Raw genomic sequence first — 56,321 nt, 5'->3', positions numbered from 1 at the left:
TCAGCAGGGGCTGAGGTGCCATTCATTCGGGTGAAGTTGGCGGAGCCCCACATGAGGTCATGCCCTACTGATTCGGCGTCGATTTCGGCCACATGGTAGACGCGGCCCTCATGTTCCCATTGCCGCAGCCGTAGCCTCCCAATGACGAGCACCCGTTGTCCCTTTTTGATGCTGCATCCAACGTGCCCGGCGAGGAAGCGGAATGACTGAACGGTGTACCAGTTGGTGTTTCCGTCCACCCAGGTGCTGGTAGCGCGATCGTAGCGGCGCTCCGTGGTTCCAAGGCGGAATGATGCGGTGGCAGTGCCCCGCGTAGTAGTGGAACTCTTGACCTCCGAGGCCACGAAGCCCCGGACGCTGATCATGTCATTCATTGGTGGTCCTTCTCGGTGTAGGGAGTGCCTGTCCGGCGCTTTCAGCTTCATCCAGGAAAGACCGGGAGGGGAGGTCTGTAATGGCCTATGTGAATAACCTTGGCTGTACAGCCGTTGTGGAGGAGTAGAAGCTGTAGCGTGGTGGTGGCAAGCTGTGAGGCGATCGCACTGTAAACTCTTTGTGGCGCCAGCGGCCCACGGTGGTCAGGGCGCCAGTGCGCCCCAGTAGCTCAGGGGATAGAGCAGCGGCCTTCTAATCCGCCGGTCGGGGGTTCGATTCCCTCCTGGGGCACATATAAGGGGTCTTGGCCTGCATAAACGCAGGTCAGGACCTCTTCTCCGTTAAGTCTGCCGCGAATTGCCACGGGCCTTGCAGGCTGCACTCTGTGTGAAATGCACTGCTGCGTGGATGGCACAATGGCTACGTGATGAGCAGGCAAACGGCACAGACAAAAAGCAGGGCAGCAGACGCATGGAAAGTCCGCGTCGCAGGACTGACGCTGATAATCGCTGCCGCGTTGACGATGACGGCCTGCACGCCACCGGTCACGTCATCCGCCGATCAGCCCGTGCAGCCTTCCACCCGCCCTGAAGCCTCCACCAACCCGGAAAACTCCCCCAGCCCACAGGCCACAGCCACGGTTGATCCCGCTGTTGCGGCAACCACCTCCGCCGTGGAGTCCACCCTGAAAACCCTGGTGGCCGGCAATCCCAAGCCGGACCGGGAGGCGCTAAGGACTGCCTTGGTTTCAGCGGGCATCCCCGCAGGCAATGTGGAGGTGTCTGTGAGCCGCACGCCCACCGGACTGGACGTTGACGCCATGGAGGCCGCAGCCCGGACGGGCGATAGTTGCGTCATGGGGCAAATCCGCGATGGTGGGGTAGTGGTCACCGTGCTGCCCGTGTTGGCCACGGGAAAATGCTTCGTGGGAGACGCCCGCTAGTTCCACCGCAGCGCTCGAATGTGAGTTATGTACGCCTACCCATTAGATTTAAGGGCATGGCGGAATTCATTTACACGATGACCAAGGCTCGCAAGGCCGTTGGCGACAAACTTATTCTGGACGATGTCAGCATGTCGTTCTACCCTGGCGCGAAGATCGGCGTTGTGGGCCCGAACGGTGCTGGTAAGTCCACCATCCTGAAGATCATGGCCGGACTGGACACCCCGTCAAACGGCGAGGCCCGCCTGAGCCCCGGCTACACCGTGGGCATCCTCCTGCAGGAACCGCCGCTGAACGAGGAAAAGACCGTCTTGGGCAACGTCCAGGAAGGCGTTGGCGAGATCTATGGAAAGATCCAGCGCTTCAATGAGATCTCCGAAGAAATGGCCAACCCGGATGCTGACTACGACACACTCCTGGATGAGATGGGCAAGCTTCAGGAAGCCATTGACGCTGCGGATGCATGGGATATTGATTCCCAGCTTGAGCAGGCCATGGACGCGCTGCGCTGCCCGCCTGCCGATTCCGATGTCACCGTCCTCTCCGGTGGTGAGCGCCGCCGCGTAGCGCTCTGCAAGCTTCTCTTGCAGAAGCCTGACCTTCTGCTCCTTGACGAGCCCACCAACCACTTGGACGCTGAGAGCGTTCTTTGGCTTGAGCAGCACCTCTCCCAGTACCCCGGTGCAGTCCTTGCCGTGACCCACGATCGCTACTTCCTGGATCACGTGGCCGAGTGGATTGCGGAAGTCGACCGCGGGCACCTGTACCCCTACGAGGGCAACTACTCCACCTACTTGGAGAAGAAGAAAGCCCGTCTGGAGGTCCAGGGCAAGAAGGACGCGAAGCTCTCCAAGCGCCTTACCGAGGAACTTGAGTGGGTGCGCTCCAACGCCAAGGGCCGCCAGACCAAGTCAAAGGCACGTCTGGCCCGCTATGAAGAGATGGCTGCAGAGGCTGATCGCACCCGCAAGCTGGACTTCGAAGAGATCCAGATTCCGCCGGGACCGCGCCTGGGCTCCTTGGTTATCGAGGCCAAGAACCTGAAGAAGGGCTTCGACGATCGCGTACTGATCGATGGACTCTCCTTCTCGCTTCCCCGCAACGGCATTGTGGGCGTCATCGGCCCCAACGGTGTGGGTAAGTCCACGCTGTTCAAGACGATCGTCGGCATGGAGCCTTTGGATGACGGTGAGCTCAAGATCGGCGAGTCCGTGAAGATCTCCTACGTGGACCAGTCCCGTGGCGGCATCGACCCCAACAAGTCCCTCTGGGAAGTTGTCTCCGAAGGCCATGACTTCCTCCAGGTCGGTCAGGTTGAAATGCCTTCGCGTGCCTACGTGTCGGCGTTCGGTTTCAAGGGCCCGGACCAGCAGAAGAAGGCTGGTGTGCTCTCCGGTGGTGAGCGCAACCGCCTTAACCTGGCACTGACGCTCAAGCAGGGTGGCAACCTTCTCCTCCTTGACGAACCTACTAACGACCTCGACGTCGAAACTCTGGGCAGCCTCGAGAACGCCCTTCTCGAATTCCCCGGCTGCGCTGTAGTGGTCTCGCACGACCGTTGGTTCCTGGACCGGGTAGCGACGCACATCCTCGCTTACGAAGGTGACGACGAGAACCCCTCCAAGTGGTACTGGTTCGAGGGCAACTTCGACTCCTATGAGGAGAACAAGGTGGAGCGCCTCGGCCCCGATGCTGCCAAGCCGCACCGCGTCACGCACCGCCGCCTGACCCGCGACTAGAATCTCATCGCCTCAGGCACGAACGTAGAAAGGCCGGTCCCGTCAGGGACCGGCCTTTCTGTTCCAACGCGTCCCGGGCAGGAGGCTCTTCAGCGCCTACGGAACCCGGACCATTCCCTCTTGGGCAACGGTAGCCACATGCTGTCCGTCACGGTTGAAGATACGGCCTGTGGCGAGTCCCCGGGCACCTTGGGCGCTGGGGGATTCCTGGACGTAGAGCATCCACTCGTCAACGCGCACAGGGCGGTGCCACCACATGGCGTGATCAAGGCTGGCAACGCTCATGCCCGGCGTCATCCAGGCGAGGCCGTGCTTGCGGAGGATCGGCTCCAAAAGCGTGTAGTCGCTCGCGTAGGCCAGTGCTGCCCGGTGGAGGTTGGGGTCATCCGGGAGGGGCCCCATGGTCTTCATCCACACAGCGTTGGTCGCCACGTGATCGGCCGGCGGGGATACGTACAGTGCGGGGTCGATGTGCCGGACATCGAAGGGCCGCTCCGATGACATGTGGCGTGCCATGGGGTGATCGTAGTGGGATAAAAGTTCGGCGGTGCTGGGCAGGGAATCCGGATCCGGGATGCCTTCGGGCATCTCCGCCTGATGGTCCAAGCCGCTGTCTTCCACTTGGAAGGAAGCGATCATGGAGAGAATGGGCACACCGTCCTGGTAGGCATGGACGCGGCGGGCCGAGAAAGATCGGCCGTCGCGCAGTCTTTCCACCCCGAACGTGATCGGTTTGTTGGCGTCACCGGGACGCAGGAAGTAGCCATGCATGGAGTGCGCAGCCCTGTCAGGGTCCACGGTGCGCATGCCGGCCATCATGGATTGCGCCAACACTTGGCCCCCAAAAACACGGTGCCGTGGCTGCTTTTGGGACGGGCCCAGGAAGATGTCCTCATTGGTCCGGGCTCCATCAAAATCACCAAGGTCCAGCAGGCCGATCAGCACTTCCATGGGGTCTTCTACGGGTGCTTCCACCTCGAGGCCAGCATTCGTCTCAGTCATGGTTCGACTTTAGACGCCGCCCCGACCCCTCTCAACCGCGGACATGCCGGTAGAGTCGATGATGTGACAGACGTCTTGACCCAGTCCTTCCGCTTCGCCGATCCTCGTGACCTCGCAGACCTGCGAACGTTCGTCACCAGGGCAAAAAGCATCGACGACGGCGCCATCCGCCTCCAGGCCGCAGGCACCGTCCTGGCCGCATATGTGTGCGTGCTGAGGCCACGCATATTGGGTGAGTCCACCCCAACAATCCTTGGCTTGCGGACCATGGCCCTTGCTGAGCCGGCCCACGCAGACGTCACCGTGACGCTCGCCTCCGTTATGGACCGGTTGGCCAGGTCCGGTGCCGATGACGTGGAGCTGCCCATCCCGCCGTCGACCGTTTCCGAGTCCTGGGCGGGCGTTGGCGCGCCCCGAAGCGGCTGGGAGGCCCATGGCGCCATGCCCGACGCCGACCTCAAGGTGGCAGCCGAAGCCGGCATTGCGGAGGTGGCTGGCGTGATTCCCACAGCAGCGGGTGCCGCAGTGGTCAATAGCGCACGGGCAGCTGTTTGGGGTCGTGAACTTCCCGGCGCGGCCGGGCTGCCGGCAGGCGCCGCCTTCGCTGCCTTCGCGTTGGGTTTCCTGGGCGACGCTGAGCAAAAGGTCTTCCGCAATGGCCGCTGGTTCCGTCTGAGCGGACCCCGCGGCCATGTGCTGGTCAGGACCGGTGCAGGCCTGGGGCTCGGCTTCTAAAGACTAGGCGCCGGCTGAAGGACTGTTGATCATGGTCAGCGCAGCCCGCTCCATGTAGTCCCACAGGGTGCCTTCATGCAGCGGCGACAACTCCAAAGAGTCAACGGCCTTGCGCATGTGGAACAACCAACGGTCTTTGGCTTCGGGTGTCACCCGGAACGGCATATGGCGCATGCGCAGCCGTGGGTGGCCGCGTTCTTCGCCGTAGGTTGTGGGGCCGCCCCAGTATTGCTCCAGGAACATCAGGAAACGGCGTTTGGCAGGTCCGAGGTCTTCCTCCGGGTACATGGGCCGCAGCAAAGGATCCGTGGCAACGCCGTCGTAGAAGACATCGATGAGCTTGACGAACGTTTCATGGCCGCCAACTGCGGTGTAGAAGCTGTCCGTGTAAGCAGGTTGGCTGAACGGATCGTTCTGCATCAGCTGGCGTCGGGGGCCGGTCTGCGGAGTCGGTGGCTGCCCACTTGCAGTGTTACTCATTGGACTTCTCCTCGGCTTTGGTGACGCGCGGTGCGCCTGCTGTGACGGTGGCAGCTGCTGCGCCGGGTTGGTCGCCGGTGTCCGGTGTTTCCAGTGGCACGTAGTCGCCCTGTGATCGGTTGCCCACGCGGAGGATTTCGCCGTTGCGCAGGTACCAGATGGCTCCGTCCTCAGCACGGACCCGCGTAATGCGCAGGCCTACCGATTCAACGGTACCAATCACTTCACTGGTGACGATGACATCGCCGATCCCGTACTGGTCCTCAATGGTGATGAAGATTCCCGCGAGGAAGTCGCGGATCAGCTGCTGGGCACCGAAACCAATGGCGACACCCAGGATTCCCACGCTGGTCAAGAGTGGTGCGACATCAACGTTCATGTACTTGAGGACGTAGATGATGACGATCACCACAACAACCACGCTCACCAAGCTGGTCAACAACGTGCCAATGGTTTCGGCGCGTTGCGATCGGCGTTCGTGGTCCAGTGCGCGGATGGCCGGTTGGACCCACTTGAAATGCGGTTTTTTGAAGAAGGAACTGCCAGCGGACACTCGTCGCGTGATGCGCAGGATGATGAACCGTGCCACGACCCACACAGCCAGGCCCACGCCCAAGGTGATGAGGATGGACATCAGATCGATTTTTTCAGGTTCCAAGGTGATGGTTTCTGCAAGGGGGATGGAGGTCAAGGTGGAATAACTCCCTGTCGTCGGCCCGTGTTCGCCGGGCGCGGAACACTCTGTCCACCTACAACCCTAGCGCCGTAGCGTGACGGTATGCGCATCCTGGTCTTGGGCGGCACCGCCTTCCTGTCAGCAGAAATCGCCCGGCAGGCTGTTGCTGCCGGGCACGACGTCACCTGTTTGGCACGTGGTACTTCGGCTGGACCGCCCGACGGCGTCACGTGGGTCAGGAGCGACCGCGCCTTGGGTGCCGCAGCCTTCGCCGACCTCGAGGGACACTGGGACTCGGTGGTAGAGGTGTCCCGCGATCCGGTCCAGGCCCGTGAGGCCCTCGAAGCGTTGAGTGCAGGAACAGGGCATTGGACGTTCGTCTCCAGCTGCTCGGTCTATGCAGACCATTCCATACCTGGTGCCGATGAGAGCGCTACACTGCTCGAACCCCTGCCGGCGGGTCAGGCAGGCACCCCGGAAACTTATGGGGAGTCCAAGTCGGCGATTGAGCAGATGACGATTGCTGCCGTGGGGGAGAAGGCGCACATCGTCCGTGCCGGACTCATTGGGGGACCAGGGGACGGGACTGACAGATACGGCTACTGGCCGGCGCGATTCGCTGCGAACACTGACCCTGTCCTGGTCCCGGATATCCCGGACGCCGCCACACAGATCATTGATGTCCGGGACCTCGCGGCGTGGGTCCTACAGTCCGCTGAACAAGGGCTGGCCGGTACCTACAACGCCCTGGGAGACGTGGTGCGGTTCGAGGACTACATCGACGAGTCGCGGCGGGCTGCTGAAACCGCAGTGGGTGATCGTGCCGCTGAGGAGGTCATCCGGGCTGATGAGGACTGGCTGGTGGGCCATGGCGTGGAGTACTGGGCAGGTCCGGATTCCATGCCCCTCTGGCTGCCGGAAGGCCACGATGGCTTTCAATCGCGGACCAACCGCGCCGCACGGGAGCGTGGCATGGCCCTGCGCCCGTGGCAGGAGACCTTGGCAGCCACGCTTGATGATGAACGTCAGCGAGGCTTGGACAGGGATCGTAAAGCCGGGCTGCGCCGTGACTCTGAGCAGAGGCTCGTGGCGCTGTGGCGCCGTGAACAGCGTTAGGCGGCGGCCGTCGTCGTGAGCGGTTCGTGGAGAACCGGGAAGTTGACGCTGCGGGCAATGAAGCAAACCTGGTTGGCTTCATGATGAAGCTGCGGGACCACGTCTGCGTGGGCGGGATCGGTAATGGTGACGTGCGGCCTCAACGTGACACTTTCGAACTGCCCGCTGCCGTCCCGGTTGAGCTTCATGAGGCCTTCGGCTTTGTCCTCGTAACCGGTCACCACCACACCGTGTTTGACGGCCACATGCAGGAAGGACAGCATGTGGCACTGGGAGAGTGCTGCGAGTAGCAACTGTTCCGGGTTGTAGCGGGTCCGGTCCCCATGAAAAGTGGGATCTGCTGAACCTTTTAGCGTCGGAAGGCCATTGATTTCAACGTCGTGATCCCGGGAATACGCCCGATACCCGGCAGTGCCTTCACCGAGGTTTCCGGTCCAGCGGACAGTCAGTGCGTAATGGTGTTCGTGGAGGCCCATGCGGACAGTTTAGCTTTGGGGTGCCCACTATCCGCACGGGCCTCACACGGGGCGGGGCTTAGACGTCCGCTGCCCTTGCCCGCAGGGCCCGGGCCACGCTGTCGCGGTTTTCCAGCATCATTCGGCGCAGTGCTGCGCTCTCCTCGGGAAGTCCGGCCAGGAAGGCATCGGTGCGGTCCACCGTAGCTTGTGTTGTGAGCTGTGCCGGGTAGAGACCCACCACGATCTGCTGTGCCAAGGCATGGGTGCGTTCCTCGACGATTCCAGGCACTGCCTCAAAATACTTCTCCGCGAAAGGCTCCAGCAAGGCGGTGTCCGTCACGCGCATGAAGCCGGCCACCGCTGAGGCTTGCAGGGCGTTGGAGAGGTCCCCCTTGACCACGATTGAATCCCAGGCTGCTGCCTTTGCCTCCGGCGTGGGTATGGCCGCCTTGGCCAGTGCTGCCGCGTTGTGGCCGTTGGAAGTGTTGTCGCGGGAGAGTTCTTCGTCTATGCGGGCCTGATCCTTCCGTCCGCCGGCCACCAGCGCCGTGAGGAGCTCCCACCGCATGTCCTGGTCGATAGAGAGGCCCTCGAGTGTCTCCGTGCCATCCAAGAGGGCCTGAATACGGTCAAACTGCCCGCCACTGCGTGCCAGCTGGGCGAATGACTTGGCGAACTGCAGTTGGGCGTCCGAGCCCGCCGCCGCGGACGAAGCGAGGTCCCACAGTTTGTCTGCGGCCGCAATCGTCGAGGCAAGCTTGTGTTCTGCCGCAACGAAGTACGTCAAGGTGGTGGCGAGCTGGCGCAGCTGGACCAGGATCACCGAGGAGTCCGTTTCCGAGGCGATGTTCGCCAGGATCAGATCAACATAGCCGCGGGCGGGGGTTTCCCCGTCACGGGCTGCATCCCATGCCGAGCCCCACACCAGAGTGCGCGGCAGGCTGGCTGCGAAGTCTTTCAGATGGGCTTTGGCGGTGGCGAGGGAGTGTTCGTCCAAGCGGACCTTGGCGTAGGCGAGGTCGTCGTCGTTGAGCAGGATCAAGTCCGGCCGGGCTTTGCCCACCAACGCGGGTACTTCTGTGCGGGGGCCGTCGACGTCGAGTTCCTCGCGATGCGTCCGCTCCAGCTTGCCGTCGTCGGAGAGTGAGTAGAAGCCGACGGCGAGTCGGTGCGGGCGGAGGGTGGGCTGTTCCTCGATGGCAGTCTGGAGGATCGCGAAGCCGGTGATGGTGCTGTCACCGGCAACTTCCAGCTCGGGCGCCAGGGTGTTCACGCCGGCAGTTTCGAGCCACAGCTTGCCCCATGCGTCCAGGTCCCTGCCGCTGGCGGCTTCGAGTTCCACCATGAGGTCGGCGAGCTCGGTGTTCTTCCAGGCGTGCTTGGCGAAGTAGGAGCGGACGCCGGCCATGAACTGTTCCGGACCCACCCAGGCCACTAACTGCCGCAACACCGAGGCGCCCTTGGCGTAGGTGATGCCGTCGAAGTTCACCTCCACGTCTTCAAGGTTGTTGATTTCGGCGAAGATCGGGTGTGTGGTGGGAAGCTGGTCCTGCTTGTAGGCCCATGACTTCTCCACGGAGGCGAAAGTGGTCCAGGCCCGGTCGAATTCCGTGTTTTCCACGGCGGCCAGGTGCGACATGTATTCGGCGAAGGATTCGTTGAGCCAGAGGTCGTTCCACCAGCGCATGGTCACCAGGTCCCCGAACCACATATGCGCCAGTTCATGCAGGACCGTGATGGCGCGACGTTCAATCTGGGCGCCTGTGACTTTTCCGCGGAAGACGTAGCCTTCCAGGATGGTCACGGCACCGGCATTTTCCATGGCTCCGGCGTTGAACTCCGGGACGAACAGCTGGTCGTATTTCTCGAACGGGTACGGGAACCCGAACTGTGCCTCGAAGAATTCGAAGCCTTGGCGGGTCAGCTCGAAGATGTTGTCCGCATCGAGGTACTGCATGAGCGACTTGCGGGCAAAGACTCCCAACGGAATCACCCGGCCGTCGGAGCTGGTGACCTCGGAGCGAACTGATTGGTACGGCCCGGCAATCAAAGCCGTGACGTAGGAGGACAGGCGCGGGGTGGAGGCGAAGTTCCACACGGACCGTGCGGTGCCATCGCCGGCAGCAGGAGCTTCAACGGGAACCGGGGTGGGGGAGTTGGAGATAACGTCCCAGTGCGATGGCGCAGTGACCGTGAACGTGAAGCTGGCTTTCAGGTCCGGCTGCTCGAAGACTGCGAACATGCGGCGGGAGTCGGGAACTTCGAACTGCGTATACAGGTAAACCTCGCCATCCACGGGGTCTACGAAGCGGTGCAGGCCTTCCCCGGTGTTCATGTACGGAGCATCCGCCACCACCACTAATTCGTTGTTCGCGGCCAGGTCAGGGAGCTGGATGCGGACGCCGTCGGAGACCTCAGCCGGGTCCAGTTCCGTCCCGTTCAAGGTCACACTGTGGACTGCCGCCGTGATGGCGTCGATGAACGTCGACGAACCCGGCTCTGCAGAAAACCTAACCACCGTAGTGGAGCCGAAGGTCTCTGAACCTTGAGTCAGGTCCAGGGTGACGTGATAAGACTCGACGTTGAGCAGTTCGGCGCGTTTGGCAGCTTCGTCGCGCGTGAGGTTCAGGCCTGGCAAGTGGTGCCTCCGAAGATTTGGGATGGCCGGCCTGTCGTGGCCGGACGCTGGTGTGAAGCCATTCTTTCACTCCGCGCCGGGAAGGCAAGGAGCGGACACCACAGTGTCGCCCTACGGAGTAGCGTTGGACTATGGCATCGTTCCGGGAAACTCTGGATTTCCGCGCACTGAGGTTTGCGGTTGCCTTTCCGCTGCTTCTTGCCGTCGGGTTTGTGGTGTGCGCCCAGATGTTGCGCAACGAGCTCCCCAATCCTGTTGCGGTGATGTGGAACGCCGACGGCGGCAGTTCTTTCGCGCCGTTCGGCGCCTATGTGGCTGGCGGCGCTGCCCTCATCATTTTCTGCGGCTGGGCAGTCTTTCTTCAAGCAGTGTCAATAACCAGGCCTGTAGTCATGCGGCGGGTCATGATGGGCCTGGGCCTGACGGTAAGCCTCTTCATCACCACCGTGGTGGCGGCCGGACTAGTGGGCCAATCAGGTCTACCCGACGCACGCGGGTCCCATGTGGACCCCATTGTGCTGGCCATGGGCAGCGGCGCCGCCGTGGCTTTGGGCGTGGTGATGATGTTCGCGTTCAAGCCGGACCCGCGGTGGACCCGGGAGGATGACGTGGCGCTCGAAGAAGAGCTGCGGCTTCTTGAAGATCCCGATCTTGCCCGCGATACGCTCCGGCTGTGGGTGCATGCCAGGAGTTCCGTCTTCATCATGATCGTTGTCTCGGCATTGTTCCCCGCTGCACTGATAGCGGTGGCTGTCCCATGGCTTGGGGCCCTGGTTGCGGCGGCCGCGTTGGTGGGCGCAGGGTTCCTGTTCGCGCGGGTGCGGGCTGATCGTGGAGGGCTCCAGGTATTCGCCGGCGGGATCGTACGCGTCTTGACAGTACCCGCCGTCGACATCGCCGCAGCCGCCCCCGCAGAGGTCAAGGCCGCAGATTATGGCGGGTGGGGCTGGCGGCACCACGATGATGCCACCGCGATGCTGGTCGGCAGCGGCCCGGCCGTCGTCGTAAGGAAACTTAACGGTGGCCGGGTGGCGCTGAGCGCCGGCACGCAGGCCTCCGCGGACAAACTTGCGGGAGTCTTGAACCGGGCGGCGCATCGTGCCCGGGGCGACGGGCCGCCCCTATAACCCCGGTAGCGGTACCCTAGGTAGCGCATCCCTCATCGTCGGGCCCGGCCGCACGCCGCACCCGCGCGCCAGAAAGAATGGACTTCCTGTGACTACACCCCGCGTCCACATTGCTACAGACCACGCCGGCATGGAACTCAGTGCCCACTTGGTCAGCCACCTCACGGCCAAGGGCTACGAAGTGGTGGATCACGGGCCCAAGGAGTACGACGCCCTGGATGACTACCCTTCTTTCTGCATCAATGCCGGCCTTGCCGTTGTTGCGGACCAGAAGGCCGGAGTGCACGCCCTTGGCATTGTGCTGGGCGGCTCGGGCAATGGCGAGCAAATTGCTGCGAATAAGGTCAACGGCGTCCGCGCTGCCCTGGCCTGGAACCTCTCCACTGCAAAGCTGGCCCGCGAACACAACGACGCCAACGTCGTAGCTGTTGGCGGACGCCAGCACACCGTCGAAGAAGCCACCGAGCTCATTGAGGCCTTCCTGCAGGAGCCGTTCAGCAACGACGAACGCCACGTTCGCCGCATCGGAAAAATCGCGGTGTACGAAACCACCGGCGAGATCGTCGAGTAGTGCCTGAGGGGCATTCGGTCCACAGGCTGGCCCGCCAATTCCAGGACGTCTTTGGGGGCCGGCGTCTGGAAGTTTCCAGCCCGCAACGCAGGTTCACGGCGGGCGCGGAGCTCCTCACCGGGCACATCCTGGTTGACTCCACTGCCCACGGAAAGCAGCTCTTTCTCAGGTTTGACCACGATCTCTTCCTCCACGTCCACCTGGGTCTTTACGGGGCGTGGAGTTTCGGCGGCGACAGTACCTTCACGGGTGCGTCCAGCATCGGCGCCCCGCGGCGCATCGGTGAACGGGAAAGCGCCTCTGTGGCGGATGACGATGCGTACGACGGCCCGCCCCCGCCGGTAGGCGCAGTGCGAGTCCGCCTGGTCTCTGACCACGGTTGGGCCGATCTCCGGGGCGCCACCACGTGTGCAGCCATCACCGCTGCTGAGGCTGCGGCCGTGCTGGCGCGCCTGGGCCCGGATCCGCTGCATAACCGGCCCGGAGACCGTGATGAGTTCATTCGACGCCTGCGTCGGCGTAAGACGGCAGTCGCGCTGCTGATGATGGACCAGTCGGTGCTGGCCGGGGTGGGGAACATCTACCGGGCCGAAGTCTTGTTCCGGCAGGGTGTGGACCCGTGGACGCCGGGAAGCGGCATTGATGCCGAAACGGCTGGTCGGCTCTGGGATGACACCGTGGACACCATGTCGGACGGCGTCCGTGATGGACGGATTGTTACGACGCCGTCCACGCTGTGGACCGGCGGTGGCGTGATGGCGCCCGACGCCGACGCCCACTTTGTCTATAAGCGCCAGGGCCTGCCCTGCCGCGCCTGCGGGACGCTGGTGGGGGTAACTGAAATTGGCGCCCGCAAACTCTACTGGTGTCCCGGCTGCCAGGTTTAGGAAAGTTCCTGGTCAACAAAAAAGGGCCCCGATCCGTGGATCGGGGCCCTTTTGTATGGAGGGGACGACGGGAATCGAACCCGCGTAATCAGTTTGGAAGACTGAGGCTTTACCATTAAGCTACGTCCCCAGGACGGATATCCTTGTTTTGGACATCTTCCCGGTGGCTGTTCAAGCCGGGTACAACTAAACCTAATTCCGGCCGCAGTGTCAAATGTGCATTCTTGGCCCGCTTGCCCGTAGACTGTCCTGTGCCTTCGGGGTGTAGCTCAGCTTGGCTAGAGCACCTGCTTTGGGAGCAGGAAGTCGCAGGTTCAAATCCTGTCACCCCGACTCTGTGTTTGTGTCTGTTCAGGGGCACAACAGAAACCCATACCCACGAAATCAGGAGTACTTAGACTGTGAAGAGCGCTGTCGAGAACCTCACCGCAACGCGGGTCAAGCTCAACGTTGAGGTTCCCTATGAGGAACTTAAGCCGAGCATCGATGCCGCGTACAAGACCGTTGCTTCGCAGATCCAGGTTCCCGGATTCCGCAAGGGCAAAGTTCCCTCCAAGCTGATCGACCAGCGCGTTGGCCGCGGCTACGTTCTGGAGACCGCCATCAACGATGGCCTCAATGGCTGGTACCAGGCCGCAGTCCAGGAAACCGGTGTTCGGCCCCTGAGCCGTCCCGAAGTTGAAATCACCGAGGTTCCGGATCCGTCCGCAACCGATGGCGAGCTCAAGTTCCAGGTAGAGATCGATGTCCGCCCCGAGATCGAGCTGCCGGACTACGCCGGCATCAAGGTTGAGGTTGCTGCTGCCGAGTCTTCCGAAGCTGACGTCGACAAGGCGCTGGACGAACTTCGCGGCCGCTTCGGCACGCTGAAGTCCGTTGAGCGTCCTGCCAAGAACGACGACTTCCTGACCATCGACATCACCGCCACGATTGACGGCGAAGACATCGATTCCGCTTCCGGCCTTTCGTACCAGGTTGGTGCCGGCACCATGCTCGAAGGCCTTGACGAAGCCGTGACCGGCCTCTCCGCCGACGAGGAAGCAATCTTCGAGACCACGCTGGTTGGCGGCGACCACGCCGGCGAGGCCGCTCAGGTGAAGGTTGTTGTCAAGGCCGTCAAGGAGCGCGAGCTCCCCGAGGCAAACGACGACTTTGCGCAGCTTGCCTCCGAGTTCGACACCCTCGCTGAACTTCGTGAGGACCTCGCCAAGCAGGCTGCTGATTCCAAGGTAGTGGAGCAGGGCGTTGAAGCTCGCGACAAGGTTCTTGACAAGCTCGTTGAGCTGGTTGAGGTTCCTGTTCCCGACTCCGTGGTTGAAGAGCAGATCGAGGCTCACTTCAACCCGGAAAACGCACACGGCGAAGGTGACCACGACACCGAGGAGCACCGCGCCGAAGTCAAGGCCAACACCGAGCGCGCCTTCCAGAACGAGATCATCCTCGACGCCATCGCGGACAAGGAAGAAGTGGACGTCAGCCAGAATGAGCTGATCGACTACATCGTCACCACCGCAAGCCAGTACGGCATGGACCCCAACCAGTTCGCCCAGATCATCGATCAAAGCGGCCAGGTTCCCATGATGGTTTCCGAGGTCCGCCGTCGCAAGGCCCTGGCAGTTGTGCTGGGCCAGGCAGAGGTAGTGGACTCCGAAGGCAACAAGGTTGACCTCACCGACTTCGTCCGCCCTGCAGGCGAAGCAGCAGCCGAAGAGGACGCAGCAGTTGAAGCAACCGAAGAAGCTGAGGTTTCCGCAAGCGATGACCCCGCAGCAGTGAAGTTCTAGTCAACGACTCCTACCGGCCCCGGATCACATGATCCGGGGCCGGTTTGCTTTAAGGCTGAACAGCGGTCCTGATCGCCGACGTGCGCCGTCAGCGAACAGTGCGATTTCAGCGAACAAATCGCCCGTGAAAACGGTTAGTGTCCAAGTAGTGAAGTTCAGTGAGGTCACTGGCACCAGCGAGAGGTAAGTACTTATGTCACAGCAATCAGAGGCTCCCCGGATGGCAACTGTCGATCCCGCAGCCCAGGACAACTACATCTACAACCGCCTGCTGAAAGAGCGCATCATCTGGCTCGGCTCTGAAGTCCGTGACGAGAATGCCAATGCCATCTGCTCTCAGCTCCTCCTCCTCTCGGCTGAAGACCCTGAGAAGGACATCTACCTGTACATCAACTCCCCGGGTGGTTCCGTGACCGCCGGCATGGCGATCTACGACACCATGCAGTTCATCCCGAACGACGTCGTCACCGTGGCAACGGGTCTGGCCGCCTCCATGGGCCAGTTCCTCCTGTCCTCCGGAACCAAGGGCAAGCGTTACGCGACGCCCAATGCCCGCATCCTGATGCACCAGCCCTCGGGTGGCATCGGCGGTACCGCCTCGGACATCAAGATCCAGGCAGAACTGATCTTGCACATGAAGAAGGTCATGGCTGAGCTCACGGCAGAACAGACCGGGCAGTCCGTGGAGACCATCCTCAAGGACAACGACCGCGACAAGTGGTTCACCGCGACTGAGGCATTGGAGTACGGCTTCTTCGACAAGATCTCGGCGCATGCCGGTTCTGTTGCCGGTGGCGGCGGAACGGCCAACCAGTCGAACTCCGAAAACTAACCGGCACAAGAACCACTGAAACCCCAGGAGTAAAGAACATGAACTACAACTTCGGATGGTCTGCCGGTAATCTCCCGTCCAGCCGTTACGTCCTGCCCCAGTTCGAGGAGCGCACGCCTTACGGCTTCAAGCGCCAGGACCCGTACACCAAGCTGTTCGAGGACCGCATCATCTTCCTCGGTGTACAGGTGGACGACGCTTCCGCTGACGACATCATGGCCCAGCTGCTGGTCCTTGAGTCGACTGATCCGGACCGCGACATCACCCTGTACATCAACTCGCCGGGTGGCTCCTTCACTGCAATGACGGCCATCTACGACACCATGCAGTACATTCGTCCGGAGATCCAGACGGTGTGCTTGGGTCAGGCAGCCAGCGCGGCCGCAGTCCTCCTTGCCGCCGGCACGCCCGGTAAGCGTCTGGCACTGCCGAACGCCCGCGTTTTGATCCACCAGCCGGCGCTTTCCGGCGGTCAAGGTGGACAGGCGTCCGACCTCGAGATCCAGGCGGCGGAAGTCATGCGCATGCGCACCTGGCTTGAAGATACATTGGCACACCACTCGGGCCGTACGTCCGAACAGGTCAACAATGACATCGAGCGAGACAAGATTCTTACCGCTGCGGATGCCCTGAACTACGGTCTCATTGACCAGGTTCTGGACTCCCGGAAGATCAAGCCCCAGGCAATCACCCGGTAGCACACGGATTTGGACGCCGGTGCGGTTCACGAAATATGGACCGCACCGGCGTTCTGTTTCCACCCAAGCAGCCCATTGTGACCTAGAGTGGATCTTGTCACGGTGGTGCCAGCCGCGGCGCAGCCGCACACTTGAGTATGGCGCGGAGCCGCATCACCCGCATGCAACGAAGGGATTCACACATGGCTCGGATTGGCGAGAGCACGGATCTGCTGAAGTGTTCTTTCTGCGGAAAGAGCCAAAAGCAGGTACGGAAGCTGATTGCCGGGCCCGGTGTATACATCTGCGATGAGTGCATCGAGCTTTGCAACGAGATCATCGAGGAAGAGCTCGCGGAAGTTTCCGATCTCGGCAGTTTTGAACTGCCCAAACCTCGTGAGATCTTCGACTTCCTGCAGGAATATGTGATCGGCCAAGAGCCGGCCAAGCGTTCCCTTGCGGTAGCTGTCTATAACCATTACAAGCGCATTCAGGCCGGTCACGCTCCCAAGGCCGGCAGCCTCGGTGAGGGATCCCATCACGAGGATGTGGAGATCGCCAAGTCCAACATCCTTCTGATCGGCCCTACAGGCTGCGGAAAGACCTACCTCGCCCAGACTCTCGCCCGTCGGCTCAACGTGCCGTTCGCCGTGGCCGACGCCACTGCCCTGACGGAAGCAGGCTATGTTGGCGAGGACGTAGAGAACATCCTCCTCAAGCTCATCCAAGCCGCTGACTATGATGTCAAGAAGGCCGAGCAAGGCATCATCTACATCGACGAGATCGACAAAATCTCCCGTAAGAGCGAGAACCCGTCCATCACCCGCGATGTATCCGGCGAAGGCGTGCAGCAGGCTCTGCTCAAGATCCTTGAAGGCACTGTGGCCTCTGTTCCACCCCAGGGTGGAAGGAAGCACCCGCATCAGGAATTCATTCAGATCGATACCACCAATGTCCTGTTCATTGTGGCCGGAGCCTTCGCGGGACTGGAAGACATCATTGGTTCGCGTTCCGGCCGCAAAGGCATCGGATTCGGTGCGCCGCTCAACGAAGCCCGGGACAACGTGGATACTTACGGCGAAGTTATGCCTGAGGACTTGCTCAAGTTCGGGTTGATTCCGGAATTCATCGGCAGGCTCCCGGTCATCACTACGGTCTCCAGCTTGGACCGGCCGGCGTTGATTCAGATCCTGTCCACGCCAAAGAACGCCTTGGTGAAGCAATACCAGAAGATGTTCCAACTTGATGGCGTGGAGTTGCAGTTTGACGACGACGCCCTGGATGCCATAGCGGACCAGGCTCTTGAACGTGGCACAGGCGCACGTGGCCTGCGGGCCATCATGGAAGATGTATTGCTCCCCGTCATGTTCGATCTTCCCAGCAGAGACGACATCGCAACCGTGGTGATCACGGCCGACGTCGTTGCCAAGACAGCACAGCCCACCATGATTGCCCACGACGTAGTGGCAAAGCGGCGGAATAAGTCCGCCTAGACTGCCGTTGGAAAAAGGGAGCGGCTTGGTTGCGAGCTGCCTTTAAAGCCACGTTTCCACTCTTCCGAGGAGTTCTCTGTGTCCGAACAGCTTGTGTCTGAAGTGACCGCGTCCCACAAAACCGTCAACAAGGCAGATTTCTGGTTCGATCCCGTCTGCCCCTTCGCGTGGATTACCTCGCGTTGGATCGGTGAAGTGGAGCAGGTGCGGGGCATCGAGACCGAATGGCACGTCATGAGCCTTTCCGTGCTGAACGAAGGCCGCGATCTACCTGCCGACTACAGGGCCATGATGGACGACAGCTGGGGGCCCGTTCGTGTGATCATCGCAGCGCAGGAGCTCCACGGCAGCAGTTACGTCAAGCCCCTCTACGATGCCATGGGTGAACAGATCCACCATGAGGGCAACAAGGACCGCGCATCCGTGATTCAGAAAGCCCTGGCGGACACCGGGCTTCCCGCGGACCTGGCACGTTTTGCCACTTCCGATGAATATGATTCCAAGCTGCGCGCCAGCCACGAGGCCGGAATTTCATTGGTCGGCCAGGATGTAGGAACTCCCGTGGTATCCGTCAACGGCACGGCGTTCTTTGGTCCGGTGCTCACCCGCATTCCGCGTGGCGAGGAAGCCGGGAAGATCTGGGATGCAACCGTGACTCTGGCCGGCTACCCGCACTTCTTCGAGTTGAAGCGCAGCCGCACTGAAAGCCCTGAATTCAACTAACGGCTTGTTGCCCTCCAGAGGACATGACCGGCCTACTTGAGGAACCGTGACGTACGCCGGTCGGCGAGGATCTTCCCGTTGGTCTGGCAGGTGGCGCAATACTGAAGCGAGGTGTCCGCGAAGGACACCTCGCGGACGGTATCCCCGCACACCGGGCAGGGCTGACCGGTTCTGGCATGGACCCGGAAGTTGCTGCGCTTGGTGTCTTTAAGCTCGTTGGAAGGTTTGCCGGCTGCTGCGTTGACGGCGCCGACCAGAACCTCCTGCATGGATTCATAGAGGCGGGCCACCGTTGCCTGGTCGAGGGACTTGGCGGTGGCGAACGGGGAAATCCTGGCGGCGTGGAGAATTTCGTCGCTGTAGGCGTTGCCAATCCCTGCGATCACGCTCTGGCTGCGCAGCAGGCCTTTGATCTGTTGCGAGCTGGAGCCCACAATGCCGGCCAGTGCGTCCAGGTCAAAATCGGGGCTCAGGGGCTCCGGTCCCAGCGTGGCTATTCTCGGAACGTCCTGAGGATCCTTCACCACGTAGATGGCCAGGCTCTTCTTGGTTCCTGCTTCGGTCAGATCCACCCCGATGTGGGCATCGTCGGCAGGCCTGTGGAGCAAGAGCCGTGCCGAGATGTTGCTTTTGCCCATGCGCAGCCCTGCAGATGACGGGTGTTCGGTATACCTGACCCAGCCGGCTTTTGCCAAGTGGAAAATAAAGAACAGTCCATCGGCGTCCAGGCATACGAACTTGCCGATGCGGTGCGCACCAAGGATGGTCCGGCCTTCGAGTGCAGTGAAAGGGGGATCGGCCGTCTTGAGTGCAGAGAAGGAGTTGATGCGGACCTCGGTCAGCACGGCTCCATGGAGTTGGGTGTCCAAGTACATGCACAGGCCGTGCACTTCGGGGAGTTCCGGCATGGTCAATACTCTGCCACAGCTGGCCTTCCAGCGGCACACAAACTACAGGTTTGTAGTTCTCGCGAAAGCCTTGTGCATCAACCCCAACGGGACAACAATGGTTCTTACCCACTTCGAAAGAAGAGGGACACGGAAACCAAAGATTCAGTGATTGCAACCGACGCAGCCTTTGGCAAAGTTGGAAGCAACCTACCAGTGATGAGGTAGGAAGACCTGAAATTCCAAGGATTCCGCCAGACTGTCAAGTCATCACCAGACAGCCGAAAAGTCGAAGCCCCACCAACGGCAAAACGCTGATGGGGCTTCCCCTTTGCCCGAAATCCCTGGATGGGACCGACGCTGGCTACGACGCGGGCTGCTCCTCGACAGGTGCCAGGACAACATCGCTGACTTTCAGGTCGCCTTCGCCGGACTGAAGAGTGATCTCCTGTGCGTTCGCGGCTGCCTTCAAGTCACTCAGGCCGGCCTTCAACTGGGCTACCAGCACTTCCGAAGCGGTAATGGATGCCGAAAGCACCTCGGTGCGCTGCTTGACCTTGGCCTCGGACTTTGCCTTGCGGATACCGCTGAGTGCTACGCCCACGGTGCCGAGCATGGTGGTGTCACCATCGGTGATCTCCAAGGCTGCCGGCCACTGTGCGCGGTGAACTGATCCGGTGCGCCACCAGCCCCAGACCTCTTCGGTGGCGAAGGGCAGGAACGGTGCGAACAGGCGCAGCAGGGAGTCAAGCGTTGTGGCCAAGGCGGCCAGGACGGATGCCTGCTCGGTTTCGCCAGCGGCACCGTAGGCACGGTCCTTGATGAGCTCCACGTAGTCGTCCGTGAACTGCCAGAAGAAGGACTCGGTGATCTGGAGTGCACGGGAGTAGTCGTAGTTCTCGAATGCCTTGGTGGATTGGGCAACGACGTCGGACAGTTGAGCGAGCAGCGCACGGTCCAACGGGTTGGTCAGCACGGAGAGGTCGCTGGACACCACCGAGTTCTCAGTAGCACCGAGGTTCAGTACGAACTTCGAAGCGTTCAACAGCTTGATGGCCAGGCGGCGGCCGATCTTCATTTGGGCGATTTCGTAGGCCGTGTCCGCACCAAGCTTGGCCGAAGCTGCCCAGTAGCGCACGGCATCCGAACCGTACTCGTTCAGCACATCCGTGGGCACCACCACGTTGCCCTTGGACTTGGACATTTTCTTCCGGTCCGGGTCAAGGATCCAGCCGGAGATGGCCGCGTGCTTCCACGGGGCGCTCTTCTGCAGGGCATCCGCGCGAACGGCAGAGGAGAACAGCCAGGTGCGGATGATGTCGTGTCCCTGCGGACGGAGGTCGAAGGGGTAGACCTTGGAGAACAGGTCCTCGTCGCGGCTCCAGCCACCCACAATCTGCGGGGTCAGGGAGGACGTTGCCCAGGTATCCAGCACGTCGGCGTCGCCGGTGAAGCCGTTGGGCTGATCGCGCTGTGATTCCTCAAAACCAGGTGCGGCATCAGCGGCAGGGTCCACGGGGAGCATCTGGTCCGAAGGCAGGATGGGGTTGTCGTAGTCTGGGTTTCCCTGGGCATCCAAGGGATACCAGACGGGAATGGGCACACCGAAGAAGCGCTGGCGGGATACGAGCCAGTCGCCGTTCAGGCCGGCGATCCAGTTCTCATAGCGTGAGCGCATGAACGCGGGGTGGAAGGTGATTTCCTGACCCCGGCCGATCAGGCGTTCGCGGCGTTCTTCGTCGCGCCCACCGTTGCGGATGTACCACTGCCGGGAGGTCACAACTTCCAGGGGCTTGTCGCCCTTTTCGAAGAAGTTCACCGGGTGGGTGATCTTCTTGGGTTCGCCATCAAGCAGGTCCGCTGCCTTGAGCAGTTCAACCACGGCTTCCTTGGCGGAGAAGGCAGTCTTGCCGGCGATCGCGGCGTAAGCTTCCTTGCCGGCCTCGGTGGTGATCCACTCCGGGGCTTCGGCAATGATGCGGCCGTCGCGGCCCATGATGGCGCGGGTAGGCAGCTGAAGTTCACGCCACCAGGTGACGTCGGTCAGGTCACCGAAGGTACAAACCATGGCGATACCCGAGCCCTTGTCCGCCTTGGCGAGGGGGTGGGCCTTGACCTCGAGCTCCACATCGAACAGGGGGGACGTGACGGTCTTGCCGAACAGCGGCTGGTACCGCTCGTCGTCGGGGTTTGCCACCAGAGCCGCGCACGCCGCGAGTAGTTCCGGGCGCGTGGTTTCGATGAAGATCTTTTCGCCGTCTTCGGTGAAGAACGGGTAGCGGTAGTAGGCGCCGGCAACTTCGCGGTCCTCAAGTTCGGCCTGTGCCACCGCGGTGCGGAATGTCACGTCCCACAGTGTGGGGGCTTCGGCCATGTAGGCGTCACCGGCGGACAGGTTGGCAAGGAAGGCGCGCTGGGACACGGCACGGGAGGTGTCGTCAATGGTGCGGTACGTCAGATCCCAGTCCACCGAAAGGCCGAGGGTCTGGAACAGGTTCTCGAAGACTTTCTCGTCCTCAACGGCGAGTTCCTCGCACAGTTCGATGAAGTTCTGGCGCGATACGATGTCGAAATCGCGTTGGTTCTTGGCCGGTTGTGCCGGGGGCGTGTAATCGGCCTTGTAGGGGATGGCGGGATCGCAACGCACACCGTAGTAGTTCTGGACGCGGCGCTCGGTGGGCAGTCCGTTGTCGTCCCAGCCCATGGGGTAGAAGACGTTCTTGCCGGTCATGCGCATGTAGCGGGCCTGGACGTCAGTCTGGGTGAAGGAGAACATGTGGCCCACGTGGAGCGAGCCGGACGCCGTGGGCGGGGGAGTGTCGATCGAGTAGACCTGCTCCCGGGTGGTGTCCGGGTTGAACTTGTAGGTTCCTTCTTCGAGCCAGCGCTGCGTCAAGGCAGCCTCAAGGCCTTCAAGGGCCGGCTTGTCGGGAACGTTGATGGGGGCGGTGGCGGGCGTGTCTGTACCCTGCGTTGATTCAGCCATGGGTCAATTGTTTCATGGCCTGGCGTTACAGCCCGCCCGTCAATGGAGCCCACGCCCCGGATAAGGTTGTTCCATGACTTTGCCAGCGCACAGCACGCCTTCCGGACAGAACCCAAGGAACAACAAGACGGCGGTGGTCACCGGTGCCAGCACCGGCATTGGCGAGGCCACAGTGAAGGCGCTCGTATCCGCCGGATGGAAGGTCTTCGCCGTGGCGCGCCGGGCGGACAGGCTCGACGCCTTGAGCGCGGGCACTGGCGCCGTGCCGTTTCCCGCCGACATCACCAACGACGACGACGTCGCCGCCTTGCTCGCGGCCGTCACCGAGGCCGGAGGTGCTGACACCCTCATCAACATCGCCGGCGGCGCACGCGGCGCTGACACCATCGCCAACGCTGACACCGAAGATTGGGATTGGATGTATCAGGTCAATGTCCTGGGCACCATGAAGATCACCCGCGCCTTCCTGCCCATGCTGCGGGAACACGGCGAAGGAACCGTCCTGAACCTCACATCCACCGCAGGGCTGTCCGCCTACGAGGGCGGCGCGGGCTACAACGCCGCCAAGTTCGCCCAGCACGCCATGACCAACGCCCTGCGCCTTGAAGAGGTGGGCAACAACGTCCGGGTCATCGAGGTGGCTCCAGGGCTGGTACAGACCGAAGAGTTCGCGCTGAACCGCCTCGGCGACAAAGACGCAGCGGCCAAGGTCTACGCCGGGGTCGAGAAGCCCCTGACCGCTGATGACGTGGCAGATGTGGTCAACTACGCCGTCTCACTTCCTCACCACATCAACCTCGACCAGATCGTGGTCCGCCCGGTGGCGCAGGCCGCCAACCATAAGCTGGTCCGCAAAGAAGGCTAAAGACGTTGCCAAGCCGCTGTGACGTCGCTGGCCCACGACGGTTTAGCGGCTTGGCGACGAGCTAATCGGCCGGAATGATCAGCCGGGCCATGATGGCTGCGTGATCGCTCCCGGGAACCTGGTGGACGGAGTAGTCGCTGCTGCTGATTCCGGGCGAGGTGACCATATGGTCGATCACGATGCCCGGAAGCGGTAACCCTTCCATGGGCCATGTGGGAGAAAGCCGTCCCCCGGAGGCTGTTCCGACGTCAACTAGCTTCGTGCCTCCCTGTTGACCTGCCAGGGTTCCTTGCCGACCCAGTGCAGTATCCAGCATGGCCCGGAACTCGGAGTGATCGTACGTGGCGTTGTAGTCGCCCATCAGCAGGTGACGTCCTGGGCGGGATGCTTGGCGGGCCACTTTGTCCAAGTCGCTTCGCCACTGACCGATTCGCTCATCAACGGGCGGAAGGGCGTGGACATTGGTGAGGTTCAAGGTGGCCGTTGTACCGGCCCCCGCATCCGTGACCAGTACCCGCGTGACGTCCATCCGGAACGGGGTATCAGGCAAAAGTCCCATGGCCTCGAGTGGAAACACCGAATACACGGCCCCACCGGAGGCGTCCTCACTGGGCTCACTGAGCCGGTTGGACAGCAGTTGATCCAAGCCCTCGGACTGCAGGCGGTCCTCAAGTCCCTGAGTGTGTTCCTGGATAGCCAGCAGTTGAATGCCGTTCTCACGGACAAGCCGCACGATGCTCGCGGCATCCGCTTCCCCGTATTCAGAGTTCAGGCTCATCACTTCCACCGGGACGGATGCAGTCCCTGCAGGTAATGCTTCCGGCTTTCCAGCGTCCAATGGGAACAGCCACAACAGCTGGACTGCCAACAGCGCCGTCGTCGTGAAGATGACCCAAAGCCTGCGCCCCACCACAGCAAGCGCCACGGCAAACGCTGCCGGAAGCACCATCCAAGGTGTGAAGGACAGTAATTGCACCACGATGAGGGGCCATTCCACAGGGATTGCCCGGAACATTGATACCCCCGCCACCGGCATCACCATCAGCAGAGCCAGCACGGACCATGCCACCGAAGGCTGGCGTCGAGCCGGTCTGGTTGCTGGAGGGGCGGGGGATGGGTGCGTCATGGCCTCGAGTCTATGCACCGCCACACGTACCGCACTCCCTCTACGGGATGAACCTCGGGTAGAGCAGTTGCCCCACTGACGCTAGACTTGAAGGACCAGCTTTGACCCGGCCATCACCGGTGAGCTTCCGGAAGAACAGCACTGACCATCAACACGGTGGAATGCGCCCAGTAGAACCGGGCGGGTAAGCCCGTCACAGCAGTAATGAGAGGCCGGAAAATTCTTTCCGGTAAGTGAGGTGGTACCGCGGTACCTGCGCAGCCGACAGGCAGCACAGACGCCGTCCTCGCATCCTGACAGTCAACCAGCTATCACAGGATATGAGATGACCCACTACCCCAAGGCCTCAGCGTCTTCGCCCGGCACGCACGGCGTGTCCGCTTCCGTGAAATTCCCGGAAATCGAAGAGCGCATCCTCAAATACTGGGACGAAGACGGCACCTTCCAGGCCAGCATCGACCAACGCGATGCGGGCAAGGACGGCAGCAACGAGTTCGTCTTCTACGATGGCCCTCCCTTCGCCAACGGCCTTCCGCACTACGGCCACCTCCTCACCGGCTACGCCAAGGACCTCGTAGGCCGCTACCAGACCCAGCGCGGCAAGCGGGTTGAGCGACGCTTCGGCTGGGACACTCACGGACTTCCGGCAGAGCTCGAAGCCATGAAGCAGCTGGGCATGACGGACAAGACCCAGATCGAAGCCATGGGCATCGACAAATTCAACGACGCCTGCCGCGCCTCCGTGATGAAGTACGCCAACGAGTGGAAGGCCTACGTCACCCGCCAGGCCCGTTGGGTGGACTTCGAGAACGACTACAAGACCCTCAACGTGGAGTACATGGAGTCCGTGCTCTGGGCCTTCAAGCAACTGCACGAGAAGGGCCTGACCTACAACGGCTACCGCGTACTGCCGTATTGCTGGAAGGACGAGACCCCTCTGTCCAACCACGAACTCCGCATGGACGACGACGTCTACAAGAACCGCCAGGACCAGACGGTCACCGTGACGTTCCCCATTAAGGCGGGGGAGTCGGAGCTTTCCAAGGCCCTCGAAGGCGTGCAGGCGCTCGCATGGACCACCACGCCCTGGACATTGCCCACCAACCTGGCGCTCGCCGTCGGGCCTGACATCTCTTACGCTGTCCTGCCCGCAGGACCCAACGGCGTCAAGGCTGCTTCCGCTGAGGCACCGGTCACGGGCAGCTTCCTGCTCGCGGCTGACCTGCTGGGGTCCTACGCCAAGGATTTGGGGTACGACGACGCCGATGCCGCAACTGCCGCTGTGGTGTCCACCCACACGGGTGCCGAGCTGGCGGGCTTGGAGTACGAACCGCTCTGGAACGACTTCGCTGATGCTGAAAAGTACGGCACGCAGAATGCTTGGCGCTTCCTCGTGGCCGATTACGTCACCACCACCGACGGTACGGGCATCGTCCACCAGGCTCCGGCCTATGGCGAGGATGACCAGAAGGTCTGTGAAGACGCAGGGATCCCCGTGGTCCTGTCCGTGGACGAGGGTGCCAAGTTCCTGCCGTTGTTCGCCAATGGCGAGCTTGCTTCGATCGTCGGTCTTCAGGTTTTCGATGCCAACAAGCCCATCACCCAGGTGCTCCGCGCCGATGGCCGCTTGGTCCGCCAGGCCAGCTACGAGCACAGCTACCCGCACTGCTGGCGCTGCCGGAACCCGCTGATCTACCGTGCTGTGTCCTCCTGGTACGTGGAGGTCACCAAGTTCAAGGACCGCATGTCCGAGCTGAACCAGGAGATCAACTGGATCCCCGGCAACGTCAAGGACGGCCAGTTCGGTAAGTGGTTGGACAACGCCCGCGACTGGTCCATCAGCCGTAACCGCTACTGGGGTTCGCCCATCCCGGTGTGGCAGTCGGACGACCCCGAGTACCCGCGCACGGACGTTTACGGTTCGCTGGCCGAGATGGAAGCCGACTTCGGCCGTCTGCCCGTCAACAACGAAGGACAGGTGGACCTGCACCGCCCGTTCATCGATGAGCTGACGCGTCCCAACCCGGACGACCCCACAGGCAAGTCCACCATGCGCCGTGTGGAAGACGTGTTGGATGTCTGGTTCGACTCCGGTTCCATGCCCTACGGACAGGTCCACTACCCGTTCCAGAACGAGGAGTGGTTCGACACCCACAACCCCGCGGACTTCATCGTGGAGTACATCGGCCAGACCCGTGGCTGGTTCTACATGCTCCACATCCTGTCCACTGCATTGTTCGACAGGCCGGCGTTCCGCAACGTGATCAGCCACGGCATCGTGCTGGGCTCCGATGGGCAGAAGATGTCCAAGAGCCTGCGCAACTACCCGGACGTGTCCGAGGTCCTGGACCGCGACGGTTCCGATGCCATGCGCTGGTTCCTCATGTCCAGCCCCATCCTCCGCGGCGGCAATCTGGTGGTCACCGAGCAAGGCATCCGCGACGGCGTGCGTCAGGTCATCCTGCCGTTGTGGAATGTGTACAGCTTCTTCACGCTGTACACGAATGCCGCGAACGGTGGTTCCGGCTACGAAGCCAAGCTCCGCTATGACGGCTACGCCGACACGCTGGATCAGTACCTCCTGGCCAATACCGGAGACTTGGTCCGCAACATCACTACCAGCTTGGACGCGTACGACATCTCCGGTGCTTGCGATGAGCTGCGCAGCTACTTGGACATGCTCACCAACTGGTACGTCCGCCGCAGCCGCCAGCGCTTCTTCGACGAGAACGTTGATGCCTTCGATGCCCTGTACACAGCTCTTGAAGCGGTGTGCCGTGTCTCTGCTTCCTTGCTGCCCTTGGTCACGGAAGAGATCTGGCGCGGACTGACGGGTGGCCGTTCCGTGCACTTGGCGGACTGGCCGGACGCTGCGCTGTTCCCGTCCAACCCTGAACTGGTTGAAGCAATGGATCGGGTCCAGCAGATCTGTTCCACCGGTTCCAGCTTGCGCAAGGCTGCGAACCTGCGCGTTCGCCTGCCGCTGCAGGAACTGACTGTGGTGGCACCCGGTGCGGATGCGCTGGAAGGCTTCGCCGCCGTCGTCGCTGATGAACTGAACCTCCGGTCGGTCCGTTTGCTCGACGCCGCTACTGCGTCACCGGAGGAGTTCGGGATTGAGCAGAAGCTCGTGGTGAATGCCCGGGCTGCTGGCCCGCGCCTTGGAAAGAATGTGCAGCAGGCCATCAAGGGCTCGAAGTCCGGTGACTGGTCCGTCAGTGATGCTGGGGTGGTGGTGGCTGGTGGACTGGAGCTCGAGCCGCAGGAATACACGCTGGAAACCGTGGTGGCAGAAGCGGCCGACGGCGGTGCTGCCGCCAAGAAGGCAGTCGCGGTGCTGCCCGGCGGCGGCTTCGTGGTCCTGAACACCGAGGTCACTGCTGAACTTGCAGCCGAGGGGCTGGCTCGTGACATGGTCCGCGCCATCCAGCAGGCCCGCAAGGATGCCGGGCTCAACGTGAGCGACCGCATCCGCACTTCCGTGGAGGCCGGGCAGGACGTGGTGGATGCCTTGGAAGCCAACTCGGAGCTCGTCAAGACCGAAACGTTGACGTTGGAACTGGAAGTCCTGTTGGCCAGTGTCGACGAACCGCAGGTCACGGTCGCAAAGGCAGGTGCCTGATCCATGTCTGACGAATTCTCGGTTGAAAGCGTCTATGCAGAACTCCTGGGCCGTGCCCCGGAAAACAAGATGGAACCGCGCCTTGCTCCCTTGTTCCGTGCCATGGACGTGCTGGGGGAGCCGAACAAGGCTTACCCGATCATCCACATCACCGGCACCAACGGCAAGACGTCCACGGCCCGCATGATCGAAGCCGGACTTCGTGCCCACGGGCTGAGTACCGGCCGCTACACCAGCCCGCACCTGTCCAAAGTGACGGAGCGCATTAGCATTGACGGTGAGCCGGTGCCGGATGCGACCTTCGTGCGTATCTGGGACGAGATCCGTCCTTACCTGGAAATCGTGGATAGCGAACTTGTTGCCGATAACCAGCCGCGGCTGACCTACTTCGAATGCCTGACCATCCTGGGCTTCGCGGTGTTCGCCGACCAGCCCGTTGATGTTGCCGTCATGGAAGTTGGCCTTGGCGGCATCACCGATGCCACGAACGTCGGCGACGGCCAAGTCTCAGTGATCACGCCGATCTCCTTGGACCACACGGATCTCTTGGGTGACACCACTGAGGACATCGCCTACGAGAAGTCCGGCATCATCAAGCCGGGCGGCTTCCTGGTGAGCGCCGCTCAGCCGGTGGACGCTGCGCAGGTCCTGTTGGAGAAAGCCCGCGAAGTGGATGTGCCGTTCCGCTTCGAGGGCGTTGAATTCGGCGTGGAGTCCCGCAGCGTTGCCGTGGGGGGCCAGGTCCTGACTATTCAGGGCCTCGCAGGACGTTACGAAGACCTGCTGCTGCCCCTGCACGGTGCCCACCAGGCTGAGAACGCGGCTGTAGCCGTTGCGGCTTTGGAAGCATTCTTTGGCGGAGGAGAGAAAGAACTCGACGCCGATGTACTCAAGGAAGCCTTTGGCACCGTGACGTCACCCGGCCGGCTCGAAGTAGTGCGCACTGCGCCCACCGTCGTGGTGGACGCTGCGCACAACCCTGACGGAATCCGCGTCTCCTCCGAAGCAATCCAGGAGGCCTTCAGCTTCAGCAAGCTGGTGGTTGTAGTCGGAGTTCTGCGTGAAAAGGATGCCGAGGAGATCCTCAAGACCCTCAAGGAGTCCCTCGGCGGACTGGCCGAGGAATTCTGCTTCACCCAATCCAACTCGGCCCGCGCCGTGCCTGCAGCCGAACTTGCCGAACTCGCCGTCGACCTCGGATTCGGCGAGGACAACGTTCACATCGCCGAGAAGTTGGACGATGCCCTGGAGTGGGCTGTGGAACGCGCTGAATCCAACGATGACCTTGCAGGCGGCGTCCTGGTGACGGGTTCCATCACCGTGGTGGCCGAAGCAAGGATCCTGCTCGGAAAGGCAAGTGCCTAACATGGCGAAAATGACCAAGGCTCAGCGCGAATGGCGGCCCGGCATGCCCAAGAAGCGCCGGTCCACCAAAGTAATGTTCGCTTCCACCGTGCTCCTGCTTGAAGCGTTCGTCGCGTTCTTCGGTACTCTGGCGGTTTTCGGCTTGAGGCGCGGGGAAGTTGATCCGGGCATCATTTTGGGTGTCGGTATAGCACTGACGGTGGTGCTGGTTCTGGCCTGTGCCGTGCTCTCGAAGCCGTGGGGCATCGCCCTCGGCTGGGGGCTGCAGGTGGTGCTGATCCTGACGGGCTTCGCCGAACCCACTATGTTCATTGTGGGGATCCTGTTTGCCATCTGCTGGTGGTACGGAATCAGGGCTGGAATGCGGATTGACCGCGAGGTGGCACAACGTGACCGCGAGCAGGCCGAATGGGACGCAGCCCATGGTGACCAAGCAGACCCGCAAACCCCGTAAACTGGCTGGGAAAACCACCGACCAACCATATTGGAGCAACTGTGAGCATTGAACGGACCCTTGTTCTGGTCAAGCCCGACGGCGTCGCCCGCAACCTGGGCGGAACCATCCTCGCCCGGATCGAAGCCAAGGGCTACACCCTGGCGGAGCTGAAGAAGGTCAACGCGACCCGTGAGCTGCTTGAGCAGCACTACGAGGAACACGTGGGCAAGCCGTTCTATGAGCCACTGGTTGAGTTCATGCTGAGCGGACCGGTCATCGCAGCAGTCTTCGAAGGCCACCGCGTGATCGAAGGCTTCCGCTCGCTGGCCGGAACTACGGATCCCACGACGGCTGCGCCTGGCACCATCCGCGGTGACTTCGGCCGCGACTGGGGCCTGGCAGTCCAGCAGAACCTCGTCCACGGCTCGGATTCAGTCGACTCTGCCGAACGTGAGATCAAGATCTGGTTCAAGGGCTAAGCAAAGCCCTTCGGGAAAAAAGTTAAGGCCAATGTTCTTCGTGAACATTGGCCTTAACTGTTTTACGGCGAGTGGTGGTTCTACGCTGTGGACGGCACGAAGAGGTGCATGAAAGAGAAGAAAATAGTGGCGATGACGGCCACATACAGCAGGGCAACGATGATCCAGCCTGAACCGGACAGCAGCTTGACCACTGCGGGTGGCGCCTTGATGACCCCGCTGGTGACGTTGCGGATGGTCACCCAGACGAAAAGCGGGATCATGGCGGCCCACACCACCATGCAGAACGGGCACAGAACATGGATTGCGTAGAGGGCCTGCGACCACAGCCACACAACAAAGGCGAACCCGAGGGTCACGCCGGCTTGGAGACCCAGCCAGTAACCCCGTGAATACTTAGCTCCGGCGAGGATGCCCATGGCCGTAGTGATGATCACAGCAAAGGCGACGATGCCGATGAACATGTTAGGGAAACCGAACACAGAGCTCTGCGGTGTCTGCATCACGGCACCGCAGGAGATAAAGGGATTTACATCGCACACGGTTACATGGTTGGGATCCTTGAGCACCTCAAGTTTCTCCAGTACCAGGGCTCCGGACGCCAACCATCCAATAACACCGGTGATCAGCAACAGCCAGGCAAAGGGCCTGTCCCGGACCGTCGCGGGAAGGGAGTCCTGAGGGGTGGACATGTCCTCCACATGGACTGTGGCTTGATTGGCCAGGTTTTCCCTGGCGGTGCTTGGCATCGTGGATGTGGTCCTTTTCGACAAATGGCCCGGCAAGCCGGGAAGGGCTCTTGGGAGGATTGTAACTCCGAAGACTGGGCGCCGCCCCCAGCTTCGCTGGCGGAGTACCGCGACACAGCGGCCTTCGCCGCGAATGTGCAGGGGTGTGAGAGAATGAACATGGCCGGACGTCGATCCACATTCGACACCCGGTCCGGTGACTTTGTTCCCAAGACCGCCAGTATGAGCTGGGCATGCCCGGATCACGTGATCCTCGGTGGGCCCGCCATGACAATGGACGGCACCTGGTTGTGGCAGCAGAACAACGGGTTCCAGAATAAAGCCGCCGGCCTTCCAGGGCTGCCGCACCCCAATGCTGGTGCGAACCGGGAGGCATACTGCCGACTTCTGTCAACGCCTGCGGGTTTTGACAATATTTGCTCCACTGGGCGCCGGATGTGGCGGCGTCGCTGGGGCAGGAGTGTTGCCACATATGGATAATGACCAGGTTGTAGCCGTTAATGACGAGGCAGCTCCCGCGGAAACTGCGGAAGCGCCCAAGAAAGCCACCAGGACCCGGCGCAAGGCAGCGCCGAAGGTTGCTGCTGACGTAGAGGCGCCTGCGGCTGACACGCCGGCGCCGGAAGCGACCCCGGAGGCCACCAAAGCGCCGGTGCGCCGCACCCGCTCCCGCAAGAAGGCAGAGCCTGCCGAGCCTTTGCCCGGTTTGGGGGATGACGCCACTGCCGCGCCCGAAGCCGCCGCAGAAGCCGCGCCCGAAGCGATGGCCGAACCTGCCCCCGAAAAGCCGGTCCGCCGCCGTCGTACCGCCAAGCCCAAAGCTGAGGTAGCCGAGGCACCCGCAGCTGCGGAAGCCGTGGCGGACAGCACGACGCCGGAAAAGGCCTCCCAGCCCGAGGCACCTGCCGCTGAAGCAGCTGCAGACGAGGCTGAAGCCCAAGCCGCCACCGAGGAACCCGCCGAGGAAGCCGCTGCTGCCGCCTCCACATCATTGTTCATGGAGCCGGTTTCCATCACGTCCATGATCTTCCAGGCCCCGGACCTCACCACCGTTCCCCGCGTTGCCCCGGTTGAAGAAAAAGCCGAGGAGCCCGAAGAAGAAGCCGAAGTCCCTGCCGACGGCGAGCTGGAAGACGCTGGTAGCCGTCGTCGTCGCAGAAGCCGTGGCCGCCGTGGTCGCCGCGGAACCGAACGCGATGAGAACGAGGCCGAGGACGGCACCGAGACTGACGATGAAGAAGCGCCGGCACCTGAAGCCCTTGAGGAAGGCGTGACGTCTCGTCGTCGTCGCCGTCGTCGTCGTGGAGACCAGGATCTTGAACTGACGGGCGGCGCTGATGATGATCCGCCCAACACGGTCACCCGCGTCCGTGCCCCCCGCCCCATCACCGAGACAGCTCCGTCAAACCGCGTGACCGGTGTCAAGGGCTCCACCCGGTTGGAGGCCAAGAAGCAGCGGCGCCGTGAGTCCCGGGAGACCGGACGCCGCCGCCAGGTCATCACCGAGGCCGAGTTCCTTGCCCGCCGCGAATCGGTGGACCGTCAAATGATCGTTCGCCAGCGCGACGACAGAATCCAGATCGGTGTCCTGGAAGACGGTGTGCTCGCCGAGCACTTCGTGTCCAAGACCCAGCAGGACTCCCTGATCGGCAACGTGTACTTGGGCAAGGTCCAGAACGTGCTGCCGTCCATGGAAGCTGCTTTCGTGGACATCGGACGCGGCCGCAACGCCGTCCTGTACGCCGGTGAAGTCAACTGGGACGCGGTCAACCTCGAAGGCCAGCCGCGCCGGATCGAGAACGCCCTGAAGTCCGGAGACTCCGTCCTGGTTCAGGTCACCAAAGACCCCGTGGGTCACAAGGGTGCCCGCCTCACCAGCCAGATCTCCTTGCCCGGCCGCTACCTTGTGTACGTGCCCGGTGGTTCTATGACCGGCATCTCCCGCAAGCTGCCCGACGTCGAACGCAACCGACTCAAGCGCATCCTGAAGGACCGCCTGCCGGAAAACGCAGGTGTCATTGTCCGCACAGCCGCTGAGGGTGCGTCGGAAGAAGAGCTGACGCACGACATCAACCGTCTGCGTGCCCAGTGGGAAGGCATCGAAGGTCAGGCCTCCTCCACCAAGGTCCTTGCCCCTGAACTGCTGTACGGCGAACCGGACCTCACTATCAAGGTGGTCCGTGATGTCTTCAATGAGGACTTCTCCAAGCTGATCGTCTCCGGTGACGACGCCTGGGACACCATCGAGGCATACGTAACCTACGTTGCCCCTGATCTGGTGGGCCGCCTCGAAAAGTGGACCAAGGATCAGGACATCTTCGCTGCATGGCGCATCGACGAGCAGATCCATAAAGCCCTGGAACGTAAGGTCTTCCTCCCGTCCGGTGGTTCGTTGGTCATCGACCGTACCGAGGCCATGACTGTGGTGGACGTCAACACCGGCAAATTCACCGGCAGCGGTGGAAACCTTGAAGAAACGGTCACCAAAAACAACCTTGAAGCGGCCGAGGAAGTGGTGCGCCAGCTCCGTCTGCGCGACATCGGCGGCATCATCGTCATCGACTTCATCGACATGGTCCTCGAATCCAACCGCGACCTCGTCCTGCGACGCATGGTGGAGTGCCTGGGCCGGGACCGCACCAAGCACCAAGTGGCCGAGGTGACGTCCCTGGGCTTGGTCCAGATGACACGTAAGCGCATGGGCACCGGCCTTCTTGAGGTATTCGGTGAGCAGTGCGAGCATTGCGCCGGACGTGGCGTCGTCACTCATGACGAGCCCGTTGAACACCGGCGCGCCAACGTGGTGGCAGCCGAGCAACACCGCCCGCACTCCGAGGTACAGCAGCCAGCTGCACGGACGGAACGCAAACGCCGCCGCGGGAAGGGTGGGGGACAGGCCGTAGCCGAAACCCCTGCACAGGTCCATACGACCACGACTACCCCGGTTGCCCCCGCGACCCCGACTGAACCGCAGGATCCTGCCCGGCAGGCCAAGGCGGAGGCCACCAGGGCTGCCCTGGCAACCATTGCCGCTGCGGCGCACGCCGCGCACCTGCACGACGACGAAGTTCACCGTGCAGAAGAGCAGGCACGGGCGGCCGGCCAACACCAAGGGACGGCCGACGCCGGATCCGGAACCTCAGCCGGCAACGAAGCGGGGGCATCAGCACATGAAGCCGCCAACCGCGATGCAGCCGCCCAGGAAGCCAGGTCCACTCCGGTCCTGCGCTTCGGCGGAGAAGAAGTTGCGTTGCCGTTCGTGGAGCATCACGAGGAACCGCAGGCAAACAAGCCTGCCATGAGCCTGGACCTCCTGGCGGAAGCGTTCTCCCACCTTGGCGCCGCTCCGGCATCTGAGGAACAACCCGCTCCGCTGGCCGTACAGGAGCCTGCTGTGGCCCGGAAGGCTGACGCACCGGCGCGGGTTGAGGAAGATCCTGAGGCTTCGGCATCTCCGCAGGGTCGTCGTGGTCGTCGCAACCGCAGTGCCAGCCGGGCTCAGGGTGCGGCCAATGAAACCAGCGTCGAGCACCATGTGGTGACGGCCTCGGCCCCCCAGGGCTCGTCCCATGAGGCCAAGGCGCCCGTGGAGCCAGTCAAGAAGGCGCCGGCCTCCGAGCCCATCATTCTTGGGGTAGGGGTTCCAGCCTCGGAGCTTTAGTCACGGCCGAGCCGCTCTCCACGGCCAACATCGGCTGAAAGGGCCCTGCGCTACCTGCCTCCGGCGGTAGCGCAGGGCCCTTTCGCGTTGCCTTGAATCCGCGGCAGGGAACGCGTTCCACGGTCACATCCGGGCTCCCGGATGGTTCGGTACCTGCAGCACCAGGCTTCCCGGCTAGGCTAGGGGACTGACACGGGGTGCCGGGCGATGGGCCCGGCTGAGATCCAGACCCGTTGAACCTGTCCGGTTAGCACCGGCGAAGGGATGTCCTCATGACTGCATCACTACATTCATCTGTGTACCCGCTCCACTCGGTATACCCGCTGGACGCTCACACGTCAGCCCGCCAGGTCCCGCGCGTTCTCACTATTGCCGGTTCGGACCCTTCCGGCGGTGCCGGTATTCAGGCGGACCTGAAGAGCATTGCAGCGTTGGGTGGGTACGGCATGGCTGCCATTACGGCTCTCACCGCGCAAAACACAGTGGGGGTGAGCGCAGTCCACGTCCCTCCGGCGCATTTCCTGCGTCAGCAACTGGAAGCAATTAGCGGCGACATCATCGTTGATGCCGTCAAGATCGGAATGCTCGGCGATGCTGCCGTCATTGCCCAGGTCCGGGACTGGCTCGAAGAGGTGCGCCCCGCCGTCGTGGTTCTTGATCCGGTGATGGTGGCCACCAGTGGCGACCGGCTGCTGCGGGAGTCCGCGGAGAATGCCCTGCGTTCACTGCTACCCCTGGCCCACCTCATTACTCCCAATGTTCCTGAGCTTGCCATGCTGCTGGGGGAGCCTGAGGCAGCAGACTGGGCTTCGGCACTGGAGCAAGGCAAGCGGCTTGCTGCGGAGTACGGAAACACAGTTCTGGTCAAGGGTGGCCACTTGCCGGGCCCGGAATGCCCGGATGCCTTGGTGAACACCACAGGGCTTTTGTCACGGGATGTTGTGGAGGTATCAGGTCCCCGCGTGGCGACGCGCAACAGCCACGGAACCGGTTGCTCTCTTTCGTCCGCCCTGGCCACCGTCCAGGCCCGCACGGGCAACTGGGAAACATCACTGCGGGAAGTAAAGCCCTGGCTACTCGGAGCTTTGACAGCCTCGGCGGAACTCCAGGTAGGCCGGGGGAACGGTCCGGTGCATCACTTCCATCACCTCCAGCGAGCGTCAGCCCCGGGCGCCTTCGCTGCGGCTTTGTGGGAGGCGGCCGTTCCGGAACTCGAATCCATTCATGGACTTCCCTTTATTCAGCAACTCCAATCCGGCGAACTCCTTGAACGTGATTTCACTTACTACCTCGCCCAGGATGCGATCTACCTCAACGGGTACTCCCGGGTCTTGGCACGTGCCGGCGCCCTGGCCCCCACGGAAGAAGAGCAACTGTTCTGGGCCAGGTCATCGCAGCAATGCCTGGAGGTAGAGTCGGAGTTGCACAGGACGTGGCTAAGCAGCCGTGAAGCGCCGACCGCACTGGGGCCGGTCACCAAGTCCTACGTGGACCATTTGCTGGCAACGTCCGCTTCCGGCAGTTACGCCGTGGTTCTCGCCGCAATACTTCCTTGCTTCTGGTTGTACGCGGAGGTGGGGCGGCAGCTCCATGCCAATTACCTGAATGCGGGCGCCGCGGCGGACCATGCGTATGCCGACTGGCTGACGACCTACGCTGACGAGGACTTCGCCGCGGCAACGCGGAAAGCGATCAGCCTCACGGATGCTGCGGCGGTCGCGGCTTCTGATACGGAGAGGGCCGCGATGATGGAGGCCTTCACCCAGTCCTGCCGTTACGAGACCGCATTCTTCGATGCTCCCAGGCTGTTTGCCTGAGTTTGCCGGGCGTCACTTTGGCAGGGTTCCCTTGGGCGGATTCGATGCGATTGCGGGGACACTTCCGCGCGTCGCTGGCCGAATCGCGTTAATCTCGCGCAAACACGGTAGGCTGTATGGGCACGGTGCCGGGAGAGTCCGTATCAACTGGTGACGCAAGTCACGAGGTAGCCTCCGGACTCGGCCTCATTTGCAGACGAAGGTCAAACTAGCGTAATCTTGATCTTCGGTGCTTACGCCAACACTTGGGTTATGCCCCTTGGAATTGTTCATGGGATGACTCGCGGGCTTCGATCAGAAGTCCACGGCGTTGAGGCACAGCGCGAACCAGGCCTGATTCCGGTTCAAGGTTCCGCACGCAAATTTTGTAATAAACGTCGAGAGAAGTGAGTACCCAAGTGGTGTACGCGATTGTCCGCGCAGGCGGCCGCCAAGAAAAAGTTTCCGTTGGAGACTACGTAACGCTGAACCGCGTCCCCGGTGGAGCCGGTAGCACGCTTGAGCTGCCCGCATTGCTCCTGGTTGACGGCGACAAGGTCACTTCCGCTGCTGCGGAACTGGCCAACGTCAAGGTCACGGCTGAGATCCTCGAAGACCTCCGTGGTCCGAAGATCGTCATCCAGAAGTTCAAGAACAAGACCGGCTACCGGAAGCGTCAGGGTCACCGTCAGGAACTGACCAAGATCAAGATCACCAGCATCGCGTAACTTTCGTTACCGCTGTTCAGGTTTTTCAGTTTCCCCAGAAATTTAGAGGCAGGCATTTCACATGGCACACAAAAAAGGCGCGAGTTCCACTCGCAACGGTCGTGACTCCAACGCTCAGTACCTGGGCGTCAAGCGTTTCGGTGGTCAGGTAGTTTCCGCTGGCGAGATCATCGTTCGCCAGCGTGGAACCCACTTCCACCCGGGTGCAGGCGTCGGTCGCGGTGGCGACGACACCCTGTTCGCACTGCAGGCCGGTGCGGTTGAGTTTGGTACTCGCCGCGGCCGTCGCGTAGTGAACATCGTTGCTGCTGCAGCTGCAGAGTAACAACAAGTTCTGAACCGGTGGAGCGGGCCAAACGGCCCGCTCCACCGTTCTTTTAACCGCATTACAATCGACTAGGGCGCCGTAGCGCACTGGTTTTTGCAACAGCGCTGGCAACAGCAACAAACGCTGTAAGACAGCAACTGAGGAGATCCACGTGGCGAGCTTTGTAGACCGGGTAGTCCTGCACGTATCCGGCGGAACCGGCGGCCACGGCTGTGTCTCTGTCAAGCGTGAGAAGTTCAAGCCCCTCGGCGGCCCTGACGGCGGCAACGGCGGCAACGGTGGCGATGTCATCCTTCGCGTCTCCGCCCAGACCACAACGCTGCTCGACTACCACCACGCTCCCCACCGCCACGCCACCAACGGCGGCCCAGGCATGGGTGACTGGCGAGGCGGCAAGAACGGTGAAACCCTGATTCTTCCCGTGCCCGATGGCACCGTGGTCAAGACCAAGGACGGCGAAGTCCTGGCTGACCTCGTTGGCGAGGGCACTGAGTACATTGCGGCCGCTGGTGGCCAAGGCGGCCTCGGCAACGCATCCCTTTCATCGCAGAAGCGCCGGGCGCCGGGCTTTGCCCTGCTGGGCATCGAAGGTGAATCCAGCGACATCGTCCTGGAACTGAAGTCCATCGCAGACATCGCCTTGGTCGGTTTCCCCTCTGCCGGTAAGTCGAGCCTCATTGCGGCCATGTCTGCTGCCCGGCCCAAGATTGCCGACTATCCCTTCACCACCCTCATTCCCAACCTTGGTGTGGTGCAGGCCGGCGACGTGCGCTTCACCATCGCCGATGTTCCCGGCCTGATCGAAGGCGCCAGCGAAGGCAAGGGCTTGGGCCATAACTTCCTGCGGCACGTAGAGCGCTGCGCTGCGCTGGTTCACGTCCTTGATTGCGGAACCCTTGAATCAGACCGTGATCCCCTTTCCGACCTCGCCATCATCGAAGCCGAACTCGAGAAGTACGCGGTAGACATGAGCTATGCCGGCGTTGACGGTGAAGTGGTGCCACTGAATGAGCGCCCCAAGTTGGTAGTCCTCAACAAGGTGGATCTTCCTGACGGCAAGGATATGGCCGAGTTCGTCCGTCCGGACCTTGAAGCCCGCGGATACCGAGTTTTTGAAGTCTCGGCAACAAGCCACGAAGGTTTGCGTCAGCTCGGCTTTGCCATGGCTGAGATCGTCCAAGCAGCACGTAACGCCGTGCAGACCGCGCCTCCCAAGGTGGCACCTCCCGTCCTGCGTCCGCGCGCCGTCAACGAGTCCGGATTCAAAATCCGCCGCGAGGAGAAGAACCTCGAGCCCCTGTTCCGCGTATTGGGTGAAAAGCCTGTGCGCTGGGTCAAGCAGACTGACTTCACCAACGAGGAAGCCATTGGCTACCTTGCCGATCGTCTTGCCAAGCTTGGTGTGGAAACTGAGCTGTTCAAGGTTGGCGCCAAGCCCGGCGACACCGTGGTCATCGGTGAAGACGATGGCGTGGTGTTCGACTGGGAGCCCACCATGATGGCCGGCGCTGAACTCCTTGCAACGCCCCGCGGGACTGACATCCGCGTCGCGGACATCGGTGACCGTCCCACACGTTCACAGAAGCGCGATGAGCAGATCGAGCGCCGTGAGGCCAAGGCTGCCGCGAGGGCCGAGCTCGAAGCGGAGCGCAAGGCTGGTATCTGGACCGAATCCGTCAGTGGTCGGCGCGCGCAGGCAGTGAAGGAAAGTCACCTGGATTCCGGTGATGACGACTAGGACTGTCGACGCTCCGGACACAGCAGAAGGCCTTGAACGTCAAGCCCTCGCCAACGCCAAGCGAATTGTTGTCAAAGTGGGGTCATCCTCGCTGACCAGCATCAAGGGTGGCATCTCCGAGAAGTCCCTCACCGGGCTGGTAAATGCTCTTGCTGACAAGCGCAATGCAGGCACGGAGATCATCCTGGTGTCCTCGGGTGCCATCGCCGCCGGTCTTGCCCCCTTGGGTTTGGCCAAGCGGCCTAAAGACCTGGCCACGCAGCAGGCTGCCGCGAGTGTTGGGCAGGGCCTCCTGATGGCACGGTACACGCAGGCGTTCAGCGCCCACGGCGTGACCGTCAGTCAGGTTCTGCTGACTGCCGATGACCTCATGCGCCGAACGCAGCACACCAATGCATTCCGGGCGCTGGACAGATTGTTGAACCTCGGCGTGGTGCCGGTAGTCAATGAGAACGACACCGTGGCCACCCATGAGATCCGCTTCGGCGACAACGATCGCCTGGCTGCCTTGGTGGCGCACCTGGTTCGCGCCGACGCGCTCGTGCTGCTCTCCGACGTCGACGCCCTCTACGACGGCCCGCCTTCCCAAGGCGCCCAACGCATTCCGCTGGTCCGAGGTCCGCGGGACCTTGAGGATGTGACCATCGGCAAGGCAGGCAAAGCCGGCGTAGGAACCGGCGGCATGATGACCAAAGTGGAAGCTGCGTCCATTGCTGCCGGCTCGGGCATCCATGCCTTGGTCACGTCCACGGCCAACGCTGCGGCAGCCTTGTCCGGCGGGGATGTGGGAACCTGGTTCTCCGTGAATGGCAATCGCAAGCCGGTCCGCCTCCTCTGGTTGGCGCACCTGGCCACGGTCCAGGGCCGGTTGATGCTCGACGACGGCGCAGTGAAAGCCGTGCGCGACCGGCACAGGTCACTCCTTCCCGCAGGCATTTCGGACATCAGCGGTGACTTCGAAGCCGGCGACCCCATTGAGATGGTTGCCCACGACGGAACGGTGGTGGCGCGCGGCTTGGTGAATTACTCTTCCGATGAACTCCCGCGCATGTTGGGCCGCACCACCCAGGAGCTGGGCCAAGCCATGGGCCGCGGCTATGACCGCGAAGTTGTTCATGTTGATGATCTGGTGCTCCTGAGGGCATCGCGCTCATCTAAACTTGGAGCATGACTGAAGCGCTGACCCCTGACGCCCCTGTGATCTCTGATGTTTCCGGTACCCCCGGCCAGACGCCGGAGAACCCTGCAGCAGGCGGCGCGCCGTTGTCACCGGAAGATGTCCAGGCTGCCGTTCACGCCATAGCGGACCGCTCCCGTAAGGCTGCCCGCCGTATGGGACAGGCAAACCGCGCATGGAAAGACCGCGCGCTGCGCGCCATCGGAGCTGCCTTAGTGGAGAACCGGAAGCATGTATTGGAAGCCAATGCCAAGGATGTCGCCGTAGGCCGGGCAAACGGCACCTCAGCAGCACTCCTGGACCGTTTGACCTTGACCCCCGCCCGTATTGACGGCTTGGTGGCTGCTTTGGAAAACCTGGCCGGATTGCCCGATCCTGTGGGCAACGTGGTCCGGGGCCAGACACTTCCCAATGGACTGCGCCTGCGCCAAGTAAACGTCCCCATGGGTGTTGTGGCCGCCATTTATGAGGCCCGGCCGAACGTCACAGTAGATATTGCCGGCCTTGCATTGAAGAGCGGCAACGCTGTGATCCTTCGTGGAGGTTCCGCCGCGGCCAACACCAACGAGGCACTTGTCCGGATTCTTCGCGAAGCGTTGGATTCCGTTGGCCTGCCCGCTGACGCGGTGCAGACCGTGGACCAGTACGGCCGCGAAGGAGCCAACGTGCTGATGCGAGCCCGCGGCCGTGTGGATGTCCTCATTCCCCGCGGTGGGCGCGATCTCATCCAAACGGTGGTGACCAACTCTTCCGTGCCTGTCATTGAAACCGGCGAAGGGAATGTCCATATCTTCATCGACGAGTCCGCGGGTGAAGAGATGGCCGTAGAGATCCTCCTCAACGCCAAAACTCAGAGGCCCAGCGTCTGCAACACCGTGGAGACCCTGCTGGTGCATTCCGGGTCCACGGTTCTGCCTGCCGTTGCCAAAGCCTTGCGTTCGGCCGGTGTCACCCTCCACGTGGATGATCGGATCGCTGCTGCTTTGGGCAAGGACGTGGAAACCGTTCCTGCCGACGACGAGGACTGGGCCACCGAGTACATGGATCTCGATCTGGCCGTCGCTATGGTGGACAGCTTGGATGAAGCAGTCAACCACATCCGTACCTGGACCACCGGACACACTGAAGCGATCCTCACCAACAACCTGGCAAACGCTGAGAAGTTCATCGCGGACATAGATTCCGCAGCTGTGATCGTCAATGCCTCCACCCGGTTCACTGACGGCGGCGAGCTAGGCCTCGGAGCCGAGGTGGGTATTTCCACCCAGAAGTTGCACGCCCGGGGTCCCATGGGCCTCACGGAGCTGACCACCACCAAGTGGATCGTCCAGGGCGAGGGCCAGATCCGCGGCTAGCAACGCGGTAACATAGAACAGAAGTCCGGAACGGCGGGGAGTCCCGCCGTCGAAAAATCCTTTGAGAACCAACTAGGGGAGAAGATGCTGTTTCAGCAGATCGCCACGTCCATTGCCGCCCAAACTGAAGGCGGCCACGAGGAACTCGCTCCGCTGTGGGCCGAGCCGTGGGTCTTCGGCGCAGTGATGTTCGCCCTCATGCTGGTTCTCCTGTTCATAACCCTCGCCTACACCAACCTTGGCAACCGCCATGAGGCTGTGGAAGAGCACGCCGATCCGCACCGCCAGCACCCGAACAAGCACACGCACGGCCAAGGCCACTAACATTATCGCCGCAACACCGCGTGGGGAGGCGGGGCGCAGGCTCCGGCTGGGCGTGATGGGTGGAACGTTCGATCCCATTCATCACGGCCACCTTGTTGCTGCCAGTGAAGTGGCAGCGAAGTTCGGCCTGGATGAAGTGGTCTTCGTACCCACAGGCCAGCCGTGGCAGAAGTCCCACAAGCTGGTCAGCAGGCCTGAGCACCGCTACCTGATGACGGTCATCGCTACAGCCTCCAATCCCCGGTTCACTGTAAGCCGGGTGGATGTTGACCGTCCGGGGCCTACTTTTACCATTGATACCCTCCGCGATCTCCGTGCAGAGCGTCCTGACGCCGACCTTTTCTTCATCACCGGCGCAGACGCTTTGGCTCAGATCCTTTCGTGGAAGGACGTGGACGAGTTGTGGTCCTTGGCCCACTTCGTTGGCGTTACCCGTCCAGGGCATGAACTGCACGACATGGGCAGGGATGACGTCAGCTTGTTGGAAGTTCCTGCCATGGCAATCTCCTCCACGGATTGCAGGACCCGCGTGGGTGCAGGGAATCCGGTTTGGTACCTCGTGCCTGACGGAGTGGTGCAATACATCGCAAAGTATGGACTGTACGCGGCGCCACCCATCGAAGCAGATCTGACACCCGCACTGTCCGGATCAGACGACCAAGCACGTACTGAATGAGTTTTGAATGAGCAGCCAGGACCAGCGACCCATCCGCAGCAGGCGTGAGCTTCGGCGTGCCCGTGAAGAGCGCCCCGAGGAACAGCACGTGGATATTTCCGCGCCTGAGAAGGTAGAGAATCCTCCACATGCCGACCGTCCGAACGGCCGCAATCGCCGCGCCGCCGATGTTCCGGTGGATGCCGTAGGGCCTGCGGCCCAGGAACGGTCCTCCCAGATCCGTGCCCGGGATCGTGCCGCGCTGCGCACCATCAAGGAGCTGGCCGACAAGGAGGAGCAGCTCTCCGGTGGGGGCCCGCCCACGCGTCGCCAGCTGCGCCTCCAGCAACTTCAGGCTGAAGTTGCCACCTCCATGAATCCGATTGTCCCCATGCCTGCCGGCTCGTCCGCTGCGCCCGCGCCAGCCAAGCAACAGACTGCAAAGGATGCGGCCAAAGAGGACGAAACCGCACAAGAGGCACCCCAGCCGGAAGCCGCCAACAAGCCTTCCAGCGCTCCCGCGGAGTCCGAAATGTCCGTGGAACAGGCGCTTGCAGTTCGGCAACTGATCGCCGCCCAGGTGGAAAACCAGACGGCTAAGCTGGAACATATCGCCGAGCAGGATCCCTTGGCCGTGGATCCTGATGTGCTGGCTCAGCAGATTGCCCTCGCGGAGCGTGCTGCAGTCTTGAACAAGCGTGCTGCTGCCAAGCAGAAGCTTGCTGAGAAGACCCAGGTGGATTCCGGAAAGACCACCTCGGATTCCGGTAAGACCCCTTCGGGTTCCGGCGGGAACGGGAAGTCGCCCACGGCGGACGCAGGACCGTCCACGGCAAACAACCTCGCGATGGTGACTCCACTGGAGTTCGTGAAGATGCCGGGGATTGAGCGTCCCGTCATGAAGCGCCCCAGCACCACGTTTGTTCCGCTGATTACCTCAGCCGGGCCTACAGTCGACTCCGGACAAACCCAGGCCAAAAAGTCGGGATCCCGTGGCCGCGCCGGCGTTCTGGCCCGTGCAGAGGCGGTAGCGAAATCGGCAAGGAAACGTCCTGAGCCGGCGGGGGAGCCCAACGAAGAAGCCCAGCGCACACCAGTTTCGGCCAGCGCGGCGTACGGCCTTGATCCTTTGGATGCCAACACTGCGGGCTTGGCCCGCGCTCAACGTAACAGGCTGTTGCAATTCGGCGTCCTGGCGCTGGGCCTTGTGGCCCTCATCGTCGGCATCATCATGATCACCAGCGGCTAGTTCCGCTGGAGAGTAACTATCGCTGCAAAATGGCTCACGAACTATCGCTGTACAAATGGCTCACGCCAAACACAGGCCATTGGCCACAACAAGGAGTACCCCGTGTCTGCACATGAACAATCCATCACACTCGCTCGTCACGCTGCGCGTGCCGCGGCTGAGAAGCTTGCCGAGGACATCGTCGCATTGGATGTCAGCGAGCGTTTGGCGCTCACTGACGTTTTCCTGATTGCGTCGGCTCCCACCGAGCGTCAGGTCAACGCCATTGTTGACGGTATTGAGGAAGAACTGATGAAGCAGGACCTTCGTCCTGTACGCCGCGAGGGCCGGTCCGAAGGTCGTTGGGTCCTCTTGGACTATGCCGACATCGTGATCCACGTCCAGCACTCCGAGGACCGGGTGTTCTACGCCTTGGAGCGGCTCTGGAAGGACTGCCCTGTGGTGGACCTCGAATTGGGCGATGACGCTTCTGCCAAGGCTGTTACCGCGGAGGATTCCGGGCACTAGGAGCAGCAGCCTGCCGAAATATGTCCGATTTGGAATTTTCGGAAATGCTGTTCTAAGATATTTGAGTTGCTTCGGCGCGGGTAGCCGAAAAGCTGATCGCGAAGCAGCAAGAATATGGGGCTGTGGCGCAGCTGGTAGCGCACCTGCATGGCATGCAGGGGGTCAGGGGTTCGAGTCCCCTCAGCTCCACCAACGAGGTCCTGTCTTTTTCATGAATCATGAAGAAGGCAGGACCTTTTCGCGTTGGAAAAACGTCCCCGCGGAAAACTGGCTAGTTGGAACTGGTTGGCTGTAGAGCCGGCAGCATGAACTCCCACATCTGTTCGATCCTCAGCAGGACGTCTTCACGTGATGTAAGGACCTCGGAAACCATCTGAACTCCAGTGAAGGATGCAACCAGATATCTGGCAAAGGCGGCGGCATCCAGGTCGGCACGGACGGTGCCGTCCGTGGCTGCCTGTCGCAGCAGCTGCTCCGCTGTGTTGATCCAATCCTGGTAGGGGCCCGAGACGTCAGCGTCGAACGCGGAGGCTTCGAAAGTCAGTCGTATGCCGCCTTGGACCACGGGTTCGTCCAGGAGTTGTTGCCCGAACATCCTGCAGAGGCCTATGAGCCTGTCTAAGGCGGGGGCTTCCGAGGCTGCTATTTCAGATCCTGCCGCCTGAACGATTGCGTGCTGTTCCTCGATGACAGCCAATGCCAACTCCCGCTTCGAGGTGAAGTGGAAGTAGAGCGCACCCCTGGTGACGCCGGCGCGCTTGGTGATGTCGGTCAGGCTTGCGTTGCCGTAACCGATTTCCGCGAAAACCCGGGCGGCACCTTCAATGACGGAAAGCCTGGTGTCTTTCGCACGTTGTTGCATCGGTGGTGGGTGGCCTCTCGGGTGAGTCAGGAGACGGAGGGGTGGGCCGCCGTCGAGACTCCACAACGCTACCACCGGGGGCGCGACGGGCCTCAGCAATCCTAAACCGACTGAACGGTTTGGTTTTAGTGCCAGGAAATTCTAGACTTCAGGGGGAGCCATGCCGTTTGGTTGAGGGCGGCTCCGGCGCAGCTGGTTTTGGGGGGAGGTGCGGTGGAATGATCCAACGCACCTCGGCTGCGGCAACCTCGGCGGGCCAACCTATCGCGGTGATGCAGGTCATATTCAGACGATTTCGCTTCTCAAGCGATTGTGGTTAGTATTGACGAGTTGCTTCGACGGGAAGAGAAATCATTCCGCTTGGAAGTAGCGGATTTGCACTATAAATCCGGGGCTGTGGCGCAGCTGGTAGCGCACCTGCATGGCATGCAGGGGGTCAGGGGTTCGAGTCCCCTCAGCTCCACTTCGGTTGAAAGACCCCGCTCATTGAGCGGGGTCTTTTTCGTTGTCCGTGTGGATTCGGGGTTACTCGGCGGGGCGCGCGAATTCGGCGCCGCTGACAAACTCGACGCCTTGGAACGGTTGGTCGCCCACCACGCGGGCGTTATGACCCGGCGGGATGCTGTAGGAATCACCGGCTGAAATGTTGATCTTGCCGCCGTCGGTGGTTTCTACTTCCAAGTTGCCGGAAACGCAGAATCCTACGTGGCTCAATTCGCACGAGTCGGTGCCCACTACAGGTTTGACGCAGTCGGCCCACGTCCAGCCTGGTTCGAAGGTCATCCGGCCGATTGTGTATTCGCCCACGGTGACGAGGTCCAGCACCGTCTTGTTGGGTCGCCTCGTTTCGTCGGGAGAGTTGTGGGACTTTACTTCAAGGTTCGTGACAACATTGACACTCATGGCTTCTCACAGAGGGAGGGGGAGCCCAAATGATGGGTAGATCCCGGTGCCTGGCTCCAAGGGTCGCCGTGACCTGTGCCTGCCGCCTCCGTGGTTCCCACCGGAAGGCGTGACAGGTGTTTGCGTCCTGCAAGCACTAGGTTCCTCCCACGCCACCGTAAAGTCGAGACAGTTATGCATGAAAGCGAGAAACTCAACGTGACGGCAATGGATGTTGAAGCGCTCTTGGGCAGGTTGAGTAGGCTTCCTGACGTCGAGGCGGACAACCTTCAGGCTTTTGATGCCACAGACAGGCTCCTGCTGGAGACGGCTACAGATCTGGTTGGCCCCGACTCCAAGGTGGTTGTCATTGGCGACCGCTACGGCGCCCTGACGTTGGGCGCCCTGGCAGGACTCGCCGTCGGGCATGTACGCGTAAACCAGGATCTGTTCTCCGGAAGGCTGGCGCTGGAACGCAACGCAGTTTCTGCCGGCTTGGAGGGTCGCTTCACCGGACACGAGCTGAGCCGGGAGCTATTGGACGACGCCGACGTAGTGCTTTTGCAGTTGCCTAAGTCGCTGGCTGAGTTGGAGGAAATCGCCGACGCCGTAGCCAGGTTTGCTGCCCCGGATGCGGTCCTGCTCGCCGGAGGTCGCGTCAAGCACATGTCGCTCGGCATGAATGCAGTCCTGGAACGGTACTTCGCATCAGTCCAGCCGCAACTTGCCCGGCAAAAGTCCCGGGTTCTGGTGGCGCGTGAGCCCAAAGCAGCGCCGAATGATCACCCTTTTCCGGTGGTGGAGTCCCTTCCGGAATTGGGGATTACGGTTTGTGCGCATGGCGCTGCTTTCTCCGGCGCACGCCTGGACATTGGCACGCGCTACTTGCTGACCTTCATGGACCGTATACCGGCTGCCCGGCAGGCTGTTGACCTCGGTTGCGGGACCGGTATCCTCGCCACGATGTACGCACTTCGCCATCCGGATGCCCTTGTGGTCGCCACCGACCAATCCGCTGCGGCCGTCGCTTCAGCAAAGGCAACAGCGAAGGCCAACGGACTGGGGGAGCGGGTGGCAGTGATCCACGATGACGCCATGTCCACCCTTGAACCAGGCAGCGCGGACCTCATCCTGCTGAACCCGCCGTTCCACTTGGGCGCCAGTGTTCACGCCGGCGCAGCTCTGAAAATGTTCCAGGCTGCTGCGCGGGTTCTCGCCCCTGGTGGAGAGCTGTGGACCGTCTACAACAGCCATCTGCAGTACCGCGCGGCACTTGAACGGCATATCGGGCCGACGGTGGAGGAAGGCCGGAATCCAAAATTCACGGTAACGCGGAGTCGGAAGTCTTAAGCGGTGCCATCAAGGATCTGAGCACATGGCTGCCGCTGGCACACTCAACCGGCATCGTTACCAAGCCCTGATGCCGGTGTCAGCGTGTGCTCATATCCCCAACGGCGGCGGTATCGTACGATTCAGACAAAGACCAACTTCGACGAAGTTCATCCCAATGACTAGGGGCATCAGTGACTGAGATCCGGCAGCCGACACCGAGGCGCGGAACCAACCTTCCCCGCATGGGGGACTTTAATCTAACTGTCATTCTGGAGGCGATCCGCCGCTCATCAGGTGGGCTCAGCCGTGTGGAGTTGGCTCAGATCGTGGGACTTTCCCCGCAGACCATTTCCAACATTTCCAGGCGTCTGCTGGATCAGCAGTTGATCGTGGAGGCCGGCAAGGAGGGCTCTGGTCCGGGTAAGCCCAGGACCATCCTGCGCCTGAACCCGGCCGGAATGTACGCTGTGGGCGTTCATCTGGATCCGGCAGTCATCACCTTCGTAGTTCTGGACCTGCTGGGTGAGGTCGTCAAGCATTCCCGGATGGCAACTCCCGGTGGTGATCCGGCCGGGGTGATCACCAGCATCGCCGGGCAGATCAATATCCTCATTGAGGAATCAGGGGTCGATGCGTCCAAGATTGCCGGGCTGGGCGTTGCTGTCCCCGGACCCATCGACCTTGACGAAGGCTCGGTGGTGGAGCCTCCGCTCCTGACACGGTGGAACCGTGTGCGCATCCGGGAGGCCTTAGCCGAGGCCACCGGCATGGAAACCTTGGTGGACAAGGACGTGACCAGTGCTGCCGTTGCGGAAACCTGGGCAGGCGGCGCCAGCGGTGCAGGCAGCTTCGTGTTCATGTACATGGGAACAGGCATCGGCTGCGGCATTGTCCTCAATGATGAAGTAGTGCGCGGGACCTCGGGCAATGCCGGCGAAATCGGCCACATCGTGGTGGACCCGCAGGGTCCGCTGTGTGATTGCGGACTGCGTGGCTGCGTAAAGTCTTCCTGCATCCCGCAGGTGCTGGTGGCCGAAGCCGAAGCCGCTGGTGTGCTGGAAGGGCATCGGGCTGGTGCGGACGGCCCCGAAGTCCAGGAACGGTATGCCCAGTTGTGCGACGCAGCCGACGCCGGTGACGGCAGGGCAATCGCCATCTTGGACAAGTCCGCAACCCTCGTTGCGCGTGCCGTGTCCATAGTGACCAACACCCTGGACGTGGAGCGCGTCGTTTTCGGTGGCCCGTTCTGGGGGCGGATGTCGCCCTACTTCATGGAACGTGTTCCGGAACTGTTGGACAAAAACAACGCGGCCCGCATGATCCACGATCTCGAAGTTGTGGGATCTGGCGTGGGCGAGGACGTTGGAGCCATCGGTGCCGCCTGCCTGGTTTTGGAGCACATGCTGGCACCACGGGCGCAAAGGCTCCTGCTGGAGGGCTAGTTAGTAGTAGGACAACTGAATAACCATACGGCTCGGCCACGTCGCAGGTGTGTCACGGTGAAGTATGGGGGCTGTAGCCACGTTCGACTGAATGGAGCACCATGCGCCGTCCTGTGATCAAAGCGCCACTGAAGTACGCGCCAGTGAAGTTTGCCGCAGCGCTTGTTTCCGTCGCTGCCGTATTTGCGGCAGCGACGTCCTGTTCGCCTACGCCTGAGGCCACGGTGAGCAAGACCCTGAAGATCGTTTATCAGAAGAGCGACTCGTTCACGGCCCTGGATATGGTCATGCAGGACGCAAAAACGGAATTCGAAGCGTCCAACAGCGGTGTGACAGTGGACCTCCAACCCATCCAGGCCAACGACGACGACTACGGGACCAAATTAGCCTTGGCCCAGCGGTCAGCTGATACGGCACCTGACGTTTTCTATGAGGACACCTTCAAGGTGCGTTCCGACGTCGACGCCGGGTACCTGCTCAAGCTGGACAGTTACCTTGAGAAATGGGATGACTGGAAGTCGTTCAACGACGCAGCCAAGGAGGCCGGACGTGCGGACGACGGCGGTATTTACGCGGTCCCGCTGGGCACCGATACCCGGGCAATATGGTACAACAAGTCCGTCCTTCAGAAGGCTGGAATTCCGGTGCCGTGGCAACCAAAGACCTGGGACGAGATCCTCACGGCCGCCCGCGCCATCAAGGCTTCTGATCCCCAGGTCATCCCTTTCACCATGTACGCAGGTAAGGGGACCGGCGAGGGCACGGTCATGCAGAGCTTCTACGAACTGCTGTATGGCACTGACAGCAGTTTGTATGACAGGGACCAGAAGAAATGGGTGGTGGGTTCCCAAGGGTTCAGGGACTCCCTGGCTTTCCTCAAAACCCTCTATGACGAGAAACTGGCCGTGAGTCCTGCCGAAGCCCTGGACGCCAACGTCTGGAAGAAGGTTTTTGGCGAGTGGTTCCCGCAAGGCAAACTGGGCGCAACCGTGGAGGGTTCCTATTCGCCGTCGTTCTGGCAGAAGGGCGGCGCCTATGAGTGGGCCGGGTACGAGCAGAAGATGGGGGTCGCGATGTTCCCCACCCAGAAGGGACAGGATCCTGGAGGTGTGAGCATGTCCGGCGGTTGGGCACTGGCTGTGGGGGCGAAGAGCAAGAACCCTGAGCTCGCCTTCAACTTCCTCACCACGGCGCTGAACAAAAAGAATGCGCTTGCCTTCGACGTCAATAATTCCCAGATCGCCGTGCGTACGGATGTGGCATCGGATCCGGGATACTTGGCGGCCAACCCGTTCGTGAAGGACGTTTCAGAGCTGGTGAAGGTGACGCACTACCGGCCCGCGACGGCCGATTACCCCAGAATTTCCACAGCCGTCCAGGTAGCTACGGAATCTGTGATCACCGGTAAGCAGAGTCCTGAGGAAGCAGCAGCTGAATACGATGCCACCGTTCGGAAACTGGCAGGTGAGGACAAGGTTCTGGAGAAATGAGAATTCGCCGCTTCCTGCGGCTGCTGCCGGTATTTCCTGCCGTTCTTCTGCTCCTGGTGTTCCTGCTGGCTCCTGTGGCGTGGTCTTTTTATGCGTCATTCACGGACGCCGCGTTGTCCGGTAAGGCTGCCAGGGATCCGCAGTGGGTGGGAGCAGACAATTACGTCCGGATGTTCAGCGATGATGACTTTCCTTTCTCCGCCTGGCTCACGGTGGTGTTCGTCGTGGCTTCCGCAGTGCTGGGCCAGAATGTGCTGGGTTTACTCATTGCCCTGCTGATGACCCGTTCGCGCAAGGCAGTGGCAGCGTGGGTGGGTACTGCAGTGGTGGCGGCCTGGGTGCTTCCGGAGATCGTGGCGGCTTTTGCCGCTTACGCCTACTTCAACCGGGACGGGACGCTCAACCAGGTAGTGGGCGCCTTGGGAGGTGAGGGGCCGGATTGGTTGTATTCCTTTCCCTTGGTGGCAATCGTGCTGGCGAACACGTGGCGTGGAACTGCGTTTTCCATGCTGGTTTACCGTGCGGCGTTGGCTGATGTTCCCCGGGATGTGGCGGAGGCTGCGCTCATGGATGGAGCGCGCGGCTGGCAACGCCTCGCGTTCATCACGCTTCCGCTGATCCGGAGCAGCATTGCCACTAACTTGATGCTGATCACCCTTCAGACGTTGGCAGTGTTCACCCTCATCTGGGTGATGACTGCAGGTGGTCCGGCCAATGCCAGTACCACGTTGCCCGTGTTGGCCTACCAGGAGGCCTTCAAGTTCGGTGACATCGGCTACGGCACAGCTGTGGCGTCTGTACTGATTCTGCTGGGAATGGTTTTCGGCGCGGTGTACGTGAGGCTGCTACGGGAGCAAAAGACATGACTACCAAGGCGAAGCTGGGCGCGGACGTCGCCCTTGCGGTGATCGGGGTGTGCTTTGTTGCGCCCCTGCTGTGGTTGCTGTTGGCTTCCGTTGATCCTCAGGCCGGCTACCAGACCAAAGTTCCTGTGGCGCCGTCCACTGAGAATTTTCGAGCGGTGATGACTCCTGAGTTGTTGTTCCAGCCCTTGGCAAACAGTTTCCTGTTATCGGCGGGCACTGCTGTGGTGAATGTGCTTGCAGCTGTGCTTGCCGCCTACCCTTTGTCCAGGTATCAGTCCAGGTTCAACAAGCCCTTCCTGTACACGATTCTCTTTGGGACATCGCTCCCCGTGACGGCCATCATGGTGCCGGTCTATGGCCTGTTTGTTCAGCTGCAGTTTCTGGATTCAATGGCGGCGACCATCTTTTTCATGGCCACCACAACTTTGCCCATGGCGATATGGATGACCAAGAATTTCATGGATTCGGTCCCTCGTGAGTTGGAGGAAGCGGCATGGGTGGACGGTGCATCGACGCTGGCGGCGCTGCGGAGCATCGTGTTGCCGCTGATGCGGCAAGGACTCGGAGTGGTGTTCATCTTCGTTTTCATTCAGGCGTGGGGGAACTTCTTCGTCCCGTTCATCCTGTTGTTATCCAGCGCTAAGCAACCAGCCGCTGTCTCAATCTTCAGCTTCTTTGGCCAGCACGGTGCAATTGCGTACGGCCAACTGGCCGCGTTCTCCATCCTGTATTCGGTCCCCGTGCTGGTGCTCTACGCGCTGGTATCCCGTGGCATGGGAAATTCGTTTGCCCTGTCCGGTGCTATGAAGGGTTAGCTTTCTGTCAGTCGATGTCCTCGATGATCTCGCCATACGGTATGGACTCGTCCAGGTGGGCTTGATGTCCGGTAGGGCCCCTGTTGAAAGTGATTCGTACGCCGTGCCGCTGGTCTGCTGCGGATTGGAGCAGGACCGGCCGTACGGCGTCGATGACATGCTGGTCCTGGGAAGCGAGGTAGTTCTGATAGGCGGCTGGTAGCTGATGCATGGCAAAAGGATAGACCTCCAAAGTCCACATGGGGAGGGGTCCCCATTGCCACGCTGCTTCAGGAAGGCTTGGATAGAGTGGCCGTTTCACATCAACGCCAGCGAGGGGACCACGAGTGCAACAGATCACAGCCATGGCCGGAATCGACGCACCGGATATGGCCCGTGCCCAGCAACTCGTGGGTAGCATCGTCCGCAGCTTCGAAAACAAAGTGGTAGGCCAGGCCAGGCTGCGTGAGACATTGGTTATCGGCTTATTGACCGGCGGCCATGTGCTGTTGGAAAGTGTTCCCGGTCTGGCTAAGACCACAGCGGCCCAAGCCATAGCAGAATCGGTCAGTGCGGAGTTCCGCCGGATACAGTGCACGCCGGACCTGCTGCCCAGCGACATCGCAGGCACGCAGATATTCGACGCCGCCAAGGGGACATTTGTCACGCAGCTGGGGCCGGTTCACGCAAACATAGTTCTGTTGGACGAGATCAATAGGTCCAGCGCCAAGACGCAAAGCGCCATGCTGGAGGCCATGCAGGAGCGTCAGACCTCCATTGGGGGTGAAACCTATCCTTTGCCGCAGCCCTTCCTGGTGCTCGCGACGCAGAACCCCATTGAGCAGGAGGGGACGTATCGTCTTCCCGAAGCACAGATGGACAGGTTCATGCTCAAGGACGTTCTTGACTATCCGAGCCCTGCGGAGGAAGCGGAAGTCATCCGCCGGATTGACTCCGGCGTTTTCAGTGCAGAGCAGAAGCCTCCGGCCGCTGCTTCCCTTGACGCCGTGGTCCAAGTCCAGGAACTCGTGCGCCGGGTATATATAGATCCCGCAATCGTCCGGTACATCGTCGGACTCGCCTATGTCACCCGTAACGCTTCCCAGTACTTGGAGCCCCGGCTGGCTAACGTGGTGGAATTCGGGGCCAGCCCGCGGGCGAGCATAGCCTTCAGCCAGGCAGCCCGCGCCATGGCGCTGCTCAAGGGGCGTGACCACGTCATTCCCGAGGACGTCAAGAACCTTGCGCATCGGATCCTGCGTCACCGCATCATCCTCGGATTCGATGCCGTGGTGGAGGAAATCTCCGTGGAGACCGTGATCGATGCCGTGGTGGCGTCCGTGCAGACGCCGTAGCGGGGCCCGGACGTGCCCAGCCTCCTCCGACGCGTTAAATCGAAGATGTTCATCTTCGCCCACCGTAGGACACTGACCCTTCTGGACGGCGAGTACGGTTCGGTCTTCAAAGGCCGCAGCCTGGACTTCGATGAACTCCGCGCATATGTCCCTGGTGACGAGGTCCGCGACATCGATTGGAAGGCCACGGCACGGCACGGATCCCCCCTTGTGAAGCGCTACGTTGCAGTCCGCCGGCACACAGTCCTTCTCCTGGTGGACACCGGGAGGAACATGGCCGCACAGGCATTGTCCGGGGAAACCAAGAAGGACATCGCCGTGCATGCGGCCGGAGTGCTGGGTTACCTGGCTTCCCGGCACGGTGACGACGTAGGTCTCCTGCACGGGAACGCCACAAGGTCCACGTACATCCCGCCCCGCAGTGGTGAGGAGCATTTGGAACGGCTGCTCCGCGAAGTGGATGCGAGCGCTTCCCTGGACGGACAGGCCAGTGGGATCGCCGAGCAGCTGGACTATGTGTTGCGGTACCTGAAGGGGCGTTTGCTCATCGTCGCCGTGGCGGACGAGTTCCTTCCGGACGCCCGCACGGAGACCTTGATGCGGAGGCTGCGCGGCCGGCACGAGGTGCTATGGCTGACAGTCTGCGATGCCGAGCTCGCCGCCGAACCCGGGAACCGGATGCAGGAAAGCACGGATGTGGGCACCGGGCAAGGAATTCCCCTGTCCTTGGCCGTGGATCCCACGGTACGTGCCGCCTACGCAGCGGCAACGCTGGAACGCGAGCGGCGGCGTCAGGATGTGTTCTACCGGCTGGGAATCGCCGAGGAACAAACCACGGGCAGCGAGGACGTCCTAGGTTCAGTCTTCGCTCTCCTCGAAAAGCACCGTTCCCGCGCCTTCACGGCAAGGACCCCTACCAAGGGCGGTAGCCGTGCAGGATGAAGCGGGCTTCTATTCGCCCCTGCAATACCAACCGCAATGGTTATGGCTCGGGCTTATGCTCGTGATCCTCATCGGAGCCTGGTACGCCTGGGTTCTCTTCTCGGACCGTAAGAAGGCTCCCGTCCGCCAAGACGCGCCGGTCCGCCAAGTTCCTGACCTGGACACGTTACGAGCCGCCTGCCTGTCTGCAATCGAGGCCACCTCAGCGGACGCCGACGCCGGTCGCCTGACGGAGCGCGACGCGCACCAGAGGCTCAGCTTCCTCGTGCGGGAGTTCGCCGGAGCGGCCACGGGCCTGCCTATGACCTCCATGACCCTCCAAGACCTCCAGCGCCACGAATTCAAGGAGCTGGCGGCAGGAATAGCCGGCATCTATCCCAACGAATTCGCGCCCCTGCCGATCCACTCCGTGAGCCAATCCGCAGAAGCAGCACGTCAGGTGGTGCTCGCATGGAACTGAGCTACTGGTGGATACTTCCCCTGGCCGCAGCAGCGGTGACAGTCACCGCGTGGCTGTCCCGCCGTCGTCGTGCCCCACAGACCAGGCCCATCGCCCACGGTGAGCGGCTCACTGACCTCCCCGAATACCAGCAGGCGATACGCCGGCACCGTACACGCCTGGCGCTCGCCGTGGTGTTGGGCGCCGTATTCCTCGCCGCCACCGCCACAGCCGCGGCAAGACCGGTCCACCGCACAACAGAGCAACCGGAAATCAGGAACAGGGACATTGTGCTGTGCCTTGACGTGTCCGGGTCAATGACCAGCACGGATGCCGCCATCGCAGCCGTTTTCGAAGACTTGGCCAAGGAATTCGATGGCGAAAGAATAGGCATGGTCATCTTCGACAGCAGCAGCGTGCAGCTTTTCCCGCTCACCGACGACTACCAGTTCGCCGCCGAACAACTCACCAACGCCAAGGAAGCCTTGGACAGCGGAGCCGGGTCCTTCTTTGACGGTACGTGGAACGGGGAAGGCTCCTCGCTCATAGGCGACGGGCTGGCAAGCTGCGTGCAGAGCTTCCCCGGCACTGACGCAGGGGAGCGCTCGCGATCCGTGGTCCTGGCCACGGACAACTTCCTTTCCGGAGAACCGATCTTCACCCTGGACGAAGCCTCGGCCCTGGCCGCCGAGAAAAAGGTGAAGGTGCACGCGCTCAACCCCGGCGACATGGACTATGGCGGGCAACCCGATCAGCCGGGGGCCCAGCTCAAAGCAGCAGCCCAACGAACCGGCGGCACCTACTTCACTTTGGATAGCCCGGACGCAGTTCAGGGCATCGTCCAGAAAGTGCAGGAAACCGAAGCTACAAGCTACCTTGCAGCGCCGCGGGTAGTGATTGCAGACGCCCCTGACTGGCCATTGGGCGTTGCACTGATTGCCGGTGCGGGGATGCTGCTGCTCGGTTGGCGGCTGGAACCATGACCTTCGCCCCCATCGTTCCGTGGCCCCTGCTGGCCCTGGCCTTCGCAGCCTTGCTCGGTTTCACGACTTGGACCTACGTGCGTCGTGAGTCAACCCGGCCGCGGCGGACCTCTAAGCCTGCAGCCCTGCGCGGTGCCGCCGTCGTCCTTCTGCTTCTTGCCGCTCTACGTCCCGGTTGGGCTGGAGGCCAAGCCCAAACCGGCACCGCAGACATGGACGTGTTCTTCGTCGTGGACACCAGCACCAGCATGGCCGCAGAAGACTACAACGGAACCAGCACCCGGCTTTCAGGAGTCCAGCAGGACGTCATGGCCATTGCCAAGGAACTGGCCGGAGCCAAGTTTTCGCTCATCACCTTCGATAACAAAGCCAACGTCCGCATGCCCCTCACACAGGATGCAACAGCCCTGCAAACCGCCATGGCAACCCTGCAACCACAAAACAGCAGGTACGCCAAAGGAAGCAGCGTCACCGGTGCGGCCCAACTCCTGAAAGACAGACTCAAAGCGGCAAATCAGCAACACCCAGGGCGCCCCGCACTGGTCTTCTACGCCGGCGACGGTGAGAACACCAGCGCGGAAGCGCCGGCTCCCATGAACGCCGGCAATGTGGCCGGGGGAGCAGTACTCGGGTACGGTACCGGGC

At 61.8% G+C, this 56,321-nt stretch carries 51 protein-coding genes, 5 tRNA genes and 1 riboswitch (2 of these 57 running past the window's edge); of the genes, 42 read left to right on the top strand and 14 right to left on the bottom strand.

Features of this window, described 5'->3' with window-relative positions:
- Positions 1-374, bottom strand: partial view of a single-stranded DNA-binding protein gene (locus LDN70_RS12250; RefSeq protein WP_142938983.1) — the 5' portion only. The gene continues 181 nt to the left of window position 1, outside the view; 374 of the gene's 555 nt are visible here — the first part of the coding sequence; the start codon lies at positions 372-374; the stop codon falls past the left edge of the window.
- A 219-nt stretch (positions 375-593) separates the two neighbouring features.
- Here LDN70_RS12250 and LDN70_RS12245 point away from each other — a divergent pair.
- From LDN70_RS12245 to ettA, 3 genes are all read left to right on the top strand, one after another.
- A tRNA-Arg gene (locus LDN70_RS12245) sits at positions 594-666 on the top strand.
- A gap of 136 nt (positions 667-802) precedes the next feature.
- Positions 803-1,318: a DUF6993 domain-containing protein gene (locus LDN70_RS12240; protein WP_223940434.1), complete on the top strand. Its 516-nt coding sequence runs from the start codon at positions 803-805 to the stop codon at positions 1,316-1,318.
- Between the two features lie 56 nt (positions 1,319-1,374).
- Positions 1,375-3,057, top strand: a complete 1,683-nt coding sequence (gene ettA, locus LDN70_RS12235) for an energy-dependent translational throttle protein EttA (protein ID WP_142938984.1) — start codon at positions 1,375-1,377, stop codon at positions 3,055-3,057.
- A 96-nt stretch (positions 3,058-3,153) separates the two neighbouring features.
- Here the strand turns inward: ettA and LDN70_RS12230 are convergent, their stop codons facing one another.
- A complete protein-coding gene (locus tag LDN70_RS12230; protein ID WP_166840498.1) occupies positions 3,154-4,059 on the bottom strand; it encodes an acyl-CoA thioesterase in 906 nt (301 codons plus the stop codon).
- A 63-nt stretch (positions 4,060-4,122) separates the two neighbouring features.
- Here LDN70_RS12230 and LDN70_RS12225 point away from each other — a divergent pair, with 63 nt between their 5' ends.
- On the top strand, positions 4,123-4,794 hold the full coding sequence (locus LDN70_RS12225; RefSeq protein ID WP_142938986.1) for a DUF8185 domain-containing protein: 672 nt from the start codon (positions 4,123-4,125) through the stop codon (positions 4,792-4,794).
- Positions 4,795-4,797: 3 nt separating this feature from the next.
- Here LDN70_RS12225 and LDN70_RS12220 read toward each other — a convergent pair whose 3' ends face one another.
- Together LDN70_RS12220 and LDN70_RS12215 are read right to left on the bottom strand one after the other, a co-directional pair.
- Complete coding sequence (locus tag LDN70_RS12220) at positions 4,798-5,274, bottom strand: globin (RefSeq protein ID WP_286198857.1); 477 nt, start codon at positions 5,272-5,274, stop codon at positions 4,798-4,800.
- Positions 5,267-5,965 (bottom strand): mechanosensitive ion channel family protein, encoded by a 699-nt coding sequence (locus LDN70_RS12215; RefSeq protein WP_142938988.1) that lies wholly within the window; start codon positions 5,963-5,965, stop codon positions 5,267-5,269. Before LDN70_RS12215 ends, LDN70_RS12220 begins: the two co-directional genes overlap by 8 nt.
- Before the next feature lie 87 nt (positions 5,966-6,052).
- Between LDN70_RS12215 and LDN70_RS12210 the strand changes: the two genes are divergently transcribed.
- Positions 6,053-7,066, top strand: coding sequence for an NAD-dependent epimerase/dehydratase family protein (locus LDN70_RS12210; protein WP_223940433.1), 1,014 nt, complete (start codon positions 6,053-6,055; stop codon positions 7,064-7,066).
- Here the strand turns inward: LDN70_RS12210 and LDN70_RS12205 are convergent.
- Together LDN70_RS12205 and pepN are read right to left on the bottom strand one after the other, a co-directional pair.
- Positions 7,063-7,542, bottom strand: a complete 480-nt coding sequence (locus LDN70_RS12205) for an OsmC family protein (RefSeq protein ID WP_142938990.1) — start codon at positions 7,540-7,542, stop codon at positions 7,063-7,065. The genes LDN70_RS12210 and LDN70_RS12205 overlap by 4 nt on opposite strands.
- 58 nt (positions 7,543-7,600) lie before the next feature.
- Positions 7,601-10,162: an aminopeptidase N gene (gene pepN, locus LDN70_RS12200; RefSeq protein WP_223940432.1), complete on the bottom strand. Its 2,562-nt coding sequence runs from the start codon at positions 10,160-10,162 to the stop codon at positions 7,601-7,603.
- Between the two features lie 131 nt (positions 10,163-10,293).
- Here pepN and LDN70_RS12195 point away from each other — a divergent pair, with 131 nt between their 5' ends.
- From LDN70_RS12195 to LDN70_RS12185, 3 genes are all read left to right on the top strand, one after another.
- Entirely contained in the window at positions 10,294-11,289 is a 996-nt protein-coding gene (locus tag LDN70_RS12195; RefSeq protein WP_223940431.1) for a hypothetical protein, read from the top strand.
- 130 nt (positions 11,290-11,419) lie between these two features.
- Complete coding sequence (locus tag LDN70_RS12190) at positions 11,420-11,860, top strand: ribose-5-phosphate isomerase (RefSeq protein WP_167532122.1); 441 nt, start codon at positions 11,420-11,422, stop codon at positions 11,858-11,860.
- The gene (locus tag LDN70_RS12185; RefSeq protein WP_223940430.1) at positions 11,860-12,747 is read left to right on the top strand and encodes an Fpg/Nei family DNA glycosylase; all 888 of its coding nucleotides are present in this window, start codon (positions 11,860-11,862) and stop codon (positions 12,745-12,747) included. Before LDN70_RS12190 ends, LDN70_RS12185 begins: the two co-directional genes overlap by 1 nt.
- A gap of 56 nt (positions 12,748-12,803) precedes the next feature.
- Here the strand turns inward: LDN70_RS12185 and LDN70_RS12180 are convergent.
- Positions 12,804-12,877: transfer RNA gene (locus tag LDN70_RS12180), tRNA-Gly, on the bottom strand.
- A gap of 128 nt (positions 12,878-13,005) precedes the next feature.
- Between LDN70_RS12180 and LDN70_RS12175 the strand changes: the two genes are divergently transcribed.
- The 6 genes from LDN70_RS12175 (at position 13,006) to LDN70_RS12150 (ending at position 18,256) form a co-directional block, all read left to right on the top strand.
- Positions 13,006-13,080, top strand: a tRNA-Pro gene (locus tag LDN70_RS12175).
- Positions 13,081-13,148: 68 nt separating this feature from the next.
- Complete coding sequence (gene tig, locus LDN70_RS12170) at positions 13,149-14,531, top strand: trigger factor (RefSeq protein ID WP_142938994.1); 1,383 nt, start codon at positions 13,149-13,151, stop codon at positions 14,529-14,531.
- 220 nt (positions 14,532-14,751) lie between these two features.
- Positions 14,752-15,363, top strand: coding sequence for an ATP-dependent Clp protease proteolytic subunit (locus tag LDN70_RS12165; RefSeq protein WP_014922040.1), 612 nt, complete (start codon positions 14,752-14,754; stop codon positions 15,361-15,363).
- 38 nt (positions 15,364-15,401) lie between these two features.
- Complete coding sequence (locus LDN70_RS12160; RefSeq protein WP_142938995.1) at positions 15,402-16,061, top strand: ATP-dependent Clp protease proteolytic subunit; 660 nt, start codon at positions 15,402-15,404, stop codon at positions 16,059-16,061.
- 182 nt (positions 16,062-16,243) lie between these two features.
- Positions 16,244-17,533, top strand: coding sequence for an ATP-dependent Clp protease ATP-binding subunit ClpX (gene clpX, locus LDN70_RS12155; RefSeq protein WP_024816917.1), 1,290 nt, complete (start codon positions 16,244-16,246; stop codon positions 17,531-17,533).
- A gap of 78 nt (positions 17,534-17,611) precedes the next feature.
- The gene (locus LDN70_RS12150) at positions 17,612-18,256 is read left to right on the top strand and encodes a mycothiol-dependent nitroreductase Rv2466c family protein (RefSeq protein WP_142938996.1); all 645 of its coding nucleotides are present in this window, start codon (positions 17,612-17,614) and stop codon (positions 18,254-18,256) included.
- Between the two features lie 32 nt (positions 18,257-18,288).
- On the opposite strand, the gene LDN70_RS12145 is transcribed toward LDN70_RS12150, so the two are convergent.
- Together LDN70_RS12145 and valS are read right to left on the bottom strand one after the other, a co-directional pair.
- A complete protein-coding gene (locus LDN70_RS12145) occupies positions 18,289-19,164 on the bottom strand; it encodes an Fpg/Nei family DNA glycosylase (protein WP_223940429.1) in 876 nt (291 codons plus the stop codon).
- A gap of 343 nt (positions 19,165-19,507) precedes the next feature.
- Positions 19,508-22,129: a valine--tRNA ligase gene (gene valS, locus LDN70_RS12140; RefSeq protein ID WP_223940428.1), complete on the bottom strand. Its 2,622-nt coding sequence runs from the start codon at positions 22,127-22,129 to the stop codon at positions 19,508-19,510.
- 73 nt (positions 22,130-22,202) lie between these two features.
- On the opposite strand from valS, the gene LDN70_RS12135 reads away from it, so the two are divergent.
- Entirely contained in the window at positions 22,203-22,994 is a 792-nt protein-coding gene (locus LDN70_RS12135; protein WP_142938999.1) for an SDR family oxidoreductase, read from the top strand.
- A 61-nt stretch (positions 22,995-23,055) separates the two neighbouring features.
- Here LDN70_RS12135 and LDN70_RS12130 read toward each other — a convergent pair whose 3' ends face one another.
- A complete protein-coding gene (locus LDN70_RS12130) occupies positions 23,056-24,120 on the bottom strand; it encodes an endonuclease/exonuclease/phosphatase family protein (protein WP_223940427.1) in 1,065 nt (354 codons plus the stop codon).
- A gap of 325 nt (positions 24,121-24,445) precedes the next feature.
- On the opposite strand from LDN70_RS12130, the gene ileS reads away from it, so the two are divergent.
- From ileS to ndk, 4 genes are read left to right on the top strand one after another with little or no spacing between them, the layout of a single operon-like run.
- On the top strand, positions 24,446-27,742 hold the full coding sequence (ileS, locus tag LDN70_RS12125) for an isoleucine--tRNA ligase (RefSeq protein WP_223940426.1): 3,297 nt from the start codon (positions 24,446-24,448) through the stop codon (positions 27,740-27,742).
- Positions 27,743-27,745: 3 nt separating this feature from the next.
- On the top strand, positions 27,746-29,107 hold the full coding sequence (locus LDN70_RS12120) for a bifunctional folylpolyglutamate synthase/dihydrofolate synthase (RefSeq protein ID WP_223940425.1): 1,362 nt from the start codon (positions 27,746-27,748) through the stop codon (positions 29,105-29,107).
- Between the two features lies 1 nt (position 29,108).
- On the top strand, positions 29,109-29,561 hold the full coding sequence (locus LDN70_RS12115) for a DUF4233 domain-containing protein (protein ID WP_166840513.1): 453 nt from the start codon (positions 29,109-29,111) through the stop codon (positions 29,559-29,561).
- 41 nt (positions 29,562-29,602) lie between these two features.
- A complete protein-coding gene (gene ndk, locus LDN70_RS12110; protein WP_142939004.1) occupies positions 29,603-30,022 on the top strand; it encodes a nucleoside-diphosphate kinase in 420 nt (139 codons plus the stop codon).
- Between the two features lie 80 nt (positions 30,023-30,102).
- Here ndk and LDN70_RS12105 read toward each other — a convergent pair whose 3' ends face one another.
- Positions 30,103-30,771 (bottom strand): vitamin K epoxide reductase family protein, encoded by a 669-nt coding sequence (locus LDN70_RS12105; protein ID WP_142939005.1) that lies wholly within the window; start codon positions 30,769-30,771, stop codon positions 30,103-30,105.
- A 472-nt stretch (positions 30,772-31,243) separates the two neighbouring features.
- Between LDN70_RS12105 and LDN70_RS12100 the strand changes: the two genes are divergently transcribed.
- The 12 genes from LDN70_RS12100 to LDN70_RS12045 all read left to right on the top strand — a co-directional run bounded on the left by LDN70_RS12100 (position 31,244) and on the right by LDN70_RS12045 (position 44,481).
- On the top strand, positions 31,244-34,432 hold the full coding sequence (locus tag LDN70_RS12100; RefSeq protein WP_223940424.1) for an Rne/Rng family ribonuclease: 3,189 nt from the start codon (positions 31,244-31,246) through the stop codon (positions 34,430-34,432).
- A 183-nt stretch (positions 34,433-34,615) separates the two neighbouring features.
- Positions 34,616-34,714, top strand: a riboswitch (TPP riboswitch).
- The gene (gene thiD, locus LDN70_RS12095; RefSeq protein ID WP_223940423.1) at positions 34,705-36,249 is read left to right on the top strand and encodes a bifunctional hydroxymethylpyrimidine kinase/phosphomethylpyrimidine kinase; all 1,545 of its coding nucleotides are present in this window, start codon (positions 34,705-34,707) and stop codon (positions 36,247-36,249) included. (Overlaps the previous riboswitch by 10 nt.)
- A gap of 398 nt (positions 36,250-36,647) precedes the next feature.
- On the top strand, positions 36,648-36,956 hold the full coding sequence (gene rplU / locus LDN70_RS12090; RefSeq protein WP_018777818.1) for a 50S ribosomal protein L21: 309 nt from the start codon (positions 36,648-36,650) through the stop codon (positions 36,954-36,956).
- A 61-nt stretch (positions 36,957-37,017) separates the two neighbouring features.
- Positions 37,018-37,281 (top strand): 50S ribosomal protein L27, encoded by a 264-nt coding sequence (gene rpmA / locus LDN70_RS12085; RefSeq protein WP_003803426.1) that lies wholly within the window; start codon positions 37,018-37,020, stop codon positions 37,279-37,281.
- A gap of 154 nt (positions 37,282-37,435) precedes the next feature.
- Complete coding sequence (gene obgE / locus LDN70_RS12080; protein WP_142939008.1) at positions 37,436-39,022, top strand: GTPase ObgE; 1,587 nt, start codon at positions 37,436-37,438, stop codon at positions 39,020-39,022.
- Positions 39,012-40,193, top strand: a complete 1,182-nt coding sequence (proB, locus tag LDN70_RS12075) for a glutamate 5-kinase (RefSeq protein WP_223940422.1) — start codon at positions 39,012-39,014, stop codon at positions 40,191-40,193. Before obgE ends, proB begins: the two co-directional genes overlap by 11 nt.
- Positions 40,190-41,554 carry a glutamate-5-semialdehyde dehydrogenase gene (locus LDN70_RS12070; RefSeq protein WP_142939010.1) on the top strand — a complete coding sequence of 455 codons (1,365 nt, stop codon included), beginning with the start codon at positions 40,190-40,192 and terminating at the stop codon, positions 41,552-41,554. The genes proB and LDN70_RS12070 overlap by 4 nt, the downstream gene beginning before the upstream one ends.
- A gap of 84 nt (positions 41,555-41,638) precedes the next feature.
- Positions 41,639-41,878, top strand: coding sequence for a hypothetical protein (locus LDN70_RS12065; RefSeq protein ID WP_223940421.1), 240 nt, complete (start codon positions 41,639-41,641; stop codon positions 41,876-41,878).
- Between the two features lie 55 nt (positions 41,879-41,933).
- Positions 41,934-42,554, top strand: coding sequence for a nicotinate-nucleotide adenylyltransferase (nadD, locus tag LDN70_RS12060; RefSeq protein ID WP_250821229.1), 621 nt, complete (start codon positions 41,934-41,936; stop codon positions 42,552-42,554).
- A 7-nt stretch (positions 42,555-42,561) separates the two neighbouring features.
- Positions 42,562-43,782, top strand: a complete 1,221-nt coding sequence (locus LDN70_RS12055) for a hypothetical protein (protein ID WP_223940420.1) — start codon at positions 42,562-42,564, stop codon at positions 43,780-43,782.
- 102 nt (positions 43,783-43,884) lie between these two features.
- The gene (rsfS, locus tag LDN70_RS12050) at positions 43,885-44,289 is read left to right on the top strand and encodes a ribosome silencing factor (RefSeq protein WP_142939014.1); all 405 of its coding nucleotides are present in this window, start codon (positions 43,885-43,887) and stop codon (positions 44,287-44,289) included.
- A 116-nt stretch (positions 44,290-44,405) separates the two neighbouring features.
- Positions 44,406-44,481: transfer RNA gene (locus LDN70_RS12045), tRNA-Ala, on the top strand.
- Positions 44,482-44,560: 79 nt separating this feature from the next.
- On the opposite strand, the gene LDN70_RS12040 is transcribed toward LDN70_RS12045, so the two are convergent.
- Positions 44,561-45,151 carry a ScbR family autoregulator-binding transcription factor gene (locus LDN70_RS12040; RefSeq protein ID WP_223940419.1) on the bottom strand — a complete coding sequence of 197 codons (591 nt, stop codon included), beginning with the start codon at positions 45,149-45,151 and terminating at the stop codon, positions 44,561-44,563.
- Positions 45,152-45,541: 390 nt separating this feature from the next.
- Here LDN70_RS12040 and LDN70_RS12035 point away from each other — a divergent pair.
- Positions 45,542-45,614 (top strand) — tRNA-Ala (locus tag LDN70_RS12035).
- Between the two features lie 62 nt (positions 45,615-45,676).
- Here LDN70_RS12035 and LDN70_RS12030 read toward each other — a convergent pair.
- Positions 45,677-46,054 carry a cupin domain-containing protein gene (locus LDN70_RS12030; RefSeq protein ID WP_223940418.1) on the bottom strand — a complete coding sequence of 126 codons (378 nt, stop codon included), beginning with the start codon at positions 46,052-46,054 and terminating at the stop codon, positions 45,677-45,679.
- Between the two features lie 174 nt (positions 46,055-46,228).
- On the opposite strand from LDN70_RS12030, the gene LDN70_RS12025 reads away from it, so the two are divergent.
- The 5 genes from LDN70_RS12025 to LDN70_RS12005 all read left to right on the top strand — a co-directional run bounded on the left by LDN70_RS12025 (position 46,229) and on the right by LDN70_RS12005 (position 51,978).
- Positions 46,229-47,383: a class I SAM-dependent methyltransferase gene (locus LDN70_RS12025; RefSeq protein WP_223940417.1), complete on the top strand. Its 1,155-nt coding sequence runs from the start codon at positions 46,229-46,231 to the stop codon at positions 47,381-47,383.
- A gap of 224 nt (positions 47,384-47,607) precedes the next feature.
- The gene (locus LDN70_RS12020; RefSeq protein ID WP_166840522.1) at positions 47,608-48,807 is read left to right on the top strand and encodes an ROK family transcriptional regulator; all 1,200 of its coding nucleotides are present in this window, start codon (positions 47,608-47,610) and stop codon (positions 48,805-48,807) included.
- 101 nt (positions 48,808-48,908) lie between these two features.
- Positions 48,909-50,297, top strand: a complete 1,389-nt coding sequence (locus tag LDN70_RS12015; protein ID WP_223940416.1) for an extracellular solute-binding protein — start codon at positions 48,909-48,911, stop codon at positions 50,295-50,297.
- On the top strand, positions 50,294-51,163 hold the full coding sequence (locus LDN70_RS12010) for a carbohydrate ABC transporter permease (RefSeq protein WP_142939020.1): 870 nt from the start codon (positions 50,294-50,296) through the stop codon (positions 51,161-51,163). Before LDN70_RS12015 ends, LDN70_RS12010 begins: the two co-directional genes overlap by 4 nt.
- Entirely contained in the window at positions 51,160-51,978 is an 819-nt protein-coding gene (locus LDN70_RS12005; RefSeq protein WP_223940415.1) for a carbohydrate ABC transporter permease, read from the top strand. The genes LDN70_RS12010 and LDN70_RS12005 overlap by 4 nt, the downstream gene beginning before the upstream one ends.
- Before the next feature lie 7 nt (positions 51,979-51,985).
- Here LDN70_RS12005 and LDN70_RS12000 read toward each other — a convergent pair whose 3' ends face one another.
- Positions 51,986-52,189 carry a hypothetical protein gene (locus LDN70_RS12000; RefSeq protein ID WP_374206998.1) on the bottom strand — a complete coding sequence of 68 codons (204 nt, stop codon included), beginning with the start codon at positions 52,187-52,189 and terminating at the stop codon, positions 51,986-51,988.
- A 115-nt stretch (positions 52,190-52,304) separates the two neighbouring features.
- Between LDN70_RS12000 and LDN70_RS11995 the strand changes: the two genes are divergently transcribed.
- The 5 genes in view from LDN70_RS11995 to LDN70_RS11975 are tightly spaced (at most 12 nt apart) and all read left to right on the top strand, a layout consistent with a single transcriptional unit that may run on beyond the window.
- Positions 52,305-53,312, top strand: a complete 1,008-nt coding sequence (locus tag LDN70_RS11995; protein WP_142939023.1) for an AAA family ATPase — start codon at positions 52,305-52,307, stop codon at positions 53,310-53,312.
- Between the two features lie 12 nt (positions 53,313-53,324).
- Positions 53,325-54,254, top strand: coding sequence for a DUF58 domain-containing protein (locus LDN70_RS11990; protein ID WP_223940414.1), 930 nt, complete (start codon positions 53,325-53,327; stop codon positions 54,252-54,254).
- Positions 54,244-54,714 (top strand): hypothetical protein, encoded by a 471-nt coding sequence (locus LDN70_RS11985; RefSeq protein WP_142939025.1) that lies wholly within the window; start codon positions 54,244-54,246, stop codon positions 54,712-54,714. The genes LDN70_RS11990 and LDN70_RS11985 overlap by 11 nt, the downstream gene beginning before the upstream one ends.
- A complete protein-coding gene (locus LDN70_RS11980) occupies positions 54,705-55,676 on the top strand; it encodes a VWA domain-containing protein (RefSeq protein WP_223940413.1) in 972 nt (323 codons plus the stop codon). The genes LDN70_RS11985 and LDN70_RS11980 overlap by 10 nt, the downstream gene beginning before the upstream one ends.
- Positions 55,673-56,321, top strand: the 5' portion of a protein-coding gene (locus LDN70_RS11975; RefSeq protein ID WP_223940412.1) for a vWA domain-containing protein. 353 nt of this gene lie beyond the right edge of the window; the window shows 649 of its 1,002 coding nt (coding positions 1-649); the start codon lies at positions 55,673-55,675; the stop codon falls past the right edge of the window. The genes LDN70_RS11980 and LDN70_RS11975 overlap by 4 nt, the downstream gene beginning before the upstream one ends.

This window comes from Arthrobacter sp. StoSoilB22, from assembly GCF_019977315.1.
GTDB lineage: Bacteria > Actinomycetota > Actinomycetes > Actinomycetales > Micrococcaceae > Arthrobacter.
Note: the sequence above shows the minus strand (reverse complement) of the source record. Positions and strands in the feature narration are given on the sequence as shown.

What these genes read in the sequence shown, in the direction of transcription:
- LDN70_RS12240 (WP_223940434.1), top strand. Translation starts at nt 803, where the DNA reads ATGAGCAGGCAAACGGCACAGACAAAAAGCAGGGCAGCAGACGCATGG.
- ettA (WP_142938984.1), top strand. Translation starts at nt 1,375, where the DNA reads ATGGCGGAATTCATTTACACGATGACCAAGGCTCGCAAGGCCGTTGGC.
- LDN70_RS12230 (WP_166840498.1), bottom strand. Translation starts at nt 4,059, where the DNA reads ATGACTGAGACGAATGCTGGCCTCGAGGTGGAAGCACCCGTAGAAGAC.
- LDN70_RS12220 (WP_286198857.1), bottom strand. Translation starts at nt 5,274, where the DNA reads ATGAGTAACACTGCAAGTGGGCAGCCACCGACTCCGCAGACCGGCCCC.
- LDN70_RS12210 (WP_223940433.1), top strand. Translation starts at nt 6,053, where the DNA reads ATGCGCATCCTGGTCTTGGGCGGCACCGCCTTCCTGTCAGCAGAAATC.
- LDN70_RS12205 (WP_142938990.1), bottom strand. Translation starts at nt 7,542, where the DNA reads ATGGGCCTCCACGAACACCATTACGCACTGACTGTCCGCTGGACCGGA.
- LDN70_RS12195 (WP_223940431.1), top strand. Translation starts at nt 10,294, where the DNA reads ATGGCATCGTTCCGGGAAACTCTGGATTTCCGCGCACTGAGGTTTGCG.
- LDN70_RS12190 (WP_167532122.1), top strand. Translation starts at nt 11,420, where the DNA reads ATGGAACTCAGTGCCCACTTGGTCAGCCACCTCACGGCCAAGGGCTAC.
- LDN70_RS12165 (WP_014922040.1), top strand. Translation starts at nt 14,752, where the DNA reads ATGGCAACTGTCGATCCCGCAGCCCAGGACAACTACATCTACAACCGC.
- LDN70_RS12160 (WP_142938995.1), top strand. Translation starts at nt 15,402, where the DNA reads ATGAACTACAACTTCGGATGGTCTGCCGGTAATCTCCCGTCCAGCCGT.
- clpX (WP_024816917.1), top strand. Translation starts at nt 16,244, where the DNA reads ATGGCTCGGATTGGCGAGAGCACGGATCTGCTGAAGTGTTCTTTCTGC.
- LDN70_RS12145 (WP_223940429.1), bottom strand. Translation starts at nt 19,164, where the DNA reads ATGCCGGAACTCCCCGAAGTGCACGGCCTGTGCATGTACTTGGACACC.
- valS (WP_223940428.1), bottom strand. Translation starts at nt 22,129, where the DNA reads ATGGCTGAATCAACGCAGGGTACAGACACGCCCGCCACCGCCCCCATC.
- LDN70_RS12135 (WP_142938999.1), top strand. Translation starts at nt 22,203, where the DNA reads ATGACTTTGCCAGCGCACAGCACGCCTTCCGGACAGAACCCAAGGAAC.
- LDN70_RS12130 (WP_223940427.1), bottom strand. Translation starts at nt 24,120, where the DNA reads ATGACGCACCCATCCCCCGCCCCTCCAGCAACCAGACCGGCTCGACGC.
- ileS (WP_223940426.1), top strand. Translation starts at nt 24,446, where the DNA reads ATGACCCACTACCCCAAGGCCTCAGCGTCTTCGCCCGGCACGCACGGC.
- LDN70_RS12120 (WP_223940425.1), top strand. Translation starts at nt 27,746, where the DNA reads ATGTCTGACGAATTCTCGGTTGAAAGCGTCTATGCAGAACTCCTGGGC.
- LDN70_RS12115 (WP_166840513.1), top strand. Translation starts at nt 29,109, where the DNA reads ATGGCGAAAATGACCAAGGCTCAGCGCGAATGGCGGCCCGGCATGCCC.
- LDN70_RS12105 (WP_142939005.1), bottom strand. Translation starts at nt 30,771, where the DNA reads ATGCCAAGCACCGCCAGGGAAAACCTGGCCAATCAAGCCACAGTCCAT.
- LDN70_RS12100 (WP_223940424.1), top strand. Translation starts at nt 31,244, where the DNA reads ATGGATAATGACCAGGTTGTAGCCGTTAATGACGAGGCAGCTCCCGCG.
- thiD (WP_223940423.1), top strand. Translation starts at nt 34,705, where the DNA reads ATGACTGCATCACTACATTCATCTGTGTACCCGCTCCACTCGGTATAC.
- rpmA (WP_003803426.1), top strand. Translation starts at nt 37,018, where the DNA reads ATGGCACACAAAAAAGGCGCGAGTTCCACTCGCAACGGTCGTGACTCC.
- proB (WP_223940422.1), top strand. Translation starts at nt 39,012, where the DNA reads ATGACGACTAGGACTGTCGACGCTCCGGACACAGCAGAAGGCCTTGAA.
- LDN70_RS12070 (WP_142939010.1), top strand. Translation starts at nt 40,190, where the DNA reads ATGACTGAAGCGCTGACCCCTGACGCCCCTGTGATCTCTGATGTTTCC.
- LDN70_RS12065 (WP_223940421.1), top strand. Translation starts at nt 41,639, where the DNA reads ATGCTGTTTCAGCAGATCGCCACGTCCATTGCCGCCCAAACTGAAGGC.
- nadD (WP_250821229.1), top strand. Translation starts at nt 41,934, where the DNA reads ATGGGTGGAACGTTCGATCCCATTCATCACGGCCACCTTGTTGCTGCC.
- LDN70_RS12055 (WP_223940420.1), top strand. Translation starts at nt 42,562, where the DNA reads ATGAGCAGCCAGGACCAGCGACCCATCCGCAGCAGGCGTGAGCTTCGG.
- LDN70_RS12040 (WP_223940419.1), bottom strand. Translation starts at nt 45,151, where the DNA reads ATGCAACAACGTGCGAAAGACACCAGGCTTTCCGTCATTGAAGGTGCC.
- LDN70_RS12030 (WP_223940418.1), bottom strand. Translation starts at nt 46,054, where the DNA reads ATGAGTGTCAATGTTGTCACGAACCTTGAAGTAAAGTCCCACAACTCT.
- LDN70_RS12025 (WP_223940417.1), top strand. Translation starts at nt 46,229, where the DNA reads ATGCATGAAAGCGAGAAACTCAACGTGACGGCAATGGATGTTGAAGCG.
- LDN70_RS12020 (WP_166840522.1), top strand. Translation starts at nt 47,608, where the DNA reads ATGGGGGACTTTAATCTAACTGTCATTCTGGAGGCGATCCGCCGCTCA.
- LDN70_RS12015 (WP_223940416.1), top strand. Translation starts at nt 48,909, where the DNA reads ATGCGCCGTCCTGTGATCAAAGCGCCACTGAAGTACGCGCCAGTGAAG.
- LDN70_RS12010 (WP_142939020.1), top strand. Translation starts at nt 50,294, where the DNA reads ATGAGAATTCGCCGCTTCCTGCGGCTGCTGCCGGTATTTCCTGCCGTT.
- LDN70_RS12005 (WP_223940415.1), top strand. Translation starts at nt 51,160, where the DNA reads ATGACTACCAAGGCGAAGCTGGGCGCGGACGTCGCCCTTGCGGTGATC.
- LDN70_RS12000 (WP_374206998.1), bottom strand. Translation starts at nt 52,189, where the DNA reads ATGCATCAGCTACCAGCCGCCTATCAGAACTACCTCGCTTCCCAGGAC.
- LDN70_RS11980 (WP_223940413.1), top strand. Translation starts at nt 54,705, where the DNA reads ATGGAACTGAGCTACTGGTGGATACTTCCCCTGGCCGCAGCAGCGGTG.